Here is a 57671-nt window from a genome sequence, read left to right as displayed (position 1 = left end):
CCTTTCGAATGAATTGAATATCCACCGTACGAAATTGGAAAATGCAGATGAATTGTATAAAAACCATGCCGGGGAATTATTGACGCCCCCACGGCCTGAACAAATCGAGGAGTTCCCGAAGCTGATTCCACATGAATTCTCCTTGAAAGATGGTAAAATGGATATTGTGTTTTCAGGTCTTGGCTGGGTTACGGTCAATGAGCCAGGAGCGAAAATCGTTGCCCATGTACCAAAGGGCGTAAATGTGATCGTTCGTAAATCATTAATCTAAATATAGGGGTCGTCTAGTCTATGAAAAAGATATATGGGGTAATGGGAGATCCAATTGCACATTCGATGTCACCGGACATTCATAATGATGCATTTGAAAAAGAAAATATAGAAGCGGTTTATCATCATTTTCATGTGACGAATGAAGGTTTGAACGATGCTGTAAAAGGCATGAAAGCCCTTGGTATAGAAGGGTTTAACATCACGATCCCTCATAAGACTTCAATCATCCCATTCCTTGATGAAGTGGATGAACTGGCCCTTGCAATCGGGGCTGTAAATACGGTTGTTAACAAAAATGGTCGGTTTATAGGGTATAATACAGACGGAAAAGGATTTTTCAAATCTTTATGCGATGAAATATCAGGTGACATTAAGGCTAAAAAAACGTTAGTGATCGGAGCGGGCGGTGCTGCGCGTGCGATTTATTTTACCCTTGTAAAAGAAGGGGTAAAGCAAGTTGATATTGCAAACCGGACAAAGGAAAGAGCGGCCCAGCTTGTTTCTGATTGCCCATATGATAAAGTATCGAAGGCACTCTCGATTATCGAAGCGGAAGAAAGCTTATCACAATATGATTTAATCATCCAAACGACTTCTTCAGGAATGAGCCCGGAATTGGATCATTCACCGTTGAAGGTCGACCAGCTTAAAACCGGTGCAATTGTCAGTGATATTATCTATAACCCTCTGCATACCAAGCTGCTGCGTGAAGCGGGGGAAAAAGGGGCGGAAACGCAAAATGGTTTGGGGATGTTCATCAACCAGGCTGCGCTCGCTTTCGAGATATGGACGGGCATTATGCCGGATACAGCAAGAATGACAGATATTGTCTTGAACAAACTAGGAGGTAACACATGTTAACAGGAAAACAGAAAAGATTTTTACGATCAAAGGCCCATCACCTCAATCCAATTTTTCAAGTTGGTAAAGGCGGGGTCAATGATAATCTCATCAAGCAAATTGGTGAGGCGCTTGAAGTACGTGAATTAATCAAGGTCAGCATCCTGCAAAACTGTGAAGAGGACCGCAATGATGTGGGACGTTCTTTATCAAAAGGTGCACGGGCGGAATTGGTTCAGATTATCGGCAACACAATTGTGCTGTATAAAGAATCAAAAGAAAACAAACAACTTAAATTACCTTAAGGAACCTATCTATGAAAAAAATTGGAATTCTTGGCGGTACATTCAACCCTCCACATATCGGGCATTTAATTATAGCGAATGAAGTGCTGGATGCCCTTGAGCTAGATGAAATCAGATTCATGCCAAATCACGTTCCTCCCCATAAGGAAAAATCGGAGGAAGTAACCGATATGGACAGGCTGGCTATGTTGGAAAACGCGATAGCCGGAAACCCATCTTTTTATATTGAGGGTATTGAAATAGAAAGAAAAGGCACATCTTATACGTATGATACGATAAAATTGCTGAAAGAACTTGAGCCAAGCAATGAGTTCTATTTCATAATTGGCGCAGATATGATTGAGTATTTACCGAATTGGCACCGTATTGACGAGCTGGTGAACATGGTCAATTTCGTCGGGGTGAAGCGCCCTGGCTATAATGAAAAGACCGTATACCCAATCACGATGGTGAAAGTCCCTCAGATGTTCATTTCTTCTTCCATGATACGAAGGAAGTTAAGAACGGGGAAAACCGTGAAATATTTAATAGCAGATCCAGTGGTGAAGTATATTAAAGGGAATGGTTTATATGAATCGTGAGAAAGCTTTGGCGCTGGTCAAAGAACAAATCACCGAGCGCAGGTACATTCATACCTTGGGTGTGGTCGAGTCAGCGATTGAACTTGCTGAACTGTATGGTGCCGACGTCAAAAAAGCGGAACTGGCAGCCATTTTCCATGATTATGCAAAATTTCGTCCAAAAGAGGAAATGGAGCAAATTATAATCGCTGAAAAAATGGACCCGGAGTTACTTGAATACAATATGGAGCTGTGGCATGCTCCTGTCGGGGCTTATCTTGTAAAAAAGGAAGCCGGTATCACTGACGCTGAAATATTGGATGCGATTGCCCATCACACGTCTGGCAGGGTTGGCATGAGCCTTTTGGATAAGGTCGTATACCTTGCTGACTATATTGAGCCGGGACGTTCCTTTCCCGGAGTCGACGAAGTCAGGCAGACAGCAAAGCAAAATTTGGATCATGCTGTCATCCAGGCTTTAAGGAATACAGTTGTTTTTTTAATGAAAAGAAATCAGGCAATTTACCCTGACACATTTAAGACATATAATGATTTGATCATGAATTTGAAGGAGAAGATGTAATGACTGAACGTGAACTTCTTGTAATTGCAGCAAAAGCGGCGGATGATAAACGAGCGGAGGATATCGTAGCATTGAACATGCAAGGTATTTCCCTTGTAGCGGATTACTTTTTGATCTGCCACGGTAATTCTGAAAAACAAGTACAAGCAATAGCTCGTGAAATGAAGAGCAAAGCTGATGAATCAGGAATCAATGTAAAACGTCTTGAAGGTTTTGACGAAGCGAAATGGGTGCTTGTGGATCTTGGCGATGTAGTGGCCCACATCTTCCATAAGGATGAAAGAAACTATTATAACCTCGAACGTTTATGGGGAGATGCACCTTTTGAAGATCTAGAGAGTGAACTGACTCCATGACTTACGAACGCTTTGCCTATGTATACGATGAATTGATGAAGGACGCTCCCTATGAAAAATGGCTGATGATCCTTACGGCGAAGCTGGAACAGTACGGAATTGGTGGAAGGAAAGTCCTGGATTTAGCGTGTGGAACCGGGGAAATGACCGTTGGATTGGCGCAACACGGATTCGAAGTCACCGGCGTGGATTTATCCGATGAAATGCTTCTCGTTGCCAATGAAAAAGCGGTGAAGCTTGGATTATCGATTCCACTTTTCCAACAGAATATGGCAGAACTTGAGGGACTTGGTCAATTTGATTGTGTCACGATTTTTTGTGATTCGCTGAACTACCTTCGCGACGAGGCGGATATAGTGAAAACGTTCAGCAGGGTTCATGAGCATTTGAAGAATGGCGGATTATTCTTGTTTGATATCCATTCCATTTATAAAATGGAAGAAATCTTTCGTGATCATACGTTTGCTGTCAATGGTGAAGAAGTATCCTATATATGGGACTGTTTCCCAGGTGAAGAACCTTACAGTGTGGAACATGATTTAAGTTTTTTCGTGAGGGACGATGAAAGTGGTCTGTATGACCGTTTTGATGAGTTGCATTATCAACGGACCTATCCGGTTGAACAATATAAACAGTGGTTGCAGCAAGCAGGTTTTACGGTTTCTGAAATTCTGGCGGATCTTGAAGAAGAACCGCTTGTAACGGAAACCGAAAGAATCTTGTTTGTAGCTAGTAAATGAATCAAGAGGTCAGTAATCGCCGTTCGTACATCACTGTACGAGTGGAGGTCTGACCTCTTTTTTTTATTTTTAGAAGGAAATGAGATATTGATTACGAATATTAATATGGATGGCCGAACTGTTTTTCCACTTCTTGAAGATCCTCTGCAAACTTTTCATGTGTAGCTTGAAAGAGATGATGGAACATTTCCCCTGTTTCAGCTTCTAAAACCTTGATCCCTTCACCCGTGATTCCACCCTTTACACAAACCTTTTCCTGCAAGGCCGGCAATGTATAAACTCCTTTACCAAGTAGTTCCCCTAAGCCAATCAACATGTTCTCAGTCAAAGTCGTAGCGGTTTCTTTATCAATCTTCGTCGTTTGGCATGCCGCGTCAATGAAAGCTTGTGCTAAATAGCTGAAGAAGGCAGGACCGCAGCTGACGATGTCGGAAGCTACCCGGGTGATATCATTTTCAATGATGACCGGTGCCGATATGGCGGAGGCCAATTCGTATAATTCCGACTTTTTTTTCTCACTGCAGCCATTGCCGAAACTCAGTAACGATACCCCTGAGCCCACCCGGTTGGTTATGCTGGGGATAAAACGGGCGCAGGGGGCTTTCACTGCCGATTCAAGCTGGGACACTGAAAGCGGGCTTGTAATGGAGATAACTAGTTGTTCCATTTTTATATGATGTTTGATGCCCTGTAACAGGCTGTCAATTTGTAATGGTTTTACACAGAGAAAAATAAAGTCCGCTTGCTGGACGACTTCGGCTGCGCTTTCCGCCACCTTGATTCCGGGGTGTTTTTCTTTCAGCACCAATGCTTTGGAAAGCGTTCGATTTGTAATGATTAGATCAGCCGGATTCAAAATTTTTGCCTCCAGCCACGCCTCGATTAAAATGGTACCCATATTGCCGGTTCCGATTACACCGATTTTCTTCAATGCCGATCAACTCCTCTCACTTAAAGCGATTGATACTCCTAAAAACACTATGTATTTTTAATCTGTCCTATGACAATGTATCGTGAGAAATCAAACAAGGAGGCAAAGAAATGGATAAAATTTTAAAAAAGAAAATGGCGTTGATTACCGTTGCAGCGGCATCTGGGGCAGCAGGAATTTACTTTTTTTTGCAACCAGGGGCGGATCCGGTTGATACGGAAGATATATTTTCCGTTACGGCAAAAGGAGATGAAATCGAACAAAGTGAAAATGAAGCGGAAACCGAACAGGTGATCATTAAAGTGGACGTTAAAGGGGCTGTACAGGCCCCAGGGTTATTTACGGCACAGGCAGGTGACCGGGTGATCGATTTGATTTCGGCTGCAGGCAGTTTTACGGACAAGGCCGATAAGGATAAAGTGAATTTTGCCCAAATCGTTGAAGATCAAATGGTCATTTATGTACCGGAAATAGGTGAAGAAGACAAAGGGAACTTGGAGGACATATCAGTCGTTTCTTCTGGTAATGCTGCTTCCAAAGGGACATCAGAAGGACGGGTGAACTTGAATACAGCTACCCAGGAAGATTTAGAAACCCTGACGGGAATTGGACCATCCAAAGCGATTGCGATCCTGGAATATAGGGAAACGGTAGGGAAATTCAAGCAGGTAGATGACTTGAAGAAGGTATCGGGAATCGGCGATAAAACGTTTGAAAAGTTACAGGAGTCCATTTCGGTGCAATGAATGATTGAATATGCTACACAAATGAACAGGAAGAGGGTAAAATTGAAGAAAATCATTCTAGTGAGTAAGGGGATACAACATGAACAGGATTAGTTGGGATCAATATTTCATGGCGCAAAGCCATTTATTAGCTTTAAGAAGCACATGTACACGCCTCACTGTAGGAGCGACGATCGTCCGGGATAACCGAATCATTGCTGGAGGATATAATGGGTCAATTGCTGGCGGAACCCACTGTATTGATGATGGCTGTTATGTAATTGATAATCATTGTGTCAGAACGATACATGCTGAAATGAATGCACTTTTACAATGTGCGAAATTTGGAGTGCCTACTGATAGGGCTGAAATATATGTGACGCATTTTCCATGTCTGCAGTGCTGTAAATCACTCATCCAAGCTGGAATCAAAGCTGTTTATTATGCGGAGGATTACAAAAATCATCCATATGCTCTGGAATTATTTAAACAGGCTGGTGTCAAGACCGAAAAGGTTGAAGCAAAAGGGGCCATCGATGTTAATGGAAAAGAAAAAAAGGACTTTGTGTTCTCATTGCTAGCTCAGCTTGAACGAACAGGTCTGGGAAAAGAAGCTGTATTGGAGCTGGAAAAGCAGGCCAAACAGATATTTGACAATTAAATCTTAAATCGGACAGGGGGCAGGCATGGCTAGGCACCTTCTCTTATTAGCCGTCTCGGTTACATTTGGAGTTTCGGCCCATTCATTTTTAAATGTAAGGCTTTTGATCATTATCTTTATTTTTCTCTGTTTCCTTTATTTTTCGGTCGGGTTAAGTGTGAAGGCCCTTAGCATTCATTTAATGATCATGGGGATTTTTTTAGGGGCCGCCTCCTTCTCCGATCACCGAAACAACACGGCCTATCATGGAACGGAAAGCCAATTTATCATCACATTTACCGATCAGCCGAATATAGATGGAAATTCATTAAAAGGATTCGTGGGCAGTGAGAAAGGCGAACGGTTAATGCTTCGTTATAAAATCAACACCGAACAAGAAAAGGAAAAGCTGGGCCAGCTTCTGCGTATCGGTTTATCCTGTCCCGCCGAAGGGAACTTGCGAATTCCCGACAAAAACAGGAATGAAAACAGTTTCGATTATCAGCGTTACCTTTTCCGCCAAGGCACCCATTGGATATTTAACGCTGATTCCATATCATTTCGAGATTGCCAAGAAGTTGGAAACTCGATTGTCATTTCGATTCGTAATTTGCGCCTGAAGGGAATTACGTATATTAGAGAACACTTTCCGGAAGAATCGAGCGGTTTTGTCGCAGCACTCATATTCGGCGACCAGACATATATAGATGAAGATGACCTTGCTAATTATCAGCGGCTGGGTCTGGTTCATTTACTGGCGATTTCCGGTCTTCATGTCAGTTTTTTAACGGGGGTGTTATTTTATCTTGGCATCAGGGTTGGAATTACAAGGGAAAGAATGATGGTGGCCATCCTGATTTTCCTTCCAGTTTACATGATACTCTCAGGTGCTAGCCCATCGGTGGTGAGATCCTGTTTAATGGCTATGCTTTTCTTTTTACTCTTGCTATTCAAGAAGCGGATCTCGGCGGGTGCCGCAATCGGATCGGTTTATATGGCACTATTGTTTTTTCAACCTAATATGCTCTATGATATAGGTTTTCAGCTCTCATTCGCAGTCACTTTCTCCATTATCATGTCTTCAAGCATTTTCTTAAGATACCCCAAAAAAACGATGCAGCTATTCATCATCAGTTCCATCTGCCAAATGGCAGCCCTTCCCATTTTGCTTTTTCACTTTTTTGAAGTATCTTTTCTTGGCGTGTTCTTGAACGTATTGTATGTTCCGCTTTATTCGATCATTTTGCTTCCATTTTCATTAATTACCCTCTTCATTCATTTATTACTGCCTTCCTTTGGGCAGCTCCTCATAACTATATTGAACTTCACCTTCATACTTTGTAATAAAGTCGCGGATGCAGCATCCGAGTTGCCACTGGCCTCCATTGCGTTTGGAAAACCACCCTTCATCATGATGGCATTACTTGTTATTTCCCTTTTAGGGTTATACCTGACTTGGGATGAATCTTTTGAAAAAAGTAAAATTTGGTGCGGAATACTGATTGTCCTATTACTTCTTCAATATAATTTACAAAGGTTCTCACCTTTTGTTGAAGTACAGATGATCGATGTTGGACAAGGTGATTCCATTTTAATTATCCTGCCATTCAATCGCGGTAATTATTTGATTGATACGGGTGGGCAAATTACATTTCCAATCGAAACATGGGCAAAAAAGCGAAAGAAGTTCAACACGGCGGATGATATCATCATTCCATTATTGAAAAGTAAAGGAATCCACCAATTGGACAAACTGATTTTAACCCATCCGGATGCAGATCATATGGGAAGTGCAGGAGAATTAATTGAGAATTTCAAAGTTGGGGAGATCGTCATAGGAGGCTGGAGTGAGGAGCATTATCGGAATTTGGATTTTGTGTCCATGGCAAGAGATAAAAAGATGAAAATGACCGTCTTGAAGAGGGGGGACCATTGGGTAGTGGACGGAGCGCAGTTTTCCGTGCTAAGTCCATATGAAAAGGAAGACAATAAGAATGATTCATCGATAGTCCTTCACTCAGAGATTGGGGGATTGTCATGGATATTTACTGGAGATATGGGAGAAGAGGGCGAAAGGGAGCTATTAAGCACATTTCCGCAGTTGCAGGCGGATATCTTGAAGGTTGGTCACCATGGCAGTAAAACTTCTTCTTCCACGTTATTCCTTGAACAGCTACAGCCGAAAGCTGCTCTTATTTCGGTTGGAAAAGAAAATCGCTACGGTCACCCACACGGAGAGGTAATTGGGAATCTGGAGAGAAATGGCATTAAGGTGTTCAGGACGGATGAGGATGGATCTATAATTTATAAGTATTACAAAAGGAGAGGAACCTTTCGGAAGACACTTCCATAGTATGTAGAAAATCAAAAAGAAAGAGACTGCAACGGCAGCCTCCATCAGGAAAAATAAGTGCATGTAGTAATGAAATCAGGATCCGACAGCTTTAACGACGACAGCTATGGTGAACAAGGCAGCGAAAAATACAAAAGAACCGATGAATCCCATAGCGGAATCAGCGACGTCATCTGTCTTGGATTGGACATTCTTTTCGAATTCGTTCATTATTACCCCTCCTATTTCTGCTAATAGTATAAAACATTACCAAAAAAAAATCTACAGGCTTCATTTCTTCATTTCCTTTACTGACAAGAGTTGTCACAAATAGTTTGGGATTTTGAGGTCAAAATAAAAGTACAAACAAAGCAAGCGAAAAAAGAAAAGCTCAATTTTGTTCTACATGAATACTTTACCCGCTTTCAAGGAAGATTACCCGGGCCTTTCTTGAAAGTGTTCATATAGATTCGGAATTAGTCCTTTAGGGGGCTAGTTCCCTTTATAGCTTGTCAAATGGTCCATCCACCTATACCATTAGAGAAGAATACATAAAAAAGAGGCGGATTCTATTGGTATTAGATGTATGGAAAAGTATAAAAAAAGGGCAATTCGCGCCAGTATACTTGTTATATGGAACGGAAGCCTACCTAATTAATGAAACGAAGCAGCTATTGATCGAGAATGTCCTTCACGAAGATGAGATGGATTTTAACTTTTCTCAATTTGATTTAGAAGAGACGCCTGTTGAAACAGCGCTTGAAGATGTCGAAACCCTCCCATTTATCGGGGAAAGGCGCCTTGTTTTCATGCAAAACCCATTTTTTTTGACAGCTGAAAAAACGAAGTCAAGAGTTGAACATAATGTGAAAAGACTGGAAGCGTATTTGGCTGATCCGGTTCCTTATTCTATTGTCGTTTTGACCGCACCTTATGAGAAACTGGATGAACGGAAGAAAATCACCAAGGAACTGAAGCGTAAGGCGGTTCTCGTTGAAGCGAAGAAGCTTGGTGATCATGAGTTAAAGGTGTGGGTAAAGGAGCGGGTCGAAGCTTCTTCTGTCCAAATAGATGAACAGGCTACAGAGCTTTTACTTGAACTTGCAGGAACGAATCTGATGATGCTGACGAATGAACTGGATAAAATGGTCCTTTATGCAGAAGCTGATAAACATATTACGGTCGAGATAGTGGAAAAGCTGGTCGCTAAATCCCTTGAGCAGAATATCTTCACGCTAGTTGATCATGTCTTACAGCGGAAGATGGAAAGTGCCATGACGATTTTACACGATCTTCTCAGGCAGAACGAAGAGCCGATCAAGATCTTAAGTGTCATGGCTGGACAAGTCAGGCTAATGTATCAAGTGAAAGAGCTTTCCCGTCAAGGCTATAGCCAGCAAAAAATTGCGGGACAACTGAAGGTGCATCCATACAGGGTGAAACTGGCCCTCGAAAAGACGGGGAAATTCCAGGAACGCGAGCTGTTGTCCATCATGAACGACTTAGCGGAGGCTGATTATAAAATGAAGACCGGCCAAGCCGATAAGGCGATCACGCTTGAGCTGCTGCTTTTAAAAATCAGATCATAAAAAAGGTGGCAGAAACCCTGCCACCTTTTTTATACGAAAAAACACGCACAAAAAAAACGATCCAACTGGATCGTTTAATTTTTTGTCATTATGCGTTAAGAGCGTTAAGTCTTTTCGCTAAACGAGATTTTTTACGGGCTGCCGCATTTTTATGGATTAATCCTTTAGATGCAGCTTTGTCTAATTTCACAGCAGCTGTTAATAGAGCTTCTTTAGCAGCTTCAACGTTTTCACCAGCTAATGCAACTTCAGCATTTTTCACTGTAGTACGCATAGTTGATCTAACAGTAATGTTATGAACGCGTTTTTTGTCGTTGATTTTTACACGTTTAATAGCAGATTTAATGTTTGGCATTCCGTTCACCTCCTACAAAGAAATCGAGATTATATGAACTCGACTTTTCAAATCCATATCAAATAGCACAAGTGATATTCTATCAGACTGCTCATAAATATGCAATACTTCAGATTGAGAATCGAAAAGGAATTATAAAAGGAATTATAATTTCAGTAATAAATTCATCTCGTCATAATTCATTGTATCAAAAAAATGAATAATAAAAAAGCAAAAACGACAGAATGTTTAAGAGAGACCATAAAAATTACTAGATTAGATACAATTCAAACATCAGGAGGCCGTTATGGAAAATAATTTGGACCTTAGTGAATACGGAATTCGAACAGATTTGGCGATTGAAGCAAAGGAAATTGCCCTTGAACATAAAGGTGTCGTTGAGGAAGTGGATGTATCCCATATTGAAGGGGTCATTATTAAGGAAAAAGAAGTGGAAGATCTGAAGGTATCCTTAGTCGAGGTCACGGCTGAAGGGGAAAAAGAAATCGGTAAAAAACAGGGCAGCTATTTGACCATCGAAGTCCAGGGAATCCGCCAGCAGGATACGGATACTCAGCAACGGGTGGAAAAGGTGTTTGCCAATGAACTGGCGTACTTCTTGAAACGGAATAAAATCACCAAGGAAAGCAGTTGTTTAGTTGTCGGCCTTGGTAACTGGAATGTTACTCCCGATGCTCTGGGACCTGCAGTCGTTGAGAACCTTGTAGTCACAAGACATTTGTTCGAATTGCAGCCTGAGTCGGTCAAGGAGGGCTATCGGCCGGTCAGTGCGATCTCCCCTGGTGTGATGGGGATTACGGGAATCGAGACGAGTGACATCATAAAAGGAGTCATCGAAAAAAGTAACCCTGATTTCCTGATCGTCGTTGATGCATTGGCTGCCCGTTCGATTGATCGTGTGAATTCCACGATTCAAATTACGGATACAGGCATCCATCCAGGGTCTGGTGTTGGAAATAAACGAAAAGAATTGAGTCAGGCTACCCTGGGAGTTCCTGTTATAGCCATTGGAATACCTACCGTCGTGGATGCCGTATCGATAGCAAGCGATACGATTGATTATATCTTGAAGCACTTTGGCAAGGAAATGAATGAAGGGGACAGACCATCCCGTTCGTTGGCACCCGCTGGATTCAGTTTTGGAAAGCGGACAAAGCTGACCGAAGAGGATATGCCAGGTGAAAAGGAACGCCAAACTTTCTTGGGAATGATAGGTGTCCTCCCTGATGAAGAGAAACGGAAATTGATTTATGAGGTGCTTTCGCCACTTGGTCATAATTTAATGGTTACGCCCAAAGAAGTCGATGTTTTCATTGAAGATATGGCCAATTTGATAGCTAATGGATTAAATGCTGCCTTGCATAATTCAATAAATCAAGAAAATACGGGCTACTATACCCGTTAAATCATTTTCAGTGCCCAAAAATGGTGTTCTACCCTTTCTAGCAAAGTCATAGGTATTAATAGACAAGCTATAGAGAGGGTGGAAAGATGAAAAGAAGAAATTCCCCAGGAATCATAACAGCTATTCACGGATCAACAATAATAAAAACTTTTCTAGGTATTCTCGCCTTGCTTCTTTTTGTTTTTTCAGTCAGTGGTGTCATGACTTCCCTAAGACCGGAGTATCGGATATCTTCGAATTCCGTACATACTGTAGCCAACCAATTCTCGGGAAAAATGCTGTTCTCGATGCTGGCCAATGAAAACCACTATTTTTTTAATGCCCTGCCAGAAGGTAAGCAGGAATCGGTTATCACGAATCAATTGATAAAAGTCTCGACTAACATTTCATTGGAGGACCCGCGAAGTTTACTTGGCAGGGAACTTCCTGGCTTTTCGATTTTTGATAATGAGATCCTCGTGGCTGGTGAAGGAACGAATTATACGAATATGCCGTATGAATCCTCGCCGCCAGTAGACGTCCTGAATGAAGAAAGGGATGCATCCCTGCAAAACCTGGATGAGATTGAAGAACCGGAAAAAGGAGTGGCCAATCAGCCGAATCAAACGACCAATGGACGGAAAGTGGTCGAGATTTACCATAGCCATAACCGGGAATCGTATCTTCCTTATTTAAAAGGGGTGACCAATCCGGACCTAGCCTACCATTCTAAAATCAACATTACAAAACTCGGTGCACGAATGGTGGAGGACATGGCTGATAAAGGGATAGGATCATCGCTTGATAAAACGGATATTATGGGCAATTTGAATAATAAAGGATTGAATTATGCCAAATCCTATCAAGAGTCTCGTAAATCCGTTCAGACTGCGTTGGCTACCAACAAAGATCTAGAATATATCATTGATATCCATCGTGATTCTAAACGAAAAAATCATACGACCATTAACATTAACGGTAAAGATTATGCCAAGATTGCCTTCGTGGTCGGGGGCAATAACCCGAACTTCGAAAAAAATGCAGCGCTTGCCAATAAGCTTCATAAAGCTTTGGAGAAAAAATACCCTGGCATTTCACGAGGGGTTATGAAACAAGGCGGAGCGGGGAAGAATGGAGTATACAATCAGGATTTGTCAAGCAATGCCATGCTCTTGGAAATTGGCGGTGTTGATAATACTTTCGAGGAAATGTACTTAACCGTTGATGCCTTTACCGATGTTTTCAGTGAATTTTACTGGGATGCCAAAGCTGTTGATAAAACGACTGGGGAATCGGAATCGAAGTAAGTTGAAAGGAGTTCTCTATCATGGTTCGGTTTTGGTTGAAATGTACTGGGATTGTGCTCGTATTATTTTTAGGTGTTCTGATTGGGATGCAGCAAGCGAACGATGGGATGAAAAAAATGAAGGGGTATGAAGATCCCTCTTTGAATAGTGCATTCATTATTAACCAATCGGATCAAGGGGAGATGGAAGCGGATATTCTTGGCGAAAAAGTAACAAGTCATGATTTGGAGTCGAAAAAAGAAAAGCTTGAAGAAATGAAAGCCTTCAACTTTTTCTCATCGATCGGCAAAACGCTTGGAGATACGATATCAGGGGCCTTTCAAGCACTTATTGATATGATTTAGGTATGGAATAAGTTGAGTGTGCCCTATCAAAAGGTTGCATCCGAATCCGGAATGCAGCCTTTTTTTATCCTTTGCCCTACAATGATGCTTCTTTTGTAACTATTCTGTTGAATCTTGCATTTTCTATTGATATAATAAAAAATAGTGTATTGTGTCGACTAGTGGGAGTGAACGTCATGAATAGAGAAGAAAAATTAAAAAGACAATCAAAGATTCGTAACTTTTCCATCATCGCTCATATTGATCATGGAAAATCTACATTGGCGGATCGTATCATTGAAAAAACGAACGCAATGACTCAGCGTGAAATGAAGAGTCAACTGTTGGATTCCATGGATTTAGAGCGAGAGCGTGGAATTACGATTAAATTGAATGCGATTCAATTGAAATATAATGCGAAAGATGGCGAAGAATATATTTTCCATCTTATTGATACACCGGGACATGTCGATTTTACGTATGAAGTTTCACGAAGCCTTGCAGCGTGTGAAGGTGCTGTCCTTGTTGTCGATGCTGCACAGGGAATTGAGGCCCAAACGCTTGCAAACGTGTATTTAGCTTTGGACAACAACCTGGAAATCATCCCGGTCATCAATAAAATTGATTTGCCGAGTGCCGATCCGGAACGGGTACGTGGAGAAATCGAGGAAGTAATCGGATTGGATGCATCCGATGCAGTTTTGGCTTCCGCTAAAGCGGGAATCGGAATCGAGGAGATTTTGGAGCAGGTCGTTGAATTGGTGCCAGCACCACAGGGAGATCCCGATGCCCCGTTCAAAGCGCTTATTTTCGATTCACTGTTTGATGCGTACCGCGGTGTGGTTGCCTATATCCGTGTTGTTGAGGGTTCCATTAAAGTGGGCGACAAAATCAAAATGATGTCCACTGGCAAGGAATTTGATGTAACCGAATTGGGTGTCTTCAATCCGAAAACCCAGCTTTTGGATGAACTTAACGTCGGTGATGTAGGTTTCCTTACTGCCGCCATTAAAAACGTTGGTGATACGACTGTTGGTGATACGATTACCAGTGCCATGAATAGTGCGACAGTGCCATTGCCGGGTTACCGGAAGATGAATCCGATGGTATATTGCGGTTTATACCCAATTGACGCATCGAAATTCAATGATTTAAGGGATGCATTAGAGAAGTTGGAATTGAACGATTCAGCATTACAGTTCGAAGCGGAATCATCGCAAGCATTGGGCTTCGGTTTCCGTTGCGGATTCCTTGGACTCCTTCATATGGAAATAATCCAGGAACGGATTGAACGTGAATTCAAAATTGATCTGATCACCACTGCGCCGAGTGTTATTTATGATGTGATCCTGACAGACGGAACGGTCCTGAAAGTAGATAACCCTTCCAATATGCCGGATGCTCAAAAGATTGAACGAGTCGAGGAGCCATATGTCAAAGCAACGATGATGGCACCGACAGAGTTCGTCGGAACGATCATGGAAATCTGTCAAAATAAACGCGGTAACTTCATTGATATGGAATATATCGATGAGACTCGTGTGAGCATTCATTATGAAATACCATTATCGGAAATCGTTTATGATTTCTTCGATCAGTTGAAATCCAATACTAGAGGCTATGCTTCATTCGATTATGAGTTGATCGGCTACAAACCGTCCAAGCTTGTGAAGATGGATATCTTACTGAACGCTGAAACTGTGGATGCGTTGAGTTTCATCGTTCATAAGGACTTTGCTTATGAACGCGGTAAAGTCATTGTTGAAAAATTGAAGAAATTGATTCCAAGACAACAATTTGAAGTGCCGATCCAAGCAGCGATCGGGCAAAAGATCGTGGCCCGTTCTTCAATTAGTGCAATGCGCAAAAACGTATTGGCTAAATGTTACGGCGGCGATATTTCCCGTAAACGTAAGTTGCTCGAAAAACAGAAAGAAGGTAAAAAGCGGATGAAACAGGTAGGTTCCGTTGAAGTGCCGCAAGAAGCTTTCATGGCTGTTTTGAAAATGGATGATACGACACCGAAAAAATAAATAAAATAAACGATAGATAGAAAAAAGAGGGTAGAGGAGATCTAGCCTCTTTTTCTATCGACTCATTCGATTAAAAGGTTGTGAACACAATGATTAAAAGCGCCTACCTCCATATACCATTTTGTGAACATATTTGTCACTATTGTGATTTTAATAAAGTATTTTTACAGGGACAGCCGGTTGACGAATATTTACAGATGATGAAAAGGGAAATGGTGATGCAACTTTCTAAATACCCGACTGCAGGATTGGATACGGTATTCGTCGGTGGAGGGACACCGACCTCCCTAAATGAAAAGCAGCTTGCTTTTTTATGTGAAGCGATCAATGAAACCCTGCCATTTGATCAAAAAAAGGCTGAATATACATTCGAAGCCAATCCAGGGGATCTTTCGCGAGAAAAACTCGAGATACTTTATCATTCAGGTGTCAATAGACTTAGCTTTGGAGTGCAAAGCTTCAATGATGAATTATTAAAGCGAATAGGCCGGACTCATCGGGCTTCTGAAGTATATGAAACGATTCATTTGGCTCAAGAAGTTGGCTTTACGAATATCAGCATCGATTTGATTTACGGATTGCCGGGACAAACTATGGAAGATTTCAATGACACGTTGGATAAAGCGATTGCCCTTCAATTGCCGCACTATTCCAGCTACTCATTGATCGTTGAGCCGAAAACGGTTTTTTATAATCAGATGCGAAGGGGTAAATTAAACCTGCCGCCGCAGGAGCTCGAGGCTTCGATGTACGAGAAGCTGATGGAAGAGATGGAGAAGCATGGACTGCATCAATATGAAATCAGTAATTTTGCCCGTGCTGGGTTTGAAAGCCGGCACAACCTGACATATTGGGATAATGTGGAGTATTATGGGATTGGTGCCGGTGCACATGGCTATACTGGAGGAAAAAGAGTGGCCAATCATGGACCGGTGAAGAAATATATCACACCATTGATGGCGAACCAGCTGCCTGTATTGGAGGAACGCCCAGTACCGCTTCATGAACGGATGGAAGAGGAGATGTTTTTGGGTCTCCGAAAAACGGAAGGAGTTTCATTGGAAACCTTCAAGAGTAAATTTTTTGTTGAAATGACGGAGATTTTCAGGAAACCGCTCGAAGAAGAATCGGCAAAGGGTCTGCTTAAGGTGGAAGGCGGGTTCGTGCGCTTGACGGAGCGGGGGAAACTGCTTGGAAATGAAGTGTTCCAATCATTTTTGGGCATTATTGATTCCGAGTGAAGTTAATCTATGTTATTTTACGAGTAATTAGCGGTTTTCATTGTTGACATCATAAGCTTCATTTGATAATTTATTAGTATATTAGCACTCGAAGAGACAGAGTGCTAACAGAGGTGATCATACATGCTAACTGATCGTCAATTATTGATTCTACAAGTGATAATCGAGGATTTTATCCATTCTGCCCAGCCAGTCGGGTCACGAAGCTTGTCGAAGAAAGAAGAAATTACGTTCAGCTCTGCCACAATTCGCAATGAAATGTCTGATCTTGAAGAAATGGGATTTTTAGAAAAAACCCATACTTCTTCCGGTAGGATTCCTTCTGAAAAAGGGTATAGATATTATGTGGATCATTTACTTTCTCCTCAAGCTCCGAAAAAGAATGAAATGAAGATATTAAAATCCGTTTTTGTAGAACGAATTTATGAATTGGAAAAGATCGTTCAGAAGTCAGCGAAAATACTTTCGGAACTGACGAATTATACGGCGATTGTACTGGGGCCAAAAGTGAATGAGCATAAGCTGAAGAAAATCCAGATCATTCCTTTGAGCCCGGAAACGGCAATAGCCATCATTATTACTGATACAGGTCATGTGGAAAATCGAATGATTTCCTTACCGCCTTCTTTTGATATAAACGAAATTGAAAAGATGGTGAACATATTGAATTCCCGTTTGGTCGATGTTCCGCTAGTTGATCTAAAGGATAAGATCTACAAGGAAGTGGCTGTTCTTTTGAGCCGTCACATCCATAACTATGGATCGATGGTCTCTGTCCTGGCGGATACCCTGACGGACACAAAGCCCGAAAAAATATTTTTCGGCGGGAAAACGAATATGCTAAGGCAGCCTGAGTTCCATGATATTGCTAAAGTAAGCACGCTTTTATCGATGATTGAGCAGGAGCAGGGTTTTTATGAACTCATTACTCAAAATCCATCGGGCATCCACGTCAAGATTGGCCGTGAAAATCAAAACACAGTGCTCGATGACTGCAGTTTGATTACGGCAACATACTCAATCGGGCAGGAGCAAGTGGGCACATTAGCCATATTGGGTCCGACGAGAATGGAATATTCGCGAGTGATCAGTTTGCTTTCGTTTTTCTCGAAAGATTTAACGGCCCTAATGACAAAACTGTATCAAAAATAGTAGCAAAGGTAATATTGTTAAGGTGGCGGAGGTCATATTCCGCAGCCTGACCTATTACTTTAGCATAAATTGTATAACCCTTTTAGGGAGGTGAGATTGTGACAGAAAATAAAAATGAAGAAAAAACATTGGAAAATGAAACAATCGAGGAAAGCGCTGCAGAAGCAGTTTTCGCTGAAGGAGAAACTCCAGCAGAACAAAACCAGGAGGAAACTCCGGTTGAAAAAGATGAACTTCAATTGGCTCATGAAAAGATTGCTGAGCTTCAGGCAAAAATCGAAGAAATGGATAACCGTTATCTTCGTCTGCAGGCCGATTTTGATAATTCAAGACGCCGTGCCAAGCTTGATATGGAGGCGGCTCAAAAATATAGAGTTCAAAGTATTGCCAGTGATTTAGTGGAAGCTCTTGATAATTTTGAAAGAGCTACAAAAATCGAAGCGGAAAATGAACAGACGAAATCCCTGCTTCAAGGCATGGAAATGGTCTACAAAGCGATTACTGATGCATTGACTAAAGAAGGCATCGAACCGATCAGTTCGGTTGGTGAAGAGTTCGATCCGCGTTTGCATCAAGCGGTCATGCAAGTTCAAGATGAAAACTTCGGTTCTAACATCGTCGTCGAGGAATTCCAAAAAGGATACCTTCTTAAAGACCGTGTGATTCGACCTGCAATGGTTAAAGTGAACGAATAAGATTTTTACATATAAAAAATTGGGAGGTAGTGAAACTATGAGCAAGATTATAGGTATTGACTTAGGTACAACAAACTCTTGTGTATCTGTACTTGAAGGCGGGGAACCAAAAGTAATCCCGAATCCAGAAGGAAACCGTACAACACCATCCGTAGTGGCATTCAAAAATGGAGAAAGACAAGTAGGGGAAGTGGCAAAACGCCAAGCGATTACAAACCCTAACACAATCATTTCCATTAAACGCCATATGGGTACCGACCATAAAGAAGTAATTGAAGGAAAAGAATACTCACCTCAGGAAGTTTCTGCAATCATCCTTCAATACTTAAAATCATACGCTGAAGAGTATCTTGGCGAAAAAGTTACAAAAGCGGTTATCACTGTACCTGCTTACTTCAATGATGCAGAACGTCAAGCAACTAAGGATGCTGGTCAAATTGCTGGTCTTGAAGTGGAACGTATCATCAACGAACCTACAGCTGCAGCACTTGCATACGGTTTGGATAAAACGGAAGAAGATCAAACGATCCTTGTATTCGACCTTGGCGGCGGTACATTCGACGTATCGATCATGGAACTTGGAGATGGCGTTTTCGAAGTTAAGTCCACAGCCGGTGACAACCGTCTAGGTGGAGATGATTTCGACCAAGTCATCATCGATTACCTAGTTGAAGCATTCAAGAAAGAAAATGGAATTGACCTTTCAAAAGATAAAATGGCGGTACAACGTTTGAAAGATGCAGCTGAAAAAGCGAAAAAAGATCTTTCCGGTGTAACTTCAACTCAAATTTCCTTGCCATTCATCACAGCTGGGGATGCTGGCCCGCTTCACTTGGACGTAACGATGACTAGAGCAAAATTCGATGAGCTTTCTTCAGGTCTTGTTGAGCGTACTATGGGACCAACTCGTCAAGCATTGAAAGATGCTGGCCTTTCAGCGTCTGAAATTGACAAAGTAATCCTTGTTGGTGGATCTACACGTATTCCTGCGGTTGTTGAAGCGATCAAAAAGGAAATCGGTCAAGAACCAAGCAAAGGTGTAAACCCTGATGAAGTAGTGGCTATGGGTGCTGCAATTCAAGGTGGCGTATTAACAGGAGATGTTAAAGACGTTGTCCTTCTGGATGTAACTCCACTTTCACTTGGGATTGAAACGATGGGCGGAGTGTTCACGAAACTGATTGACCGTAATACTACGATTCCAACTAGTAAATCACAAGTATTCTCGACAGCGGCTGATAACCAAACAGCAGTTGATATCCATGTTCTTCAAGGTGAACGTCCAATGTCAGCGGATAACAAAACGCTCGGTCGTTTCCAATTGAGTGACATTCCACCTGCACCGCGTGGAATTCCGCAAGTTGAAGTGACATTCGATATCGATAAAAATGGTATCGTGAACGTTCGTGCGAAAGATCTTGGCACGAACAAAGAACAAGCGATCACCATCAAATCATCTTCAGGACTTTCTGATGAAGAGATCGAACGCATGGTACGTGAAGCGGAAGAAAATGCCGATAGCGATAAACAACGTAAAGAAGAAGTTGAACTTCGTAACGAAGCTGATCAATTAGTCTTCCAAACGGAAAAAACGCTTAAAGATCTAGAAGGTAAAGTGGACGAAGCTGAAGTAACAAAAGCAAATGAAGCGAAGGACGAACTGAAAGCTGCAATCGAGAAAAATGAGCTTGAAGAAATCCGCGTGAAAAAAGATGCACTTAATGAAATCGTTCAAGCTTTGACAATGAAGCTTTATGAAGAAGCGGCAAAAGCTCAGCAAGCTGGCGAAGCCGGTGCTGGCGAATCTGCTAAAGACGATAATGTCGTTGATGCAGAATACACGGAAGTTAACGAAGAAGAGAAAAAATAAAAAGTGACCCAATCGGGACACTGATAAATATTGGGCAGTTCATTTCTGCCTGCCATTGTAGAAAAGTCAAAGTCAGGTTATCTTGACTTTGGCTTTTTTTACAGTGAAGGGAATCATTGTCAGGGAACATTGGCATCTGGTTTTCTTTTAATCTTACAATCGCTGTTGGGGAATCATGGGATTTTAGAAATAAATGTGTGCAATTTGGGGCTGGCATTACCAATTACAAAAAAGTGTTAAAGCCTGTTTGTACTTTTCTAGTTGATTATTATCTTCGTTCAGTGATAATATTACCTTTATGTGAATCGAATCGGGAGTGGATTTTAGATATGAGTAAACGCGATTATTATGAGGTGTTAGGCCTTTCGAAGAGTGCTTCGAAGGATGAAATCAAAAAAGCGTATCGAAAGCTCTCCAAACAATATCACCCTGATATTAATAAAGCGGACGATGCTGCGGATAAATTCAAGGAAATCAAGGAAGCTTACGAAGTATTGAGTGACGAACAGAAAAAGGCCCATTATGACCAATTCGGACATACAGATCCAAATCAGGGCTTTGGTGGTCAGGACTTTGGTGGTTTCGGCGGTTTCGAAGATATTTTCAGTAGCTTCTTTGGTGGCGGCGGACGTAGGAGAGATCCTAATGCACCGCGTCAAGGGGCGGATTTACAGTATACGATGACGCTTTCTTTTGAAGAGGCTGCATTTGGAAAAGATACTGAAATCGAAATTCCGCGTGAAGAGAATTGTGATACATGTAAAGGATCCGGTGCCAAACCAGGCACAAAAGTGGAAAATTGTTCACATTGTCATGGAACCGGTCAATTGAATGTTGAACAAAACACAGCGTTCGGAAGGATTGTGAACCGGAGAGCATGTCACCATTGTCAAGGAACAGGAAAAATCATTCCTAATAAATGCTCAACATGTGGCGGTGACGGAAAAGTCCAAAAACGTAAAAAGATCCAAGTTAAGGTGCCAGCCGGAATTGATGATGGTCAGCAATTGCGTGTAACCGGCCAAGGAGAGCCAGGAATCAATGGCGGTCCAGCTGGAGACCTGTATGTTGTCTTCCATGTACGCAGCCATGAATTCTTTGAGCGGGATGGCGATGACATCTATTGTGAAATGCCGGTTACTTTCGCTCAGGCAGCATTAGGCGATGAAATAGAAGTTCCGACCCTTCATGGAAAAGTGAAGCTGAAGATCCCTGCCGGTACACAAACAAGCACGCGTTTCCGTTTAAAAGGCAAAGGTGTTCCTAACGTCAGAGGATATGGCCAAGGAGATCAGCATGTAGTCGTATTAGTGGTAACGCCTAAAAAATTAACGGAAAAACAAAAGGATCTGCTTCGTGAGTTCAGCGATATCAGCGGACAAGGTATAGATGAACAAGAAGATGGCTTTTTCTCAAAAGTGAAACGTGCATTTAAAGATAGGTGAATAAAAGTAAAAGAACAAATTGGGAGTTGGTAGATTATGAAGTGGTCTGAATTTGCAATCCAAACAACGAATGAAGCGGTTGAACCTGTTTCTAATATTCTTCATGAGGCAGGTGCGAGTGGTGTTGTCATTGAGGATCCTCTAGAATTAGTCAAGGAACGCGAAAATGTTTTTGGCGAAATCTACCACTTAAACCCAGATGATTATCCGGATGAGGGTGTAGTCATTAAGGCTTATCTTCCCGTAAACAGCTTTCTTGGTGAAACCGTTGATGCTATTAAGGAATCAATCAATAATCTCCACCTTTTTGATATAGACCTTGGGAAGAATGTTGTTTCAATTAGTGAAGTGAATGAAGAAGAGTGGGCGACGGCTTGGAAAAAATATTATAATCCCGTCAAGATATCCGAACGTTTTACCATCGTGCCAACATGGGAAGATTACACTCCAGTAAGCAGTGACGAACTGATCATCGAACTTGATCCAGGCATGGCCTTCGGAACAGGTACACACCCGACAACGGTCATGTGCATCCAAGCGCTGGAACGTACAGTGCGGCCTGGGGATTTAGTCGTTGATGTAGGAACGGGTTCTGGTGTTCTAAGCATTGCTGCTGCATTATTGGACGCAAAACGAATCCAGTCCCTTGATTTGGATGAAGTGGCTGTACAGTCAGCTATACAAAATGTGGAACTTAATAACGTGCAGGATAAAGTGTCCGTTTCAAAAGGTAACTTGCTGGATGGTGTAAATGAACAAGCGGATGTCGTCGTGGCTAATATTCTTGCCGAAGTGATCATGAGCTTTACGGATGATGTAGCGAAAGTCGTCAAACCGGGCGGATATTTTATAGCTTCTGGAATCATTCAACCTAAGAAACAAGATGTGAAGGATGCGATTACGGGATCTGGCTTCACCATTTCCGAAACCATCTTGATGGAAGATTGGGTAGCGATAATCGCGAAAAGAAATGATTAATTGAAAAAAGTTACTCTGATTATCGGGTATTTTGATAGTCAGAGTACCTTTTTTTAGCTTGAATCTTTGCATGGCTTGCATTCGGGTAATAAGCCTCTGACTGTTAGCCTGTAAGTTTTTAGACTAGACGAAGTGGGTGGCAGTGTGCAACGGTATTTTCTTAACGAAGAAGACATCAATGGAAACACGGTGACGATATCAGGCGATGATTTTCACCATATCGCCAGGGTCATGAGGATGGGACCAGGGGAGCGGATCATTACGGTGAAAGGCAATGGTATGACAGCTGTCACGGAAATTTCGGAAATTAGTGATGATGCTGTTATAGGGACCGTTATCGAATGGAAGAATGAAGAAAAGGAACTTCCTGTGAGGGTTGTGATAGCGAGCGGTCTGCCTAAAGGGGATAAATTGGAATATATCGTTCAAAAGGGTACGGAACTGGGTGCCTTTGAATTTATCCCTTTTATTGCGGCTCGTTCGGTGGTAAAATGGGACCACAAAAAGGTAGGTAAGAAATTGGAGAGGCTCCAGAAGATTTCAAAAGAGGCGGCTGAACAATCTCACCGCACAGTTATCCCTGCCATCAAGGAACCGATGACGGCAGTTCAGCTAGCTGGGTATGCTTCCGGTTTCGATCATAAATTAATCGCTTTTGAAGAAGAGGCAAAACGTGGGGAAACTTCTGTACTCGCATCTGTCTTGAAAGATATCACCCCAGGGCAATCGATCTTATTCGTGTTTGGTCCTGAAGGTGGGTTAGCAGATAAGGAAATTGAAAAACTGACTGATGCCGGTTTTGTGGCTTGCGGTCTTGGACCAAGGATATTAAGAACTGAAACAGCACCTTTATATGCACTTTCCGCTGTTTCTTATCATGTAGAACTTTTGAGGTGATGAAAAATGGCAACGGTCGCTTTCCATACATTAGGCTGTAAAGTGAATCATTATGAAACAGAGGCTATTTGGCAATTATTCAAAACTGGGGGATATGATCGTGTTGAGTTTGAAAACACATCAGATGTATATGTCATCAACACATGCACGGTGACAAACACTGGCGATAAAAAAAGCCGTCAGGTCATCCGTCGTGCCATTCGTAAGAATCCGAATGCCGTCATAGCGGTAACGGGATGCTACGCTCAGACATCGCCAGCAGAAATCATGGCCATACCAGGTGTGGATATTGTTGTAGGAACACAGGACAGGGTTAAACTGCTTGATTACATCGAGCAATTCAAGGTTGAACGTGAACCAATCAATGCTGTAGGAAATATCATGAAAAACCGTGTCTACGAAGAGTTGGATGTACCTGCTTTTACAGACCGTACACGTGCTTCATTAAAGATTCAGGAAGGGTGCAATAATTTCTGCACTTTCTGCATCATCCCTTGGGCTCGTGGATTAATGCGTTCGCGCGACCCAAAGGAAGTCGTTCACCAAGCTGAACAGCTTGTCGAGGCAGGATATAAAGAACTAGTCTTGACCGGAATTCATACTGGTGGCTATGGAGACGATTTGAAGGACTATAATTTGGCGATGCTGCTGCGGGACCTGGAAAAAATCGATGGGCTGAAGCGCATCCGTATTTCATCCATTGAAGCCAGCCAAATTACAGATGAGATCATTGAAGTGCTGACGAAATCAAAAAAAGTCGTACGTCATTTGCATATTCCAATCCAATCGGGTTCCGATACGGTTTTAAAACGGATGAGACGTAAATATACGATGGATTTCTTCGGTGATCGAATCGAAAAGTTAAAAATTGCACTTCCGGGTCTTGCTGTTACTTCTGATGTCATCGTAGGTTTCCCGGGTGAAACCGAAGAAGAATTCATGGAGACATATAACTTTATAGAAAAATATAAATTCTCCGAACTCCATGTCTTCCCTTATTCAAAACGGACAGGGACTCCGGCTGCACGTATGGAAGATCAAGTGGATGAAGATGTCAAAAATGAACGCGTCCACCGTCTTATCGCTTTGTCGGACCAGCTGGCAAAAGAGTATGCATCACGATTTGAGGGGGAAGTTCTTGAAGTCATTCCTGAAACGAAGTTGGAAAATGGCCTTTATGAAGGATACTCCGATAATTATATGAAAATCGTCTTCCCAGCTTCGGATGAGATGGTCGGTGAAATCGTAAAAGTGAAGATTACAAAGTCTGGCTATCCATTTAGTGAAGGTCAGTTCGTGACGGTCGTGAAGGATTTTCCGTTGCAACAAGTTTCCAATATTTAAGACAGCCGTTTTTCTGCTGTCTTTTTTTTTATCCTCTGCTTGCGTGTTTCTTGGTACATTCGGGTAAAGACTATATATATCGTCAAATTGGATAAACTATGGTATCATGAGAGGTACGTACAACTAGTTATAGATTGTTTTTGAGGAGGATTATTAATGTCACAAAATGTAGCAGGTTTAATTGACCACACATTATTAAAAGCAGATGCAACCAAAGATCAAATTAAGGTATTATGCGAAGAAGCGAGAGAATATAACTTTGCTTCCGTATGCGTAAACCCGACTTGGGTTAAGTATGCAAGCGAACTTTTGGAAGGTTCAGATGTAAAAGTTTGTACGGTTATCGGGTTCCCTCTAGGTGCAACCACACCGGAAACCAAAGCTTTTGAAACGAAAGATGCCATCAGTAATGGCGCCCACGAAGTCGATATGGTGATTAATATCGGCGCATTGAAGGACAAGGATAATGAGTTGGTAGAGCGGGATATCCGTGCTGTGGTAGCGGCATCCACTGGTAAAGCTCTATCGAAAGTAATCATTGAAACCGCTCTATTGACTGAGGAAGAAAAAGTCCGTGCTTGTGAACTTGCAGTAAAAGCGGGAACGGATTATGTTAAAACATCAACTGGTTTTTCGACCGGCGGTGCGACTGTTGAAGATATCGCGCTCATGAGAAAAACGGTTGGTCCCGATATCGGTGTCAAAGCTTCAGGCGGAGTCCGCAACACGACTGATGCCCAGAACGTGATTGAAGCTGGTGCAACAAGAATTGGAGCGAGTGCAGGTGTCTCCATCGTAAAGGGCTTAACGGCTGATTCGGATTATTGATATTGTATGGGGCTGTATAATAAGTCCTTAAAATAAAACAGGCGGAGAAAAATAATTTATTTTTCTCCGCCTGTTTTTTATTTCTTTAATATCTACCGAAAACAGCTGGAGGATGACAGCCATTTAAATATAAACCATTGCCACGATTCAAAACTCCGTTCGGACTATAACATTTAGTTTCTCCGAAGCGAAAAGCGACGAAAAGACCAATTGCCCTTGATTTGAACAAAAATGCTCTCTATCTCGATTTTTATCTTGCTTAGAATTTGCGTCTTGATTCAGAATAAACGTTTACTTTTGCCTTCGCTTTAATTCTCCATTAATTGATTGAAATGTAACTGGCGAATTCACAAGTGGACGCCTCTGAGCTTTTCGTTCCTTGACAATCCTTTTCATGTTGAAGGCGTTGGTATCTTTGTTACTTTCTCTATTAGCACTTCTCTTGTTGCAAAAAATTTCTTCAGAAGTTAAAGGGTATGTTTTTGTATAGTGAACAAAGATCGTGTCCGTTTACTGGTGATGTAATCGAATCTGTTGGTATATTCCGGTCGTCCAAGAAATATCTCCAATATATTGGTTTTTCTGATTTCTTCGATAAAAAAAGAGGACCTGTACCATTTTTGAATTTGTACTGTTCATTTTTGGAACCTATAAATTCAAAAAAAGTTTATTGTGGATTTAATAGATATTAGGGGGTAACAAGGGGAGTAAACGTGCTTATATTAAATACATAAACAGGGGGAGGAAAATGAAAAAACGGGTTTTTAATTTACTTTTATCAATAACATTAGCTTTTTCTTTAATTGGCGTTTCAATGGCTGCACCTCAAAAAGCAGATGCATGTTACCCAGCATACAAATGTATGTCCAGATCTTCTTTACCCACAAGTTATAAATTAATGTTTAGTAATACAGATAGATCAAAAGGGGTTTTCATTGGTATAACGGCAGTTAGTGCTGGTGGTCTAATTCCTGGAGTTGGTATACCTTCCTTTCTTACTGCAACTGCATTGGGTGTGAAAGAATTATACGGATACGCATCTTATAAATCTTACGTGAAAAGGAATACGAAATCTGGTAAGATTGGAATTATTAAAACAGTGCACTATAAGGAAAAGAATTATAAAGGAAAAACTAAAACTACTTACGATGAGTGGTGAAATACATGATAAAATTTTGGGTATATAATACTTTAATAACCGTTTTATTTATAATGGCAGTAACTGTTTTTTATCTAACATCTTTCTCTAATAAAGGTTTGATCGTTTTGATATTAGCTGCTGTTATATTAAGTGGTTTGAGCTTATTAAACCATAAAACTAATTATAAAAAGATTAGCTAAAAAACCTCTGGTAATCGTTTACCACCCTCGATATCTGTAGCGGTTAGTTTATGTCTATCTTCTTCGAGGCTGTCCCATTGTCAGTTTCTAATGACTTTTGGGACAGTCCTTTATTTTTTTATATGTGGCCGATGTGCCAAAAGAATGAAATTGGAGAATTGGCGTGCGAAAGGCAAGACAGCCAAAGAAGTCAAGATATTGAAAATGACACTCGCATGGGCGAGCTGTGTCCCCTTGTTTTCGGTGAAAAAGGCAGCCGTTCGTTCCAGGGTGTCCACAAAAGGCAGGAATGCGGCAACCCCGATGACGTTTAGCCAAATATGTGCATAAGCCGTGAAGGCGGCTTGTCTCCCAGACCCGATGCTGGCCATGTATCCGGTGATGCAAGTGCCAATATTGGATCCGAGCATGATGATGATTGCGGAAGCGACGGATAACTCCCCATTCATCAAAAAGCTCATGGCTATCCCGATGGTTGCTGAACTGGAATGAATGAGTGCCGTCAATAATATTCCGGCCAATAGGGCATAAATCATATGGCCCTCTATGTAATGGATGAGCGTCTGTATGGATGGATAGGCAGCAATCGGTGTCGAAAGCGTTTTAAAACCACTCATTGCCGCGAAGATGGCAGAGATTCCGATCAGGGACATCCCTAAGCTTCTCGGTAATACTTTAGGCATGAAGCAAAGGAAAGCGCCGCTGACAACTCCGGGAATGATCCAACGATCCAAAGAGAAGGTCATGAACTCTGCTGTAAAGGTGGATCCGATATTTGTTCCAAGAATAATCCCGATTGTTTGCGGGAATGTTAAGCTTCCTGCAGAAACGAGGCCGACCGTCATGACCATGACCGCCGAGCTGCTTTGCAGGATCCCCGTAAAGATGGTTCCGGCCATGAAACCTTTCCATGGCTTATCCGTTACCTTTAATAGAAAAGTCTTTAATGCTGCACCGGACATATTGAACAGTCCGATCCGTAAAACTGACATACCTGCCAAAAATATCGCAATGAATAGCAGGAATAAAAATAGCTCAAACATAACAGTCACCCCTTAATAATCTTATGGTCCATTAAGAGGAGACATGCTATAAATTGGATTTCCATGCCGTTTAGAGAAAAGTTATGATAATAACATGAATAAATTCAAAATAAGTTTGATTTAATTGGTTGACCTGCTAAAGATGATATATTATAATTGTTTAGTACATGTATAACATGTTGACAACTTGAGTTAGTGTGTTGTTTTCGGAGGGAGGGAAAGAGATGTCTAAAACCGTCGTTCGTAAAAACGAATCGCTTGAAGATGCTCTTCGTCGTTTCAAACGTACTGTATCTAAAGCAGGATCGCTTCAGGAAGCTAGGAAGCGTGAATTTTATGAAAAACCAAGCGTAAAACGTAAGAAAAAGTCTGAAGCTGCTAGAAAACGTAAATTCTAAGAGAGGGTGGAAAGATGAGTCTTCTCGAGCGTTTAAATAATGATATGAAACAAGCGATGAAGAACAAGGAAAAGGACAAACTATCTGTTATTCGGATGCTGAAAGCTTCTATTCAAAACGAAGCTCTAAAGCAGAGACAAGATTTAACAGATGATGAAGAATTGACAGTGCTCTCTCGCGAATTAAAACAACGCAAAGACTCCCTCCAGGAGTTTGAAAACGCAGGTCGTTCCGATCTCGTGGATAAAGTCCGCACCGAACTAGTATACGTAGAGGCATATATGCCTGAGCAACTTTCAGAAGAAGAGATTTCTAATATTGTTAAACAAACGATTGAAGAAGTCAATGCAACATCCAAAGCAGATATGGGGAGAGTTATGGGAGCTTTAATGCCTAAAGTTAAAGGTAAAGCGGATGGTTCTCTAGTAAACAAATTAGTACAACAACATCTATCTTGAACTCGAAACTTAAAACTCGAAACCTAACCGCAGGCAATTGCCTGTGGTTTTTGTGTATTTCATGGTTTTATGCGTATATTATTGAAGCAAAGTCCAAGATAATATGGGGTACTTTCAATTTTATTTGCTTTTTTTGAAACCTTTTTCATATACATACGTAATAACTAAAGAACAGAGTAAAGGGTTGCTTCATTTGCTCCTTATTCGAATTTTAGTTGCGGCCTGAATTTTACTGGTAAGTATCTTCATGAAATTGGAGGCACTTACAGCGTTTAATACGGGAAAGGGGGCGTTCCGTTGAAAATTTGGCGTTATTTATCTGTACTCCTGTTTGGATTGCTGTTCACCATGTCTTCATTTGGGGTATCGTCGGTTTCTGCAAAAGAAAAGATCGTTTACCATGTTCCAATTGAAGAAACGGTGGAAAAAGGGCTCTCGGCCTTTTTGGAACGTGCGCTGACCACTGCTGAAGCAGCTGATGCAGATCTTGTCGTATTCGAAGTGAATACCCCTGGAGGTGCTGTGGATGCGGCAGGGGAAATCGCAAAGTTACTGTCCGATTCACCAATTAAGACAGTTGCCTACGTCAATAACAGGGCATTATCTGCAGGTGCATATATTTCTCTAAGTGCAGATGAGATCTATATGGTACCAAGTGCTACCATGGGATCGGCGGCTGTCATTGATTCAACAGGGAACGCTGCAGGTAAGAAAGCGCAATCTTATTGGCTGGCTGCCATGAAGACTGCTGCAGAACAAAATGGACGCGATCCCATTTTCGCTCAGGCGATGGCGGATGATGACATCGATCTTCCCGAATATGGAGCGGAAAGAGGAAAGTTGCTGACATTTACAGCTGAACAGGCAAAAAAGGCTGGATATAGTGAAGGCACTGTCTCTGGGAAAGCGGAGCTGTATAGTATACTTGGGGTCGAGGATGCCGATATTCGGTCAATCGAAGAAAGCTTTCCTGAGAAACTTGCCCGCTTTTTGACCAATCCGATCGTCGTTCCCATTTTATTGACGATAGCGGGAATCGGGATTGTGATGGAATTGTTTTCACCTGGTTTTGGAATTCCAGGGGTAATTGGGATCTCAAGTCTCGTTTTATTCTTCTATGGCCATCTTGTCGCTGGTATCACCGGGTACGAATCGTTAGCTATGTTCATCATTGGGGTCATTCTCGTTCTAATTGAGTTTTTTCTCCCAGGGGGGATTATCGGACTGCTTGGATTTACAGCGATCGTGGGGAGTTTATTCCTCGCATCAGATGATCCTGTTCATATGACGATATCCTTGCTAATTGCGGTCACCGTATCCATTTTGGTATTCATCCTACTTGTAAAGGTGTTTGGAAAACAAATGAAATTTTTCAGGAAAATGATATTAACCGATGCAACAAAAACGGAACAAGGGTATGTCAGCAATCCGAATAGAGTTGATTTATTAGGTGTGGAAGGGAAGGCCATGACAGATTTGAGGCCTTCGGGAACAGCTTTGATCAAAGATGAAAGAGTGGATGTCGTGACTGAAGGAAGCTTTATTTCCAAAGGTTCGTCAATCATGATCGTTAAAGTTGAAGGATCTAGGGTGGTCGTCCGGGAAATTCCGGATTCGAATTAACATTAAAAGATACAGGAAGGATGAATCATTAAGTGATAACTTCAGGAACGATATTTATTGTACTGGCAGTGATTGCTGCCATCATCGTATTGGCAGTGTTTTTCACATTCGTACCAGTAATGTTATGGATTTCCGCTTTGGCGGCAGGAGTCAAAATCAGTATATTTACATTAGTTGGGATGAGGCTTCGCCGTGTTATACCAAGCAGGGTTGTTAATCCCCTTATCAAGGCCCATAAGGCTGGAATCAATGTTTCAACGAATCAATTGGAGAGCCATTACCTTGCAGGGGGTAATGTCGATCGCGTAGTGAATGCTTTAATTGCTGCAGAACGTGCCAATATCGTCTTACCTTTCGAACGGGGTGCAGCTATTGACCTGGCAGGTCGTGATGTTCTTCAAGCCGTTCAAATGAGCGTTAACCCGAAAGTGATCGAAACTCCGTTCATCTCTGGTGTAGCGATGAATGGGATTGAAGTAAAAGCGAAGGCAAGGATTACGGTTCGTGCCAATATTGAACGTCTAGTCGGTGGTGCCGGTGAAGAGACGATCATTGCCCGTGTAGGTGAAGGGATCGTATCGACGATCGGTGCTTCTAAAATGCATACGGATGTACTGGAGCATCCCGATTTGATTTCTAGAACGGTTTTATCAAAAGGGTTGGATTCTGGAACGGCATTCGAAATTCTTTCCATTGACATCGCTGAAGTGGATATCGGGAAAAATATCGGGGCCATATTACAGACGGATCAAGCCGAGGCAGATAAGAAAATAGCCCAGGCGAAGGCCGAAGAACGGCGTGCAATGGCTGTTGCACTTGAACAGGAAATGGTTGCCCGTGTTCAGGAAATGCGAGCGAAGGTTGTTCAGTCCGAAGCGGAAGTTCCGTTGGCCATGGCCGATGCACTGAAAAGCGGGAATCTTGGAGTGATGGATTATATGAATATCCAAAATATCACGGCCGATACGGATATGCGCGGTTCCATCAGTAAAATATCCGAAAATCCAAAGGATAACAATAATATCAACAACAATAACAATAACAATAATAATTAGGTCAGGGAAGGGAGGTCTTTAAATGGGAGATTTTATTGATTTCTTTCTCAAGAACCCATTCCTTATCGTTGTCTTGATCGGTATCTTAACGTCCATGTTAGGAAAGAAAAAGCAGCAAAATGATGATCCAAACACGCCTCCGAAAAAGAAATGGCAGGAGGTCATGCGGGAGCTTCAGGGCGAAATGTCACAAGGGGAACAGCAGCAAAGGCCTGCCCCTGCTCCCGTAAGGAAAGTAGATCAGCAGGCAACACAGGCTTTTGAAGTAATCGATGAGACGAAGAACGAAGCGAACAAAAGGATTGCGGAGCTTAGACGGCTTCAGCAGAAGTACGATCAAGAGCGTTTATATCAAAAAGCGAAGGCAGATCAAATTACATCAGCGATATCTGATAATAACAGTCCGGTCTATCGCAAAGGACCGTCTTTTGGGAAAAAGCAGCTGATTGATGGCATCATCATGTCAGAAGTGCTGGGACCGCCAAGGGCGAAGCGAAGTCTTCAGCGGTCCAGAAGGTAATTCGGCACCCCGGGCCTTTTTCAGCCTGTCCTTGATGCATGAAAAAAATAGACTTTCATTCCCTTATAATTTTGTGCTAGAACCCTCTTTCATTTCATACATTGAGATGAAAGGGGGTTCTTTTTTATGGCACGCAATTGGGGAAAAAAAGTGAAACAGCTTATGACCAAAACAATGGACCTTCCGCAAGATGTCATGATGGACCTGCCGCGAATTACTATGATCGGTCAATTACATATTTATATTGAAAACCATCGTGGCTTATTGGCTTTTACAGACAGCGAAGTACGATTGATGCTGAAAAATGGGCAGTTGCTGATAAAGGGAAACGCCTTTGTCATAAAGACGATTTTGCCGGAAGAAATCATGCTCGAAGGCAAAATTGACAAGGTTTATTTTATCAATGAATGATCCCGGGAGGTCTCCATGAAAAACCAATGGACAAACTATTATACAGGCTATGTAAAAGTGAAAGCTTATGGCAAAGGTGCAGAACGGCTGATAAATATGCTGACTAGAAGGGGGCTTCATATCTGGGAAGTGAAGCGCGTCGGCAGCGAGGCCCTGATTTTCCATATGGATGTCAGGGATATCCCTAAACTCCGTCAGGTCATGCGAAAGAGCGATTGTAAAGTAAAGTTCATGCAGGGAAAGGGTTTCCCTTTCCTAATGAAGAGGATTATGAAAAACAGCGGGTTTTTAGTGGGTCTGATTGCTTTCCTGCTTTGCATATTTGTACTTTCCAATATGGTATGGGGCATCGAGGTGCAAGATGCCAAGCCGGCAACCGAGCATGCCATCCGAAAAGAATTGGACAAGATGGGTGTGAAGATCGGTAAAGTGCAATTCTTTGTTGATGATGTGGATACGATTCAGCGTAAGCTGTCGGACCGGATTGGTGCATTGACATGGGTAGGGGTAGAGTTAAAGGGAACGACATACCATTTCCGGGTGGTTGAAAAACGGCAGCCTAAAGAGGTCGAGAAAACATCTCCACAAAATTTGGTGGCTTCCAAAAAAGCGATCATCACTAATATGTTCGTTGAAAAAGGACAATCTATAGTTAATGTGAATGATTATGTAGGAAAAGGACAGCTTCTTGTTTCAGGACTTATTGGAAAAGAGGACAAACAGGAAATTGTATCAGCACAGGGAGTAATAAAAGGGAAAACGTGGTATAAAGCGAAAGTGGATGTGCCGTTAAAAACCAAGTTTTCTGTTTTTAACGGAAATGAAACGAGCAGGCACTTTTTGAAAATGGGGGACTTCTCCCTGCCTGTTTGGGGATTCAAGGACCCAGGTTATGAAAAACAGGTAAAAGAAACGACAGTGAGGCCGTTTCACTTTCTTCAATGGGAACTGCCCATTTCCTATAAACAGGTGACCTTAAGGAGCAAGGAAGATATAGTTCGAAGTTATACGGAGGAAGAGGCGGTGAAGGAAGGCAGGAAAATGGCTAAAGCGGAATTGAAAAAGCATTTAGACGAGGAAGATGAAATCGTCGAAGAAAAAATTTTGCACGAAAGCATGGAGAATGGTAAAGTTAAATTATCTATACATTACCAAGTTATTGAAGATATAGCGATTGGACAGCCAATCATTCAAGGAGACTAACGAATGGCAGATGATGTGAAAGTAATTAAGTTGGAAATAGAATCACCTAATGAAGCGATCGCTTTATTGGGCAATGGAGATTCAAATGTAAAAGTGCTTGAAGAGGAGCTTGGGATTTCCGTCATTACCCGGGGTGAAGCGGTGAGTGTTGCCGGGGATATCGAGCGGGTAACGATGGGGCAGGATATCCTTAAGGCACTATTGACAGTGATTAGAAAAGGAATTGCAATCAGTTCCAGAGATGTGCTTTATGCGATTGAATTGGCTAGGAAAGGCACATTGGAGTATTTCGGAGAATTATATGATGAGGAAATCGCTAAAACAGCTAAGGGGAAATCCATTAAAGTCAAAACTATCGGCCAGAGATACTATATCCAGGCAATAAAGAAACAAGACCTGGTATTTGGAATTGGGCCTGCCGGTACAGGGAAGACCTATCTTGCTGTGGTGATGGCAATCAATGCATTGAAAAATGGACATGTTAAACGGATCATCCTGACACGGCCTGCCGTCGAAGCGGGCGAAAGCCTCGGTTTTCTGCCTGGTGATCTGAAAGAAAAGGTAGATCCTTATCTACGTCCGCTGTATGACGCTCTCCATGACCTTCTTGGGATGGAACAGACCCAAAGGATGATAGAACGCGGAACGATCGAAATAGCTCCTCTGGCTTATATGAGGGGCCGTACGCTTGAAGATGCCTTTGTCATATTGGATGAAGCCCAAAATACGACAGAAGCCCAAATGAAGATGTTTTTGACCCGGCTAGGTTTCGAATCGAAAATGGTTATTACGGGAGACCGGACCCAAATAGACCTTCCAAAAGGCATGAAGTCAGGTCTGGTCCGGGTAGAAGAGATTTTGAAGAACATTAAAGGCCTTTCCTTTGTTTATTTTGAACAAAGTGATGTAGTGAGGCATCCGCTTGTCGCCAAAATCATTACTGCTTACGAGCAGGCGAAGTCATAAGAAAAAATCCGCCATTTTCAATCGGCGGATTTTTCGTGATGTGTCGAAATGACCTATCATTTTGGTGAAAAAGTGGATATGGATCGAAAGAAGCTTTACATTTATTAATACGAGGTGAAAATTTATATGAAAACTGTTATGATTTTACATATCTAGAATAATAAACATCATTTTTTTTAGGAGGACCTTCCTTGAATCGTATCCAGAAATTTTTCACTCAAATAAAAGGGCTGTTGGTCCATCGTTTTTTTCAAGTGCTATTGTTTATCATACTTGGTTTGATAGCTTATGGGTTAATGTTCTCCAACGTAAAGCCGGAAAGGGTCCAGGTAGAGCTTTTTAAGCCTGCGGAACAAACAATCCGTTCAACCAAGACCGTGGAAGATACCTATAAGACGGAACAGGAAAAAGAAGAGATTTCAAAACAGGTGGCCGATGTTTATTCTTTAAAAAAAGAATATGCCAAAAATAAAGTCGACTTGATTTCATCCATTTTCGATTCAGCGATTGAGGTGAATAAAGAAACGGACCCCGATGAAGATCATAAAGAAGATGAGGGAAAAGAAGATAAAAAAGGGACCGTAAAGACGGATGCTCAAAAAGTTTCCATATTAAAAGAAAAATTGACCGATGAAGTCAATAAAGATATTGAGGAATCCGTTTTTCTTGCTTTAGTGCAGGCGGATGAAGATGAGTTGAAAATTGCGAAGGATTCAACCATTACTGCCGTGAATAATGTGATGAGCTCCCGGATCGCTGCCAGTGACGTCGAAAATGCCAAGAAAAAGGTTGTAGAGGAATTGGGCTATATGAGCATCAATAGCGATATGAAAAAAGCCTCCAATTCCCTTGCCCGTACGGCAATCATTCAGAATGTGTTTTTCGATAAGGACAAAACCGAGGAACAGCGAAGGAAAGCGGTCGAGAGCGTGGAGCCGATCAGGATCCTCCAAGGACAGATCATCGTTGAAGAAAATCAGTTAGTGGACAGGGATGTATATAGGCAGCTGGAATTGGCAGGCTTTTTAAATACCGAGTCTACCATCTACCCGTATATCGGCCTGCTGCTATTCATATTTCTGACCATTGCCGCTTTTTATTACTTTTTCCACTTTTCCATTTCAAAAAAGGACAACAAGTACAATCAGTTATTGATCTTCAGTCTTGTCTTTATCCTTTCAATGGCTACCATGAAAACGGTCAGCATTCTGGCAGACCTTAAAAATTCGAATTTGGAATACATTTTCCCGGGTGCCATGGCGGCGATGCTCATAAAGATATTATTGAATGATAAGTTAGCGGTAGCCATGATCATATTGTTAGGTTCGTATGGTACGATTATATTTAATGGTGATACACCTGGAAATCTGGATTTCTCGATGGGGCTTTATATCATTTTCGGGGGATTGACGGCAATCATCATCTTATCAAGACCCAATTTCAAATCAAAGGTGTTGGTAGCAGGGCTGCTTTTGTCCTTAATCAATATCGCATTTGTTTTTTCTCTCATTTTTATTATGGACGGCCATTATACTAGAATGGAGTATTTATATTATGCTGCTGCTGCCATAGGTTCCGGAGTGGGTTCAGCCGTTTTGACAATGGGGCTGTTGCCGTTTTTCGAGGCTGGTTTCGGGATTTTATCATCCATTAAGCTTATCGAGCTTGCGAATCCCAATCATCCGTTACTGCGGAAGATCTTGATTGAGGCTCCTGGGACTTATCATCACAGTGTAATGGTCGCCAATTTGGCGGAATCTGCATGTGAAGCCATCGGGTCGAATGGATTGCTGGCAAGGGTCGGCAGTTATTATCATGATATCGGTAAAACGAAGCGGCCGCATTTCTTCATCGAAAACCAGATGAATGAGGAGAATCCGCATGATCGGCTCCAGCCGGAAACGAGCAGGGATATCATCATTGCCCATGCTGTAGATGGCGGGGAGATGCTGCGCAGTCAAAAATTCCCGAAAGAGATTGTGGATATTGCAGAGCAGCATCACGGGACCACTTTATTGAAATTTTTCTACCATAAGGCAAAAAAACAGGATGAAGACACACCGGAAGCAGCTTACCGATACCCCGGGCCAAGGGCGATAATGAAGGAAGTAGCTGTCATAGGCATTGCCGATAGTGTGGAAGCTGCAGTGAGATCGATGCAGCACCCAACGCCAGAGAAGATTGAAGAACTGGTAAGTTTCATCATTCAGGATAGGATTCAAGATGGTCAATTTGATGAATGTGACATTACTATGAGAGAATTGAGTATCGTTAAGCATTCCTTATGTGAATCGCTGAATGGTATCTTCCACTCCAGGATTGAATATCCGGAGACGGATAAATTAGGACAGAAGGTGAAAGAATGATTTTAGCTATCGATTTAATGGATGAAACGAACGAAGTAACTGAAGAAGCCCAGCGACTTGTTGAAAGCATTTTGCAATTTGCTGCAAAAAATGAAAACATTGAAAAAGATACCGAGCTGTCTGTTACATTTGTAGACAATGAGAGAATTCGGGAAATCAATAAAGAATATCGTCACAAAGATTCAGCTACCGATGTCATTTCTTTTGCACTTGAAGAAATGGGTGAAGATGAAGTGGAAATTGTCGGGGCGGAAATGCCACGCATGTTAGGCGATATCATCATTTCAATTGAACGCACGAAAGAGCAGGCTGAAGAATATGGTCATTCTTTTGACCGTGAACTTGGATTTTTAGCGCTGCATGGTTTTCTTCATTTATTGGGATTCGACCACATGAATGAAGATGATGAAAAAGTGATGTTCACTAAACAAAAGGAGATCTTGGAAGAATATGGACTTTCAAGAGAAGGGTAAAAAAAGGTATCCTTTATTAAAAAGTTTCTCTTTTGCCTGTCAGGGAATTTTGGAGGCTGTTCGAACGGAACGCAATATTAAGATTCATTTCGCGTTAACGGCAATCGTCGTATTCTTTGGCTGGTACTTCTCGTTGAATGGGATGGAATGGCTTTTCATTTTGGCAGCCATTGCCGGTACGATTACGTTAGAGCTCGTTAATTCAGCGATTGAAAGGGTAGTTGACTTGGTGACGGATCAAATCCATCCCCTTGCCAAGCAGGCAAAAGATATTGCAGCCGGAGCTGTATTCATATATGCTATATTTTCTATAATAGTTGGATTGATTATCTTTTTGCCTAAGTTTGGCCTGTAGGTTGCCAAATGGTACTCAATTTGAAAGGAAGATGTGAATTGAATACGAATGAATTGATTGTGGAAGCTAAAAAAGCAAGGGAAAAAGCATATGTGCCTTATTCCAAATTTAAAGTGGGGGCAGCCCTTTTAACCGCTGATGGGAAGGTCTATCATGGTTGTAATATAGAAAATGCTGCATACAGCATGTGTAATTGCGCCGAAAGGACCGCGTTATTCAGCGCTTATGCCCATGACGATAAAAAATTCACTAAACTTGCAGTCGTGGCAGATACCGATGGTCCCGTTTCTCCATGCGGGGCGTGCAGGCAGGTTATTTCAGAACTGTGCGAACAGGATATGCCGGTTGTTTTGACCAACTTAAATGGGGATATAAAAGAACTAACAGTAAAGGAATTGCTTCCAGGAGCTTTTTCACCGGAGGATTTAAATGGAAAAATTATTTGATGATACACAAGTAAAAGGTTACAAATCTGGTTTCATTTCGATTATTGGACGACCTAATGTTGGAAAAAGTACGTTTCTTAATCGTGTCATCGGTCAAAAGATCGCCATTATGAGTGATAAACCGCAAACTACAAGAAATAAGGTTCAGGGTGTACTAACACAAAACGATTCACAAATGATTTTCATTGATACACCCGGCATTCATAAACCAAAGCATAAGCTTGGTGACTTCATGATGAAAGTGGCAACGAATACATTGAAAGAAGTCGATTTGATTCTCTTCATGATCAATGCGACTGAAGGGTACGGACGCGGTGATGAGTTTATCATCGAAAAACTTCAATCCGTAAAAACGCCTGTTTTCCTGGTTGTAAACAAAATCGATGCGATGCATCCAGATGATTTACTTCCGATCATTGAGAAATACCAACAGCTTTACCCTTTTGCGGCAGTCGTTCCGATTTCTGCGCTTGAAGGAAATAACGTCGAGACATTGCTTGCGCAAATCAAGGAACACTTGCCTGAAGGTCCCCAGTTTTATCCAGCCGATCAAGTGACCGATCACCCGGAACGTTTTATCATTTCCGAATTGGTCCGCGAGAAGGTGCTGCACCTGACACGTGAAGAAATTCCGCATTCAGTGGCTGTTGTCATCGATTCAATTAAAAAAATGGATAACAGTGATACAATTAATGTCATGGCGACGATCGTTGTCGAACGTGATTCACAAAAAGGCATCGTCATCGGAAAGCAAGGGAAAATGCTTAAAGAAGTCGGCAGCCGTGCCAGAGTGGACATCGAAAACTTATTGGGCTCGAAAGTTTTCTTGGAACTGTGGGTAAAGGTACAGAAGGATTGGCGTAACAAAGCCAGCCAGCTTCGTGATTATGGTTTCAATGAGAGCGAGTATTAATTAACAAAATTTACGCGTCATGAAAGTTTGGAAAACGGTCAAGCTAATCATATGGTCGGATATTCATATTGCTAGTTAAAAATGAAAGGTGGGCTTTATATGTTGGATTTTACCTGGGAATTATTTAGTGAAACAGGTAATGTGGACACCTATTTGCTGTTTAAGGAGATAGAAGTCGAGAGACAGGAAAGACACTTGGTATTGAATGATGAGCTAGCAGAAATTGATTTTCCTGTTTCATAGGTTAGTCTTGGCGAGCATGGGTGGTGTCTTGGTATGCTCCAAAAATGTGAGGGCATTGTCATAAGGCGAACTGCATATGGAGAAAATAACAAAATCATTACTATATATACCCGTGAGCTAGGAAAAATTGGCGTTATGGCGAGGGGAGCCAGTAAACCTAACAGCAGGCTTTCTGCCGTCACACAGCTTTTTTGCTCCGGGTATTTTCTTATAACCACATCAACCGGACTCGGAAGTCTTCAGCAAGGCGAAATGGTCGATTCACTCCGTTTCATTAGGGAGGATCTTTTTGCCACTGCTTATGCCTCATATATTGTTGAATTGCTTGATAAAAGCGTCGAGGATAAGAAACCGAATCCATATTTGTATGAATTGCTTTCGCAAACCTTGCATTACATAAACGAGGAATATGACGCAGAGGTTTTGAAATTCATTTTTGAAATGAAGATGCTGCCCGTCAATGGGATTAACCCAGTGCTGAATCAGTGTGCCGTATGTGGTGAAACGGAAGGGGAATTCTCCTTTTCGCTTCGGGAAGCGGGCTTTATCTGTCACCGCTGTCTAGGGAAAGACCCTTATCATTATAAAATTTCACCTGCAGCCGTCAAATTGCTGCGGATCTTTTATTATTTCGATTTATCAAGGCTCGGAAACATTTCCGTCAAGCCTGAAACGAAAAAAGAACTGCAGAAAATCATCGATGCTTATTATGAGGAATATTCTGGTCTGCATTTGAAATCAAAAAAGTTCCTGAAACAGATTGATACGATGAAAGATATGTTTTAGGATCTGACCTATTGACATTCCATGCTAGTTTGTATAAAATTCTAATCATCAAATTAAGAAGATTGCGTTGATGGAAAAGAGTATCTGTCATTCTCCATAAAAAGCGAACCCGGGACGGTGGAAGCCGGGATATGGATTTACAGGGAAGGGCGTTTCCGGAGCATGTTGCTTTGAAAAGAGGCCGTTTTATAAACGGCAATTAGGGTGGAACCGCGGGTATACTCTCGTCCCTATGCATTTCGCATAGGGACGGGAGTTTTTTGTTTGCCGAAATGTGAATGGGTTCCGAACCTTTAATTTTCAAAGAGCCGTTTTAAATAACCTGGAGGTGTACGATGAATATTCAAAATATGATTTTAACGTTACAAAAGCATTGGTCTGAACAAGGCTGTATATTAATGAATGCTTATGATGTCGAGAAAGGGGCAGGAACGATGAGCCCATACACGTTCCTGAGAGCCATTGGACCTGAGCCGTGGAGCGTTGCTTACGTGGAGCCATCCCGCCGTCCGGCTGACGGTCGTTATGGTGAGAATCCTAATCGACTGTATCAGCATCATCAGTTCCAAGTGATCATGAAACCCTCGCCTGACAATATCCAAGAGTTATATTTGGATTCCCTGCGTGCATTGGGGATTAATCCGCTTGAGCATGATATTCGCTTTGTGGAGGACAATTGGGAAAACCCATCACTAGGGTGTGCTGGTCTTGGTTGGGAAGTTTGGCTAGATGGAATGGAAATTACGCAATTTACATATTTCCAACAAGTGGGTGGCCTTGAATGTAAACCGGTTTCCGTGGAAATTACATACGGGATCGAACGTCTCGCCTCTTACATTCAAGATAAGGAAAACGTATTTGACCTAGAATGGACAGAAGGATTCACAGTTCGGGATATATTTGGACAGCCGGAATACGAACATTCAAAATATACATTTGAAACCTCCGACCTTGATATGCTGTTTCAACTTTTCACGATGTATGAAAAGGAAGCGCATCGCCAAATGGAAGAAGGGCTTGTACATCCTGCATATGATTATGTTTTGAAATGTTCACATACATTCAACCTTTTGGATGCGAAAGGTGCCATCTCGGTGACGGAAAGAACTGGATATATTGCCCGGTGCCGTAACCTAGCGCGTAAGGTTGCCAAAACCTTCTATGAAGAGCGGGAAAAATTAGGCTTCCCGATTCTTAAAGTGAAAGGGGAGAATACAAATGAGCAAGCGTGATTTGTTATTGGAAATTGGATTGGAAGAGCTGCCAGCCCGTTTTGTGACAGCATCCATGAAACAGTTGTCAGATAAAGTGCAGCAATGGCTAACGGAAAAAGCGATTGATTTCGGAACGGTTGAAGCCTTTTCCACACCAAGACGTTTGGCTATATTGGTGAAAGACGTGGAAGAATCACAAAAGGATATCGAAGAAGAAGCAAAAGGACCGGCTAAGAAAATCGCTGTGGACAGCGAAGGTAACTGGTCTAAAGCCGCATTGGGATTCGTCAGGGGCCAAGGCATGACTTCAGAGGATATTTATTTTAAAGAACTCAAGGGTGTGGAATATGCCCATGTGAATAAATTCATAAAAGGACAGCAGACTGTTCAGCTTTTATCCGAGCTGCAGGAAATCATCAGTGGTATGACGTTCCCGAAAAATATGCGCTGGGCCAATCAAGAGCTCCGCTTCGTCCGTCCGATTAAATGGCTGATTGCCTTATTCGGGAATGACGTAGTGCCATTTAGCATCGCTGATGTGGAAACGGGCCGTGAAACAAAGGGACACCGTTTCTTGGGCGATAGCTCAATCATCGAGCAGCCGGATCAGTACGAAGAAACGTTAAAAGAACAATTTGTAATGGCTGATCCAGATAAACGCCGACAAGTTATTTTAGATCAGATTAAAGGGCTTGAGCAGGAAAAGGGCTGGATCATCCCAGTCGATGAAGAACTGCTTGAAGAAGTGAATAATTTGGTAGAGTATCCAACGGTGTTATTTGGACAATTTGAGGAAGAATTCCTTGAGCTTCCAGCAGAGGTATTAATCACATCAATGAAGGAACACCAACGTTATTTCCCTGTTAAAGATCAGGACGGGAAGCTGCTTGCTTTCTTTGTAACCGTACGTAACGGGGACGATCGCCATTTGGATAAGGTTTCTAAAGGAAATGAAAAAGTCTTGCGAGCCCGCCTATCGGATGCAGCATTCTTCTATAAAGAAGATCAGAAAAAAGGGATTTCGGAAGCTTTGAAAAAGTTGGACAACATCGTTTATCATGAAGAAATTGGTACATTGGCCGAGAAAGCTGCCCGGGTAACTGCAGTGACCGGTGCCCTTGCTGAAGTTTTGAATTTAAAGGCAGAAAAAGAAATGGCGCTTCGTACAGCAGAAATTGCCAAGTTCGATTTGGTGAGTCATATGGTTTATGAATTCCCTGAATTGCAAGGGTATATGGGTGAAAAATATGCGCTCCTAAAAGGAGAAGCCAAGGAAGTGGCCGCGGCTATCAATGAACACTATATGCCAAGGCATGCGGATGACAATGTGCCGCCTTCAGTCATTGGAGCGGTTGTGAGTTTAGCTGAAAAAATTGATACTCTGGCTTCATTCTTCGCTATTGGCGTCATTCCGACGGGTTCCCAGGATCCATACGCTTTAAGAAGGCAGGCGAGCGGTGTCGTTCAAATTCTAGCTGAGAAGAAATGGAATATCTCTTTAGAGGAGCTTATTGTTTTGGGCCTTAAAGGACTTGCATCAAAAGGCATCTTAAAACGTGAACTTGAGGAAGTTAAAGCGGATATGTTCACATTCTTTAAAGCCCGTGTCAAACACCTGTTGCAAGAACAGCAAATCCGTTACGATTTGATTGACGCAGTTCTGTTCAATGAGATCGGTTATATCCATTCCATCGTGGAACGGGCACATGTCTTGGATGCTAAAAAAGACGAAGAAGGCTTTAAAGAAAGCCTGGAAGCTTTGAGTCGCGTCATGAACATTGCAGTAAAATGTGACAATAAAGTGACGGTCGACCCTAGTGCCTTTGAAAATGATCAAGAAACAACGCTATACGAAAAATTCCAAAAAGTTGCCATGCGTTATACTGAATCTAAAGACGAGAATGAGCGCTTTGAACAGCTTGTTTCGCTCCAAACGGAAATAGAGTCATATTTCGAGAATACAATGGTCATGGCAGATGATGAAGCAATCCGTAATAACCGTTTATCCCTTATGAAGGAAATCAGTGATTTGGTTGCAGGCTTTGCTGCCATGAATAAAATCATCCTTTCATAATTGAAAGAGTGTATGGAAATCGGAAACACTTTAAATAAGGGTTTCCGATTTCTTAAAAAGATAAATGGTCAATAAATAGGACAAACATGCCCTTATTAAATAATTTAGTATATAATTATTAAATGAATAACTTTTGTTACTTTACTCTGCGAAAGCAGTGGGGTGGTGATTATAATCCAACTGAATAAGCGTCAGGAACACATTTTACAAATTGTAAAAGAGAACGGACCGATTACTGGAGAACATATTGCCGATAGATTGAACCTTACCAGGGCGACCCTTCGTCCAGATCTAGCCATATTAACGATGGCAGGTTTTCTGGATGCCAGGCCGCGGGTGGGGTATTTCTATACAGGTAGGTCAGGAACACAGCTTTTGACCGACAGCCTTAACCATCTTTATGTACGAGACTACCAATCGATCCCTGTCGTTGTTGACGAGGGCATTTCCGTATATGATGCAATCGTCATGATGTTTTTAGAAGATGTCGGGACCATGTTCGTCGTCGATAAGCATGCATTGCTTGTCGGTGTCTTATCAAGGAAAGACTTGTTGCGTGCAAGTATTGGGAAACAAGAGCTTAACTCCATTCCAGTCAATATCATCATGACCAGGATGCCCAATATTACAATGTGTTCAAAAGAAGACCTTTTGATTGATGTTGCCAAAAAATTGATAGATAAACAAATCGACTCATTACCGGTCGTCAAAGACACAGAAAAAGGCTATGAAGTAATTGGAAGAATTACAAAAACCAATATAACGAAAGCATTCGTAGCTTTGGCTGATGAAGGCTATTAGGGGGCTTGCAAAAGGAATGACGGAGAAAATGAACGGTTCTATTATATATGTTGTATCGGATTCAGTAGGGGAAACAGCGGAATTGGTTACAAAAGCAGCTGCAAGCCAGTTCTCGGGATCTGCTTTTTCCATTAAGCGAATCCCGTATATTGAAGATGAACAAAACGTGGATGAAGTGATTTCACTGGCTAAATTGGATGGGGCGATCATTGCTTACACCCTTGTGAAGCCAGCTATTAGAGCGTATATGAAAGCACAGGTCGAAAAAGAAAACCTGTCTGCTTATGACATTTTAGGGCCGCTCATGGACATACTTCAGGAAAGGGCACCAAAAGGCCCGCTTAATGAGCCTGGTCTGGTAAGAAAACTGGATGATGATTATTTCAAGCGTGTCGAAGCCATTGAATTTGCGGTAAAATATGATGATGGACGTGACCCTCGAGGCATTTTACGTGCTGATATCGTCCTTGTGGGTGTTTCACGCACTTCAAAAACACCATTATCACAGTATTTAGCCCATAAACGCTATAAGGTGGCGAATGTACCTCTAGTACCTGAGGTGGAACCTCCAGAAGAGCTGTTCCTGGTACCTCCTGAAAAATGCATTGGTCTAAAGATTAGTCCGGAAAAGCTGAATCATATTCGCAAAGAACGATTAAAGTCACTCGGGCTCAATGATCATGCGATTTACGCAAATGTTGAGCGTATAAAAGAAGAATTGACATACTTTGATAAAATCATATCAAGATTGAACTGTCCAATTATTGATGTGACCAATAAAGCTGTTGAAGAAACAGCCAATTTGATTATCAATATACTTCAAAACAAAGATCGTTGACCCTTATATTAAGGCAAACAAAATGTGAGCTAGACACTTTAAGTGTCGGCTCACATTTTAATGCAAAGGTCAAAAAAAGGGAATATAAAGAATAAGTTGAAAATAATTACATATAATTCCTCTTGGTTTCCAAATACTAACCGTTGATTTGCATGAAAACATAATCGGAATTTAAATGTTGGCATCTTCTAAACAAATAGACTATAATAAAAAATTGTGAGAAAAAAGTAATCTTAAGGTTTAGACTTAATTAATAAGGAATAAACTAAAGGTTAATGAGATGTCAAGGTTTTTATCATAAAAATAATTCGACATCTTCCGTATAATTCAAAATGGGCTTGCCCTATTCAAGGCAAAATAGGCGCTTTCACTTAAATAAGCAGGTATAATGTTGGCACTATTAAAGGGAACCCTTGTGAGCCAATGCTGAAAAATCACTATATCTTCATAAAGTTTAGGGGAGAAAAAGGATTATGCAGAAAGATGTAGAATTAGAAGGTATGAATAATAAACCTACCATACACGTCGATGCCGATGCATGCCCGGTGAAAGACGAGATCCTTCATTGTGCAGGTTTGCACGATGTCGAAGTCTGTTTTGTTGCATCATATAAAAATATGATGAATAACCCTGAAGGTAAATGGGTTTATGTCGATGCAGACAAAGAAGCGGCAGATCTTTATATAGTAAACTCAGTAAAAAAGGGTGATATTGTCGTTACTGCGGACATTGGTTTGGCTGGGACCCTGCTTCCTAAAAGCGTTTATGTTCTTTCCCCAAGGGGAAAAGAATACACAGACGAGAATATTTTCATGCTCTTGGATATGCGTTATCAGTCGGCGAAACTCCGCAGGCAGGGTAAACATACCAAAGGGCCGAAAGCATTCACAAAGGAAGATCGTACATGTTTTACAAATAAACTTTTGAAAACTTTGTCGAACTTTGCAGGGGATTAGGAAACAGTATCGAATTAGAAACTATCACCAATATTGCAAGGTGGAAAAATGATAAATGGCCGTATAGAAGATGAGAAAATTAACCAAATTCGCGAAGCTGTTGACATTGTTGATTTAATTGGGGAGTATGTCCAGCTGAAGAAGCAAGGACGCAATTATTTTGGCCTTTGCCCTTTTCATGGTGAGAACTCTCCCTCGTTTTCCGTTTCAACGGAAAAACAAATCTTCCACTGTTTTGGTTGTGGGGCAGGCGGGAATATTTTTACCTTCTTGATGGATATAGAAGGCTACAACTTTGTGGAATCTGCAAAAGTTTTAGCTGAAAAAGGAAATGTTCCTTTGGATGTTGAATTGAATAAGGATTCCAAGCGTTCTAACATGCCCGCAGGATCGCAGCAAATGGTTGAAGCCCATGATCTGCTGCGGAAGTTTTATCATCATCTCCTCGTTAATACGAAGGAGGGGCAGGATGCCCTCGAATATTTACTTAAACGCGGGTTTACTGAAGAGACGATAGAGAAGTTCCAAATTGGCTACTCTTTGGATTCATGGGACTTCGTGTCCAAGTTTCTTTTAAAACGTGGTTTTCCAGCGGAATACATGGAGCAGGCAGGGCTTATTATCTACAGGGAAAAAGACGAGTCATATTTTGACCGTTTCAGAAATAGAGTCATGTTTCCAATTATGGATCATCAAGGAAATACGATTGCGTTTTCAGGGAGAGCGATGGGGGACGATGAGCCCAAATATTTGAATAGTCCTGAAACGCCAATCTTTAATAAAAGTAAAACTTTATATAATTTCCATCATGCAAGACCTCACATACGAAAGAAAGAACAAGTAGTCATTTTTGAAGGCTTTGCCGATTGCATTTCAGCTGTTCGAGCAGGTGTGGAGAATTCGGTCGCTACAATGGGGACTGCCCTGACGGACCAGCATATCCAGCTTTTAAAAAGAAATACTGATCAGATACTTATTTGCTACGATTCGGACTCTGCGGGATTGAATGCAGCCAATCGTGCAGTTAATATGCTTCAGGACCATGAGTTTTCCGTGAAAGTCGCTCTCATGCCTGATAAGATGGACCCCGATGACTACATAAAGGAATTCGGTGAAAAAAGCTTTGTTTCTGAAGTAATAGGGGCCAGTTTAACCTACATGGCATTCAAAATGCATTATTTGCGTCGAGGGAAAAATGTAAATAATGAAGGAGATCGAATTCAATATATCGAAGAAGTCCTTAAAGAAATTTCGCGATTGCCCAATGCAGTGGAGAGGGATCATTATCTCCGGCAGTTATCCTCTGAATTTTCCCTATCATTGGATGCGCTGGAACAGCAGCAGCGACAGGTGTTCTTTACGGAACGCAAGAAGGGGACACTGCCGCAGCCCGCTGCCCAAAAGAAAATGGCCCTGCAATATGAGCATAAGTTAAAGCCTGCTCATCATAATGCTGAAACGAAGTTGATTGCCCATATGCTAAAAAGCAGGGATATGACTTTTAAAATTCAGCAGCTGCTTGGGCAAACGGCCTTTCATGTAGACGAACATCAGGCAATCATCACCTATTTATATGCGTTCTATGAAGATGGACACGAACCGGATACAAGCTTTTTCCTTACTTATTTACCGGATCCAAACTTGAGAAGGATCGTTTCGGAAATAGAAATGATGTCAGTGAATGAGGAAGTTACCGATAAAGAACTGACCGATTGTATAAATCAAGTGTTGAAATATGAAAAGTTGTTAAAGATAAAAGAAAAACAAGTTGAAGAAAAAGATGCAGTGAGACGAAGTGATTATGTCACTGCTGCACAAATAGCCATGGAAATAATTAAATTGCGTAAAATGTTGTAGTCGTTTAGGTGTAAGTCCTGGAAGGAGGGGAACTAATGGCTGAAAAACCAGCACGTTCCAAACAAGTTGATAATGAATTTAGCCTTGAACAGGTGAAAGAAAAATTAATAGAGCTAGGTAAAAAACGAGGCTCTTTGACTTTAGAAAAAATCGCAGAAATGATTGGCGGTTTTGAGTTAGATTCCGATCAAATGGATGAGTTCTATGAGGTGTTAACAGAAAACAGTGTCGAAATACTCACGGATGGTGAGGAAGACGATGATGAAGATGATCCTGATGAGAAGAAACTTGCAAAAGAAGAAGAGTTTGACTTAAATGATTTAAGTGTTCCTCCTGGCGTTAAAATTAATGACCCGGTCCGTATGTATTTAAAGGAAATTGGACGGGTAGACCTTTTATCGGCAGAAGAGGAAATTTCTCTGGCTACTCGAATTGAAGATGGGGATGAAGAAGCGAAACGCCGTTTGGCTGAAGCTAACCTTCGTCTTGTTGTCAGTATTGCCAAGCGCTATGTCGGACGAGGAATGCTTTTCCTTGATTTGATTCAGGAAGGTAATATGGGACTTATCAAAGCGGTGGAAAAATTCGATTACCGCAAGGGATTCAAATTCAGTACCTATGCAACATGGTGGATTCGCCAAGCCATAACCCGTGCCATTGCCGACCAAGCAAGAACGATCCGGATACCGGTGCATATGGTGGAAACCATCAATAAATTGATCCGTGTCCAAAGACAGCTACTTCAGGATTTAGGACGTGAACCTTCTCCGGAAGAAATTGCGGAGGATATGGACTTAACTCCTGAAAAAGTTCGTGAAATCTTGAAAATAGCTCAGGAGCCTGTTTCCCTGGAAACGCCAATAGGTGAAGAAGACGATTCCCATTTAGGTGATTTCATTGAAGATCAGGATGCAACTTCGCCATCGGAACATGCAGCATATGAACTATTGAAAGAACAGCTTGAAGACGTATTGGATACTCTTACTGATCGTGAAGAGAACGTTTTGAGACTCCGCTTTGGACTTGATGATGGCCGCACTCGGACACTTGAAGAGGTAGGTAAAGTGTTTGGAGTCACCCGCGAGCGTATCCGTCAAATCGAAGCGAAGGCGTTACGTAAACTGAGGCATCCAAGCCGCAGCAAACGCTTGAAAGATTTCTTGGAATAAAATATATAAGCCCTTAACAGAGCCCTCTTTGAATGCCCAGCGTTCGGGAGTGGCTTTTTTTTTGCAATCCGATGTAAAATTATTCATGTAAAAACAAAATTTATCCAGTTATCTATATAATGGAGATCTGTTTAACACGATAACTGAGTATCCACAACTTAGGTCAAGATCCGTTAAAAAAGAAATGCCCGCAAGGATGTGAAATTCATGGATGAGATGAGAAAGAAAATCATCATTAAAGAAATAAACTCCTGGAAGGAAAGTCGTATGCTTCCGGAGCAATATTATAATTACCTGCTTGCATTATACCGTCAAGGTGAACTGCCGCCATCAAATTCTAATAACACCGGGAGCGATATAAAGGACATTCTTTCCGGGCTGTTGATTGGGGCTCTTTTTGCATTTATTGTATTTTTGAATTATTTTACTGAAATACCCATAAGAATGCAAATGCTTATGACAACAATTTCAATCATTGTCTTTGGACTGGCGGTCCGCCGCTTTATAGGCAGGAAAATCATTTTTCAAATGGCATCGATGGGAATGGCACTATCCTTGCTTTTATTAACAGTCAGTTTGGCGGAATTCATGGCACCCGGCAAAGTGGACATCCTTTATGTTTTCTTGTTCATTAATTGCGGACTCTGGATTTTAATGGGCAAAAAACTGAAGCTGCTCCATTTCTCCCTGGCGGGAAGCTTGGGAGCAATGGTCACTTTTTACTTTTTATTAATATAATTCAATGACGAGCTAACGGTTTTAAATAATGAATTTAGGGTATTATGAAACATATGTAAGAAAAAGTAAAATTGTTTGGAAATATACATAAGTTTTTGACAATTTTAAGAAATTATATAATATCTTCTATTTTTGGGCTTTTACTTGAAACTCTTTTCAAGTAAAATAATATATAGCTGTTTGTATATAATATTAAATATGGTAAGTTTAGGTTCTACATAGGGGAGGAAATACTATGAATCGCAATGCAGTAATGCCTTTTATTATTATCATGGTTTTTGGTATTGGACTTATGTTTTTACTTTCGTTTAAAGGTTTGGGTGATGCCAAAGATCTTGCTAAGGAAAAAGAGGGCGGCGAAAAGACAGAAGAAACAGAAAGTGCCTCTGCATCACCTGAGGACATTTATAAGCAAAACTGTATCTCTTGTCATGGTAACGCCTATCAAGGCGGTGTCGGACCTGCTCTAAAAGGAGTTAGCGATCGACTGTCGGTCGATGAGGTTAAAGACGTGATCACTAATGGACGGGGTGCCATGCCACCAGGCTTAGTCGAAGAACAGAACATTGACGCCATGGCCGAATATATTCATGGACTGAAATAATTAAAACGAAACTGACTCAAGAAATCGTTGGAAGGCGAACTTTTTGAGTCAGTTTTCTTTTATTCCCAAAAGGAAGATTCCGGATGGAAGGTTCCCTTTGCCCAGTGATAGAAAGACCCATGTTTCTCCTTCCTGTAATTTTTCGATTGAACTTGGTATAATCGAATGGGAAACTAATTATATGCAAGACATTATTTGAATTAAGAGAGTTGATAAATATGAACCATGAGAAACTATCGATGAGATTAGAACGTGTTGCCATACATATACCAAAAGGAAGTATCCTTGCAGATATAGGGTCCGACCATGCTTACTTGCCGTGCTATGCGGTGACTAACGGCCTGTGTGACAGTGCTATAGCCGGTGAAGTTGTAGAAGGGCCCTATCAGTCAGCCCGCAAGCAAGTGGCCATAACGGGGCTCGGGGACAAGATAGAGGTACGTAAAGGAGACGGGCTTGAAGTATTGAATCCCGATGAAGCGACATGCATTACGATAGCAGGCATGGGAGGCACTTTAATATCAAGTATATTGGAAAGCGGAAAAGGAAAACTCGGCAAGGCGGAAAGGCTTATCCTTCAGCCTAATGTCGGTGCAGCGAATGTCCGCAGCTGGCTAATCGATAACGGCTGGGAACTTAGTGGAGAGGAAATCCTTGAGGAAGATGGGAAAATCTACGAAATCTTAATTGCTGAAAAAGGGGACCCGCTTCGCCCTTATCGTGTAAACATGCAAACCGGCCTGATTTTCGGTCCTTACTTAAGAAAGCAATTCAGTGACATTTTCATAAAAAAATGGCAGCTTGAGAAAAAACATTTGGAAAGAATCATCGAACAATTGGATGAAAGCGGACGAAGCGGATTGGAAACGAAACGCAATGAATTAAAATCCCAAATTTCCGTAATTGAGGAGGTGCTTAAAGGTTGAAGACAGTAAATGGTCACAAAATCATTGAAATGTTTGAACAATTCTCCCCGAAGCAATATGCAATGGAGGGAGATCCTATCGGTTTGCATGTCGGGCAGCTGAATAAGCCGGTTACTAAAGTGATGATTGCCCTTGATGTATTGGAAGAGGTTGTGGACGAAGCGATAGAACATGGCGTGGAATTAATCATCGCTCATCACCCGCTTATATACCGACCATTGAAAAGAATCGATACAATGGCTGCTGGAGGCCGGATCATCGAAAAACTGATCAAACATGATATCGCTGTTTATGCTGCACATACCAATCTGGATGTAGCTAAGGGTGGAGTAAATGATTTACTTGCCGAAGCGCTCCAATTGCAGGACACAGAAGTATTGGTTCCTACTTACGAGACGGTCCTAAAAAAATTGGTCGTATATGTTCCGGAGGCAGATGAACAAAAGGTGAGGGAAGCCTTAGGTAAGGCAGGTGCCGGAGCAATTGGGGATTACAGCCAGTGTTCGTTTTCTGGAAAAGGTACAGGACGCTTCCTGCCAGGTGAAGGCAGTGAACCGGTAATCGGTTCCAAAGGAAAGCTTGAAGCGGTAGCTGAAATGCGGGTTGAGATGATATTCCCGGAAAGTATCGAGAAGAAAGTGCTTGCTGCGATGATTAAAGCCCATCCATATGAGGAAGTTGCTCACGATATATATAAACTGGAGAATAAAGGGGAGTCACTTGGCTTAGGCAAGATTGGTGTACTTGCTGAAGAAATGACACTTCAACAGTTTGCTGAACATGTGAAGCGGACACTTGATGTGGAAAAGGTACGTGTCGTTGGAGATTTGCAAAGCCCGATAAAAAAAGTGGCCGTGTTGGGCGGAGACGGCAATAAATACTTTACGACGGCAAAATTCAAGGGTGCTGATGTATATGTTACAGGTGATATGTATTACCATACAGCCCATGACGCGATGATGATTGGCTTGAATATTGTGGACCCAGGCCACAATGTTGAAAAGGTGATAAAAAAAGGCGTGGCACGAATCCTTGAAGAAATGTGTCGCGAAAATAATTACGATGTGGAATTCATTCCATCCCAACTGAATACCGACCCCTTCCGCTTCATTTAAATAAAACGAAAAAAGGCAGCCATAGTGGCTGCCTTTTCTTGTGTGTATCATTTTTTCACTTTAATCTTAGGTAAAATTTTATGCAATGGCGTTTTCTTTTCGGTATTCCAAGTCAATTCATCATTTGCTTCATATTGCTCTAGAAAAGCGATAACTTCCTTCGTTATCGGAGTTGGTGTAGAAGCCCCGGAAGTGACTGCAACCGTTTCTGCATCCTTTAGCCATTCAAGGTTCAGCTCGGAAATGTCAGCGATGCGATAAGCTCTCGTGCTGGCAATTTCTTCGGATACTTGTGCAAGGCGGTTTGAATTATTACTCTTGGGATCTCCGACGACGATTAAAACATCAGCTTCGCCTGCTTGCTGGGCAACCGCTTCTTGGCGTACCTGTGTCGCTAAACAAATTTCCTTATGGACTTCGGCATGTGGGAATTTTTCCTTAACCTTATCCATGATATCCAAAACATCCCATTGGCTCATCGTTGTTTGATTGGTCACAATGATCTTATCACTATTCAATGTCAAGGCTTCAACATCTTCATCCTTCTGAACCAGGTGTACGACATCGGGTGCAACTCCGACTGCGCCCTCAGGTTCCGGATGGCCTTTCTTGCCAATATAAATAATTTGATAACCTTCCGCTTCTTTTTCCCGAATTAAGTCATGAGTTGCGGTAACATCGGGACACGTTGCATCAAGCGTAACAAGCCCTTTTTTCTCAGCGATCTTCCTAATCTCAGGGGAAACGCCGTGAGCAGTGAAGATGACGGTTCCGCTGTCCACCTGTTCAATGATATCGTTACGGTTGCTGCCGTCCAACGTGATGATGCCTTCCTCTTCAAACGCATCAGTCACATGTTTGTTATGCACGATCATTCCTAAAATGTAAATGGGGCGTGGCAAGGTTTTATCTAAAGCCGCATTTCGGGCGATGACCATGGCATCGACAACGCCATAACAATAGCCGCGCGGGGAAATTTTAATCACTTTCATCTATGTGTCCTCCTTCAAGGCAAGAAACTCTCACTTTTTATACCTTTCTATTATATAAGACCATAGATGATATTACAAAACATCCTATTTGCATAAATTCGGTTACTGGTAAAAATTTTTTATACCTTTAAATATAAAGCTTTGGACCGGATGACCTTTCCCTTTTGGTATTGTTACGAACTTGGGCGATGGGTTTAGCTTTTTCTTTTTTCTTCGAATCGGTTTTTACCGCACTGTTTTTTACCTCACTTTTTTTTGCCTCTACATTAGGCCCGCTTTCAACGGGAGTTTCCTGGTCCCCGGTATCACCGGCTGACGATATGCTCCGGAAAACTTTCCACATTGAAGGCAGGTTTTTGATCACTGGTCCGTATTGTTCCACCATAGGGGTGAATTGTTCGGCTGCCTGCAGCACCTTTTGCGTATTGGAAAGCATATTGTTCAGGGAATCGGGGTTTTTTAGTGTTTCTAAGATACCGCCTCCGCTGCTTCTTGAAGAACTTTGGTTAGTGGAACCAGCTGGAGCAAACAAGTTAGGCGAACCAGCTTTTTGTTTTGACTTACCAAGTATCTTTGACAATAGCCCTTCCTTCTTTGCAGGCGGCATTTCCTGGCGCTGCGGTTGGGTGAAAGGGCCTCGGAAACCTTGAGGTCCCTGTGGCCCCTGAGGTCTGTTTTGTATAATTGGCCGCCGCATCTGCTGATAAGGGTGGGGGATTTGTGGTGTTTGCCTGAATGGAGCAGGGAGCTGTTGCATTCTTCGACCATTGGGTGGCTGAAAACCGGGTCCGAATTGACGATTTCTATCTGGGAACATGGGTTTCACCTCCTCTATTTTATTATGCTGGTGTATTCTTCTATATAAAATATGCAGCTCGACAAAAAAGGTTTGAGGAAAGAGTGACTGGGCAGTTGTGAAGTGACCGGAAAGAAGGTAAGATGGTAACGGTAGTCTTTTAGCTCCATGTCTGCGGGGGATACGCTATGACCAGGACAGGGGCTTTTCGTTTGCAAGAGTCCAACTTAAGAGAACTAACCTCAGCGCTTGCGCTTTTTGTATAATCCAGCTTCAGCGCCCAGCTCGTTGTGAAAAAGATGATGGACCACATAAGGCAAAAGAGCGCCTTACGGGTCAATCCCTATTTTCTTCACGAGCAACCCAGGCGCTTGCGCTTTTTGTATAAAATTTATTATAATAACAGGACATGTCTAATGACTGACAGGATAAAGGAGTTTTTTGATGAAACAAAACCAATTTGAACGATTTAATTTGAAAAGCTACATTCTAGATGCGGTTCGTACTTTAGGGTTCGATAAGCCGACGGAAATTCAAGAGCGTGTGCTTCCGTCGCTTTTAAAGGGAAGTAGCTTAATTGGACAGTCGCAGACAGGTACAGGAAAAACACATTCCTATTTGCTGCCGATTATGAACAAGCTTGATGCTAGTAAAAATGAGGTTCAAGCGATTATTTCCGCACCAACCCGTGAGTTAGCGAACCAAATCTACAAAGAAGCTTTGAAAATTGCCGACCATTTCCCTGAGGATGAGCAGATTCAAGTCCGTTGTTTCATCGGTGGTACTGATAAACAGCGAATGATTGATAAATTGAAGACACAACCTCAACTGGTAATCGGTACGCCAGGCCGGATCAAGGATTTGGTTGAAGCTCAGGCACTTCAAGTGTATACAGCAAAAATGCTTGTAGTAGATGAAGCGGACCTTATGCTAGACATGGGATTCCTTGAAGATGTCGATGTATTTGCATCACGTATGGCTGAAAAAATTCAAATGCTTGTCTTTTCGGCAACCATCCCGGAAAAATTAAAGCCGTTTTTGAATAAATATATGGAGAACCCAAAGTATGTTCAAGTGAATCCCAAGCAGGCAACCGCTGCGAAAATTGAACATGTTCTGGTACCGCTTCGCCACCGAAACAGAGAGCAGTTACTTCATGATATCATCGTTCGATATAATCCATATTTGGCGATTGTTTTCACGAACACAAAAAAAATGGCGGATCATGTGGCGAATTCCTTGATCGAAAAAGGGTTGAATGTCGGTCGTATTCATGGGGATTTAACGCCTCGTGAGCGTAAAAAAATGATGAAGCAAATCAATGATTTGGAGTATCAATTCATTGTTGCTACAGATCTGGCTTCCCGTGGAATCGATATTGAAGGTGTAAGTCATATCATAAACTATGAATTGCCTTCAGATTTGGATTTTTACATCCATAGGACGGGAAGGACGGCTCGTGCAGGATATTCTGGCATTGCCACTACCATTTATAATACATCCGATGAAGATTCATTGAACCGCCTTGAAAAAATGGGCATTGAATTCCGTGATGCCGATATCCAAAACGGTGATTGGGTTGATATCGATGAACGTAATAAACGTAAAAACCGTAAAAAACAAAAATCTGATATCGATGTTAAAGCGAGCAGGCACGTCAAGAAGCCAACTAAAGTCAAGCCAGGTTACAAGAAGAAAATTCAACGTGATGTGGAAAACTTTAAAAAACGTGAACGTCGTATACAGAGAAAGAAATAAGGGAGAAATCAGATGCTGAAGATTGGATCGCATGTTTCAATGAGCGGGAAAAATATGCTTCTTGCTGCGAGTCAAGAAGCGGCTTCATATGGCTCCAACACATTCATGATCTATACGGGGGCCCCTCAAAATACAAGACGTAAAAAAATCGAGGATTTAAATATCGAAGCCGGAAGACTGCATATGGAAGAGAATGGAATCAGTGATATCGTAGTCCATGCCCCGTATATCATCAATATAGGAAATACTACGAATCCAGCCACATACGAGCTGGGAGTCAACTTCTTACGTAGCGAAATCGATCGGACCGAAGCGATTGGTGCAAGGCAGATCGTACTTCATCCAGGTGCGCATGTTGGTGCAGGCAGTGAACTGGGCATCAAGAGAATCATCGAGGGTTTGAATGAAGTGCTTACTGCTGATGATAAAGTTCAGATCGCCCTTGAAACGATGGCGGGTAAAGGTACTGAATGTGGCAGGTCTTTCGAGGAGTTAGCGATGATCATTGATGGTGTGACCCATAATGAAAAATTATCGGTATGCTTCGATACTTGCCATACTCACGATGCAGGATATAATATCATTGAGGATTTTGATGGCGTACTGAATGAATTTGATAAATTAGTCGGTATTGAACGCATCAAGGTACTTCATATAAACGATAGCAAAAACGAACGCGGCATGCGTAAAGACCGCCATGAAAACATAGGATTTGGTCATATCGGTTTTAAAGCGTTGAATGATATTGTCCACCATCCGCAATTAAGCACTGTTCCAAAAATCTTGGAAACACCTTATGTGGGGGAAGACAAGAAAGACAAAAAGGCACCTTATAAATTTGAAATAGATATGTTCAAGAATAATCAATTTGAAGAAGATTTATTGGAAAAGATCAGATTCCAACAATAATCATAATAGAAAGGGACGATTCATCTTTATTTTGATGAATCGTCCTTTCATTTTACATTGGTTTAAGTAAGACGTTCAAATTCAGGAAGTAGGCCAAGATCCTTTAAAAGGTGGAAGTAAGGTTGTTAAAGAGGGATTCTATTTCCCTGGCTGTGCTTGCACCGGCAACTTTTGTAATTTGACCAAGTACGTTCTGTCTTTGACGTATATCAAAAATGTTAATATTTTTACCTGCTAGAAGTGCAGTGATATCCTGTGCTTGCTTTTGGGTGAGCGCAACCTTGTGCTGCTTAGCAAGGGAAAGCAGTTCATCTGGGCGTATGTTGTTGATTTTATGATTGACCATCATTTCAAATAATTTCAAACGATCTCCTCCTTTGTTAAAACATATGAAGGAGGAAGACGTATGTGAACATGAAACTTTGTTTGATTTGAGGGAATTTGGTTCCGCTAACGTTTTTTGGTGGTTCTGGTCGGATGGGCACTTGTTTTGAGGACCGGATTCTTTACATCTGGACTTCTTTGATTTATACTAACGATTGTTAATCGTAATGATTCTTAAAAAATAGGTGATCTCTTTGGATAATGTAGTAAACCC

The 57671-nt window shown here is 41.8% G+C and carries 61 protein-coding genes and 1 other annotated feature (2 of these 62 only partly in view); of the genes, 54 read left to right on the top strand and 7 right to left on the bottom strand.

Annotated features, from left to right (window positions below; all coding sequences use genetic code 11):
• The 7 genes in view from yqeH to QUF78_RS18515 are tightly spaced (at most 20 nt apart) and all read left to right on the top strand, a layout consistent with a single transcriptional unit that may run on beyond the window.
• Positions 1 to 271 carry the end of a ribosome biogenesis GTPase YqeH gene (yqeH, locus tag QUF78_RS18545; protein ID WP_483313853.1) on the top strand. 839 nt of this gene lie to the left of the window's left edge, so only the last 271 of its 1110 coding nucleotides appear in the window; its start codon lies off the left edge, out of view; the stop codon is at positions 269 to 271.
• Positions 272 to 291: 20 nt separating this feature from the next.
• Positions 292 to 1134: a shikimate dehydrogenase gene (gene aroE, locus QUF78_RS18540; RefSeq protein WP_289325812.1), complete on the top strand. Its 843-nt coding sequence runs from the start codon at positions 292 to 294 to the stop codon at positions 1132 to 1134.
• Positions 1128 to 1418 (top strand): ribosome assembly RNA-binding protein YhbY, encoded by a 291-nt coding sequence (yhbY, locus tag QUF78_RS18535; RefSeq protein ID WP_207437102.1) that lies wholly within the window; start codon positions 1128 to 1130, stop codon positions 1416 to 1418. The genes aroE and yhbY overlap by 7 nt, the downstream gene beginning before the upstream one ends.
• A gap of 11 nt (positions 1419 to 1429) precedes the next feature.
• Positions 1430 to 1999, top strand: coding sequence for a nicotinate-nucleotide adenylyltransferase (locus tag QUF78_RS18530; RefSeq protein WP_289315607.1), 570 nt, complete (start codon positions 1430 to 1432; stop codon positions 1997 to 1999).
• The gene (gene yqeK, locus QUF78_RS18525; RefSeq protein WP_289325811.1) at positions 1989 to 2561 is read left to right on the top strand and encodes a bis(5'-nucleosyl)-tetraphosphatase (symmetrical) YqeK; all 573 of its coding nucleotides are present in this window, start codon (positions 1989 to 1991) and stop codon (positions 2559 to 2561) included. The genes QUF78_RS18530 and yqeK overlap by 11 nt, the downstream gene beginning before the upstream one ends.
• On the top strand, positions 2561 to 2917 hold the full coding sequence (gene rsfS, locus QUF78_RS18520) for a ribosome silencing factor (protein ID WP_057218744.1): 357 nt from the start codon (positions 2561 to 2563) through the stop codon (positions 2915 to 2917). The genes yqeK and rsfS overlap by 1 nt, the downstream gene beginning before the upstream one ends.
• Positions 2914 to 3657, top strand: a complete 744-nt coding sequence (locus QUF78_RS18515) for a class I SAM-dependent DNA methyltransferase (RefSeq protein ID WP_289325810.1) — start codon at positions 2914 to 2916, stop codon at positions 3655 to 3657. The genes rsfS and QUF78_RS18515 overlap by 4 nt, the downstream gene beginning before the upstream one ends.
• A gap of 100 nt (positions 3658 to 3757) precedes the next feature.
• On the opposite strand, the gene comER is transcribed toward QUF78_RS18515, so the two are convergent.
• Complete coding sequence (comER, locus tag QUF78_RS18510) at positions 3758 to 4588, bottom strand: late competence protein ComER (RefSeq protein WP_289315610.1); 831 nt, start codon at positions 4586 to 4588, stop codon at positions 3758 to 3760.
• Between the two features lie 110 nt (positions 4589 to 4698).
• On the opposite strand from comER, the gene QUF78_RS18505 reads away from it, so the two are divergent.
• The 3 genes from QUF78_RS18505 to QUF78_RS18495 all read left to right on the top strand — a co-directional run bounded on the left by QUF78_RS18505 (position 4699) and on the right by QUF78_RS18495 (position 8306).
• On the top strand, positions 4699 to 5334 hold the full coding sequence (locus tag QUF78_RS18505; RefSeq protein ID WP_289325809.1) for a helix-hairpin-helix domain-containing protein: 636 nt from the start codon (positions 4699 to 4701) through the stop codon (positions 5332 to 5334).
• A gap of 79 nt (positions 5335 to 5413) precedes the next feature.
• A complete protein-coding gene (locus QUF78_RS18500) occupies positions 5414 to 5974 on the top strand; it encodes a ComE operon protein 2 (RefSeq protein WP_289325808.1) in 561 nt (186 codons plus the stop codon).
• 25 nt (positions 5975 to 5999) lie between these two features.
• Entirely contained in the window at positions 6000 to 8306 is a 2307-nt protein-coding gene (locus tag QUF78_RS18495) for a DNA internalization-related competence protein ComEC/Rec2 (protein WP_289325807.1), read from the top strand.
• 75 nt (positions 8307 to 8381) lie between these two features.
• On the opposite strand, the gene QUF78_RS18490 is transcribed toward QUF78_RS18495, so the two are convergent.
• Entirely contained in the window at positions 8382 to 8516 is a 135-nt protein-coding gene (locus tag QUF78_RS18490) for a YqzM family protein (RefSeq protein WP_289315614.1), read from the bottom strand.
• 341 nt (positions 8517 to 8857) lie between these two features.
• On the opposite strand from QUF78_RS18490, the gene holA reads away from it, so the two are divergent.
• The gene (gene holA / locus QUF78_RS18485; RefSeq protein WP_289327355.1) at positions 8858 to 9874 is read left to right on the top strand and encodes a DNA polymerase III subunit delta; all 1017 of its coding nucleotides are present in this window, start codon (positions 8858 to 8860) and stop codon (positions 9872 to 9874) included.
• Between the two features lie 88 nt (positions 9875 to 9962).
• On the opposite strand, the gene rpsT is transcribed toward holA, so the two are convergent.
• On the bottom strand, positions 9963 to 10229 hold the full coding sequence (gene rpsT / locus QUF78_RS18480) for a 30S ribosomal protein S20 (RefSeq protein WP_034308554.1): 267 nt from the start codon (positions 10227 to 10229) through the stop codon (positions 9963 to 9965).
• Between the two features lie 286 nt (positions 10230 to 10515).
• Between rpsT and gpr the strand changes: the two genes are divergently transcribed.
• The 14 genes from gpr to QUF78_RS18410 all read left to right on the top strand — a co-directional run bounded on the left by gpr (position 10516) and on the right by QUF78_RS18410 (position 26885).
• Positions 10516 to 11634 carry a GPR endopeptidase gene (gpr, locus tag QUF78_RS18475; RefSeq protein WP_289325806.1) on the top strand — a complete coding sequence of 373 codons (1119 nt, stop codon included), beginning with the start codon at positions 10516 to 10518 and terminating at the stop codon, positions 11632 to 11634.
• 86 nt (positions 11635 to 11720) lie between these two features.
• Positions 11721 to 12920 carry a stage II sporulation protein P gene (spoIIP, locus tag QUF78_RS18470; protein WP_289325805.1) on the top strand — a complete coding sequence of 400 codons (1200 nt, stop codon included), beginning with the start codon at positions 11721 to 11723 and terminating at the stop codon, positions 12918 to 12920.
• A 20-nt stretch (positions 12921 to 12940) separates the two neighbouring features.
• Positions 12941 to 13264: a YqxA family protein gene (locus tag QUF78_RS18465; RefSeq protein WP_289325804.1), complete on the top strand. Its 324-nt coding sequence runs from the start codon at positions 12941 to 12943 to the stop codon at positions 13262 to 13264.
• A gap of 176 nt (positions 13265 to 13440) precedes the next feature.
• A complete protein-coding gene (lepA, locus tag QUF78_RS18460) occupies positions 13441 to 15276 on the top strand; it encodes a translation elongation factor 4 (protein ID WP_289325803.1) in 1836 nt (611 codons plus the stop codon).
• Between the two features lie 89 nt (positions 15277 to 15365).
• Complete coding sequence (gene hemW / locus QUF78_RS18455; RefSeq protein WP_289325802.1) at positions 15366 to 16517, top strand: radical SAM family heme chaperone HemW; 1152 nt, start codon at positions 15366 to 15368, stop codon at positions 16515 to 16517.
• Between the two features lie 123 nt (positions 16518 to 16640).
• Entirely contained in the window at positions 16641 to 17669 is a 1029-nt protein-coding gene (gene hrcA / locus QUF78_RS18450; protein WP_289325801.1) for a heat-inducible transcriptional repressor HrcA, read from the top strand.
• A gap of 98 nt (positions 17670 to 17767) precedes the next feature.
• On the top strand, positions 17768 to 18364 hold the full coding sequence (grpE, locus tag QUF78_RS18445) for a nucleotide exchange factor GrpE (protein WP_370015851.1): 597 nt from the start codon (positions 17768 to 17770) through the stop codon (positions 18362 to 18364).
• 37 nt (positions 18365 to 18401) lie between these two features.
• Positions 18402 to 20234, top strand: a complete 1833-nt coding sequence (dnaK, locus tag QUF78_RS18440) for a molecular chaperone DnaK (protein ID WP_289325800.1) — start codon at positions 18402 to 18404, stop codon at positions 20232 to 20234.
• 329 nt (positions 20235 to 20563) lie between these two features.
• Positions 20564 to 21679 (top strand): molecular chaperone DnaJ, encoded by a 1116-nt coding sequence (gene dnaJ / locus QUF78_RS18435; protein WP_207437135.1) that lies wholly within the window; start codon positions 20564 to 20566, stop codon positions 21677 to 21679.
• A gap of 36 nt (positions 21680 to 21715) precedes the next feature.
• Complete coding sequence (gene prmA, locus QUF78_RS18430) at positions 21716 to 22657, top strand: 50S ribosomal protein L11 methyltransferase (protein ID WP_289325799.1); 942 nt, start codon at positions 21716 to 21718, stop codon at positions 22655 to 22657.
• Positions 22658 to 22801: 144 nt separating this feature from the next.
• On the top strand, positions 22802 to 23554 hold the full coding sequence (locus QUF78_RS18425) for a 16S rRNA (uracil(1498)-N(3))-methyltransferase (RefSeq protein ID WP_289325798.1): 753 nt from the start codon (positions 22802 to 22804) through the stop codon (positions 23552 to 23554).
• Between the two features lie 6 nt (positions 23555 to 23560).
• On the top strand, positions 23561 to 24898 hold the full coding sequence (mtaB, locus tag QUF78_RS18420) for a tRNA (N(6)-L-threonylcarbamoyladenosine(37)-C(2))-methylthiotransferase MtaB (protein ID WP_289315626.1): 1338 nt from the start codon (positions 23561 to 23563) through the stop codon (positions 24896 to 24898).
• Between the two features lie 156 nt (positions 24899 to 25054).
• A complete protein-coding gene (gene deoC, locus QUF78_RS18415) occupies positions 25055 to 25726 on the top strand; it encodes a deoxyribose-phosphate aldolase (RefSeq protein ID WP_289325797.1) in 672 nt (223 codons plus the stop codon).
• A 748-nt stretch (positions 25727 to 26474) separates the two neighbouring features.
• Positions 26475 to 26885 carry a hypothetical protein gene (locus QUF78_RS18410; protein ID WP_289325796.1) on the top strand — a complete coding sequence of 137 codons (411 nt, stop codon included), beginning with the start codon at positions 26475 to 26477 and terminating at the stop codon, positions 26883 to 26885.
• A 292-nt stretch (positions 26886 to 27177) separates the two neighbouring features.
• Here QUF78_RS18410 and QUF78_RS18405 read toward each other — a convergent pair whose 3' ends face one another.
• Complete coding sequence (locus tag QUF78_RS18405) at positions 27178 to 28110, bottom strand: Na/Pi symporter (RefSeq protein ID WP_289325795.1); 933 nt, start codon at positions 28108 to 28110, stop codon at positions 27178 to 27180.
• A 224-nt stretch (positions 28111 to 28334) separates the two neighbouring features.
• Between QUF78_RS18405 and rpsU the strand changes: the two genes are divergently transcribed.
• The 26 genes from rpsU (at position 28335) to QUF78_RS18275 (ending at position 52618) form a co-directional block, all read left to right on the top strand.
• A complete protein-coding gene (rpsU, locus tag QUF78_RS18400; RefSeq protein ID WP_028391853.1) occupies positions 28335 to 28508 on the top strand; it encodes a 30S ribosomal protein S21 in 174 nt (57 codons plus the stop codon).
• Between the two features lie 14 nt (positions 28509 to 28522).
• Positions 28523 to 28966: a GatB/YqeY domain-containing protein gene (locus tag QUF78_RS18395; RefSeq protein WP_289325794.1), complete on the top strand. Its 444-nt coding sequence runs from the start codon at positions 28523 to 28525 to the stop codon at positions 28964 to 28966.
• A 348-nt stretch (positions 28967 to 29314) separates the two neighbouring features.
• Positions 29315 to 30589: an NfeD family protein gene (locus tag QUF78_RS18390; RefSeq protein ID WP_375091082.1), complete on the top strand. Its 1275-nt coding sequence runs from the start codon at positions 29315 to 29317 to the stop codon at positions 30587 to 30589.
• Between the two features lie 50 nt (positions 30590 to 30639).
• Positions 30640 to 31644, top strand: coding sequence for a flotillin-like protein FloA (floA, locus tag QUF78_RS18385; RefSeq protein WP_370017081.1), 1005 nt, complete (start codon positions 30640 to 30642; stop codon positions 31642 to 31644).
• A 22-nt stretch (positions 31645 to 31666) separates the two neighbouring features.
• Positions 31667 to 32164 (top strand): hypothetical protein, encoded by a 498-nt coding sequence (locus QUF78_RS18380; protein WP_289325792.1) that lies wholly within the window; start codon positions 31667 to 31669, stop codon positions 32162 to 32164.
• Positions 32165 to 32290: 126 nt separating this feature from the next.
• Positions 32291 to 32575 carry a sporulation protein YqfC gene (gene yqfC / locus QUF78_RS18375; RefSeq protein ID WP_034308511.1) on the top strand — a complete coding sequence of 95 codons (285 nt, stop codon included), beginning with the start codon at positions 32291 to 32293 and terminating at the stop codon, positions 32573 to 32575.
• A 15-nt stretch (positions 32576 to 32590) separates the two neighbouring features.
• Entirely contained in the window at positions 32591 to 33778 is a 1188-nt protein-coding gene (gene yqfD, locus QUF78_RS18370; protein WP_289325791.1) for a sporulation protein YqfD, read from the top strand.
• 3 nt (positions 33779 to 33781) lie between these two features.
• Positions 33782 to 34744, top strand: coding sequence for a PhoH family protein (locus QUF78_RS18365; RefSeq protein ID WP_289325790.1), 963 nt, complete (start codon positions 33782 to 33784; stop codon positions 34742 to 34744).
• A gap of 191 nt (positions 34745 to 34935) precedes the next feature.
• On the top strand, positions 34936 to 37110 hold the full coding sequence (locus tag QUF78_RS18360; protein ID WP_289325789.1) for an HD family phosphohydrolase: 2175 nt from the start codon (positions 34936 to 34938) through the stop codon (positions 37108 to 37110).
• Positions 37107 to 37583 (top strand): rRNA maturation RNase YbeY, encoded by a 477-nt coding sequence (gene ybeY / locus QUF78_RS18355; RefSeq protein WP_289325788.1) that lies wholly within the window; start codon positions 37107 to 37109, stop codon positions 37581 to 37583. The genes QUF78_RS18360 and ybeY overlap by 4 nt, the downstream gene beginning before the upstream one ends.
• On the top strand, positions 37561 to 37938 hold the full coding sequence (locus tag QUF78_RS18350; protein ID WP_089361538.1) for a diacylglycerol kinase family protein: 378 nt from the start codon (positions 37561 to 37563) through the stop codon (positions 37936 to 37938). The genes ybeY and QUF78_RS18350 overlap by 23 nt, the downstream gene beginning before the upstream one ends.
• Before the next feature lie 38 nt (positions 37939 to 37976).
• Positions 37977 to 38384 carry a cytidine deaminase gene (cdd, locus tag QUF78_RS18345; RefSeq protein WP_289325787.1) on the top strand — a complete coding sequence of 136 codons (408 nt, stop codon included), beginning with the start codon at positions 37977 to 37979 and terminating at the stop codon, positions 38382 to 38384.
• Positions 38368 to 39297 carry a GTPase Era gene (gene era / locus QUF78_RS18340; protein ID WP_289325786.1) on the top strand — a complete coding sequence of 310 codons (930 nt, stop codon included), beginning with the start codon at positions 38368 to 38370 and terminating at the stop codon, positions 39295 to 39297. The genes cdd and era overlap by 17 nt, the downstream gene beginning before the upstream one ends.
• 99 nt (positions 39298 to 39396) lie before the next feature.
• Positions 39397 to 39540 (top strand): YqzL family protein, encoded by a 144-nt coding sequence (locus tag QUF78_RS18335; protein ID WP_101222596.1) that lies wholly within the window; start codon positions 39397 to 39399, stop codon positions 39538 to 39540.
• A gap of 33 nt (positions 39541 to 39573) precedes the next feature.
• A complete protein-coding gene (gene recO, locus QUF78_RS18330) occupies positions 39574 to 40326 on the top strand; it encodes a DNA repair protein RecO (RefSeq protein ID WP_289315637.1) in 753 nt (250 codons plus the stop codon).
• 58 nt (positions 40327 to 40384) lie between these two features.
• Positions 40385 to 40561 (top strand) — a binding site (T-box leader).
• Between the two features lie 100 nt (positions 40562 to 40661).
• Complete coding sequence (glyQ, locus tag QUF78_RS18325; RefSeq protein ID WP_061140675.1) at positions 40662 to 41558, top strand: glycine--tRNA ligase subunit alpha; 897 nt, start codon at positions 40662 to 40664, stop codon at positions 41556 to 41558.
• Entirely contained in the window at positions 41545 to 43614 is a 2070-nt protein-coding gene (gene glyS, locus QUF78_RS18320; protein WP_289325785.1) for a glycine--tRNA ligase subunit beta, read from the top strand. The genes glyQ and glyS overlap by 14 nt, the downstream gene beginning before the upstream one ends.
• 162 nt (positions 43615 to 43776) lie before the next feature.
• Positions 43777 to 44415 carry a transcriptional regulator CcpN gene (ccpN, locus tag QUF78_RS18315; protein WP_286182260.1) on the top strand — a complete coding sequence of 213 codons (639 nt, stop codon included), beginning with the start codon at positions 43777 to 43779 and terminating at the stop codon, positions 44413 to 44415.
• Positions 44402 to 45253 (top strand): pyruvate, water dikinase regulatory protein, encoded by an 852-nt coding sequence (locus QUF78_RS18310; RefSeq protein WP_289325784.1) that lies wholly within the window; start codon positions 44402 to 44404, stop codon positions 45251 to 45253. Before ccpN ends, QUF78_RS18310 begins: the two co-directional genes overlap by 14 nt.
• A 500-nt stretch (positions 45254 to 45753) precedes the next feature.
• On the top strand, positions 45754 to 46209 hold the full coding sequence (locus tag QUF78_RS18305; RefSeq protein WP_289318331.1) for a YaiI/YqxD family protein: 456 nt from the start codon (positions 45754 to 45756) through the stop codon (positions 46207 to 46209).
• Positions 46210 to 46260: 51 nt separating this feature from the next.
• Positions 46261 to 48066 (top strand): DNA primase, encoded by a 1806-nt coding sequence (gene dnaG, locus QUF78_RS18300; RefSeq protein WP_289327352.1) that lies wholly within the window; start codon positions 46261 to 46263, stop codon positions 48064 to 48066.
• A 35-nt stretch (positions 48067 to 48101) separates the two neighbouring features.
• A complete protein-coding gene (rpoD, locus tag QUF78_RS18295; RefSeq protein ID WP_289315640.1) occupies positions 48102 to 49235 on the top strand; it encodes an RNA polymerase sigma factor RpoD in 1134 nt (377 codons plus the stop codon).
• A gap of 207 nt (positions 49236 to 49442) precedes the next feature.
• The gene (locus tag QUF78_RS18290; protein WP_289325783.1) at positions 49443 to 49973 is read left to right on the top strand and encodes a hypothetical protein; all 531 of its coding nucleotides are present in this window, start codon (positions 49443 to 49445) and stop codon (positions 49971 to 49973) included.
• 235 nt (positions 49974 to 50208) lie between these two features.
• The gene (gene cccA, locus QUF78_RS18285) at positions 50209 to 50577 is read left to right on the top strand and encodes a cytochrome c550 (RefSeq protein ID WP_289325782.1); all 369 of its coding nucleotides are present in this window, start codon (positions 50209 to 50211) and stop codon (positions 50575 to 50577) included.
• Between the two features lie 218 nt (positions 50578 to 50795).
• Positions 50796 to 51503 (top strand): tRNA (adenine(22)-N(1))-methyltransferase, encoded by a 708-nt coding sequence (locus QUF78_RS18280; protein WP_289325781.1) that lies wholly within the window; start codon positions 50796 to 50798, stop codon positions 51501 to 51503.
• The gene (locus tag QUF78_RS18275; protein ID WP_289325780.1) at positions 51500 to 52618 is read left to right on the top strand and encodes a Nif3-like dinuclear metal center hexameric protein; all 1119 of its coding nucleotides are present in this window, start codon (positions 51500 to 51502) and stop codon (positions 52616 to 52618) included. The genes QUF78_RS18280 and QUF78_RS18275 overlap by 4 nt, the downstream gene beginning before the upstream one ends.
• Before the next feature lie 47 nt (positions 52619 to 52665).
• Here QUF78_RS18275 and QUF78_RS18270 read toward each other — a convergent pair whose 3' ends face one another.
• Positions 52666 to 53610, bottom strand: a complete 945-nt coding sequence (locus tag QUF78_RS18270; RefSeq protein ID WP_289325779.1) for a 4-hydroxy-3-methylbut-2-enyl diphosphate reductase — start codon at positions 53608 to 53610, stop codon at positions 52666 to 52668.
• Positions 53611 to 53737: 127 nt separating this feature from the next.
• Complete coding sequence (vrrA, locus tag QUF78_RS18265) at positions 53738 to 54427, bottom strand: VrrA/YqfQ family protein (RefSeq protein ID WP_289325778.1); 690 nt, start codon at positions 54425 to 54427, stop codon at positions 53738 to 53740.
• A 423-nt stretch (positions 54428 to 54850) separates the two neighbouring features.
• On the opposite strand from vrrA, the gene QUF78_RS18260 reads away from it, so the two are divergent.
• Both QUF78_RS18260 and QUF78_RS18255 read left to right on the top strand, forming a co-directional pair.
• Complete coding sequence (locus tag QUF78_RS18260; RefSeq protein ID WP_289325777.1) at positions 54851 to 56164, top strand: DEAD/DEAH box helicase; 1314 nt, start codon at positions 54851 to 54853, stop codon at positions 56162 to 56164.
• Between the two features lie 12 nt (positions 56165 to 56176).
• A complete protein-coding gene (locus QUF78_RS18255) occupies positions 56177 to 57073 on the top strand; it encodes a deoxyribonuclease IV (RefSeq protein WP_289315647.1) in 897 nt (298 codons plus the stop codon).
• 103 nt (positions 57074 to 57176) lie between these two features.
• Here QUF78_RS18255 and QUF78_RS18250 read toward each other — a convergent pair whose 3' ends face one another.
• A complete protein-coding gene (locus QUF78_RS18250; RefSeq protein ID WP_076365270.1) occupies positions 57177 to 57437 on the bottom strand; it encodes a DUF2624 family protein in 261 nt (86 codons plus the stop codon).
• 214 nt (positions 57438 to 57651) lie between these two features.
• Between QUF78_RS18250 and QUF78_RS18245 the strand changes: the two genes are divergently transcribed.
• Positions 57652 to 57671, top strand: partial view of a metal ABC transporter ATP-binding protein gene (locus QUF78_RS18245; RefSeq protein WP_289325776.1) — the beginning only. It continues 745 nt past the right edge of the window; only the first 20 of its 765 coding nucleotides appear in the window; its start codon is at positions 57652 to 57654; the stop codon falls past the right edge of the window.

The organism is Peribacillus sp. ACCC06369 (genome assembly GCF_030348945.1).
Classification (GTDB): Bacteria; Bacillota; Bacilli; order Bacillales; family DSM-1321; genus Peribacillus.
Note: the sequence above shows the minus strand (reverse complement) of the source record. Positions and strands in the feature narration are given on the sequence as shown.

What these genes read in the sequence shown, in the direction of transcription:
- aroE (WP_289325812.1), top strand. Translation starts at nt 292, where the DNA reads ATGAAAAAGATATATGGGGTAATGGGAGATCCAATTGCACATTCGATG.
- yhbY (WP_207437102.1), top strand. Translation starts at nt 1,128, where the DNA reads ATGTTAACAGGAAAACAGAAAAGATTTTTACGATCAAAGGCCCATCAC.
- QUF78_RS18530 (WP_289315607.1), top strand. Translation starts at nt 1,430, where the DNA reads ATGAAAAAAATTGGAATTCTTGGCGGTACATTCAACCCTCCACATATC.
- yqeK (WP_289325811.1), top strand. Translation starts at nt 1,989, where the DNA reads ATGAATCGTGAGAAAGCTTTGGCGCTGGTCAAAGAACAAATCACCGAG.
- rsfS (WP_057218744.1), top strand. Translation starts at nt 2,561, where the DNA reads ATGACTGAACGTGAACTTCTTGTAATTGCAGCAAAAGCGGCGGATGAT.
- QUF78_RS18515 (WP_289325810.1), top strand. Translation starts at nt 2,914, where the DNA reads ATGACTTACGAACGCTTTGCCTATGTATACGATGAATTGATGAAGGAC.
- QUF78_RS18505 (WP_289325809.1), top strand. Translation starts at nt 4,699, where the DNA reads ATGGATAAAATTTTAAAAAAGAAAATGGCGTTGATTACCGTTGCAGCG.
- QUF78_RS18500 (WP_289325808.1), top strand. Translation starts at nt 5,414, where the DNA reads ATGAACAGGATTAGTTGGGATCAATATTTCATGGCGCAAAGCCATTTA.
- QUF78_RS18495 (WP_289325807.1), top strand. Translation starts at nt 6,000, where the DNA reads ATGGCTAGGCACCTTCTCTTATTAGCCGTCTCGGTTACATTTGGAGTT.
- QUF78_RS18490 (WP_289315614.1), bottom strand. Translation starts at nt 8,516, where the DNA reads ATGAACGAATTCGAAAAGAATGTCCAATCCAAGACAGATGACGTCGCT.
- rpsT (WP_034308554.1), bottom strand. Translation starts at nt 10,229, where the DNA reads ATGCCAAACATTAAATCTGCTATTAAACGTGTAAAAATCAACGACAAA.
- gpr (WP_289325806.1), top strand. Translation starts at nt 10,516, where the DNA reads ATGGAAAATAATTTGGACCTTAGTGAATACGGAATTCGAACAGATTTG.
- spoIIP (WP_289325805.1), top strand. Translation starts at nt 11,721, where the DNA reads ATGAAAAGAAGAAATTCCCCAGGAATCATAACAGCTATTCACGGATCA.
- QUF78_RS18465 (WP_289325804.1), top strand. Translation starts at nt 12,941, where the DNA reads ATGGTTCGGTTTTGGTTGAAATGTACTGGGATTGTGCTCGTATTATTT.
- lepA (WP_289325803.1), top strand. Translation starts at nt 13,441, where the DNA reads ATGAATAGAGAAGAAAAATTAAAAAGACAATCAAAGATTCGTAACTTT.
- hemW (WP_289325802.1), top strand. Translation starts at nt 15,366, where the DNA reads ATGATTAAAAGCGCCTACCTCCATATACCATTTTGTGAACATATTTGT.
- hrcA (WP_289325801.1), top strand. Translation starts at nt 16,641, where the DNA reads ATGCTAACTGATCGTCAATTATTGATTCTACAAGTGATAATCGAGGAT.
- dnaK (WP_289325800.1), top strand. Translation starts at nt 18,402, where the DNA reads ATGAGCAAGATTATAGGTATTGACTTAGGTACAACAAACTCTTGTGTA.
- dnaJ (WP_207437135.1), top strand. Translation starts at nt 20,564, where the DNA reads ATGAGTAAACGCGATTATTATGAGGTGTTAGGCCTTTCGAAGAGTGCT.
- prmA (WP_289325799.1), top strand. Translation starts at nt 21,716, where the DNA reads ATGAAGTGGTCTGAATTTGCAATCCAAACAACGAATGAAGCGGTTGAA.
- mtaB (WP_289315626.1), top strand. Translation starts at nt 23,561, where the DNA reads ATGGCAACGGTCGCTTTCCATACATTAGGCTGTAAAGTGAATCATTAT.
- deoC (WP_289325797.1), top strand. Translation starts at nt 25,055, where the DNA reads ATGTCACAAAATGTAGCAGGTTTAATTGACCACACATTATTAAAAGCA.
- QUF78_RS18410 (WP_289325796.1), top strand. Translation starts at nt 26,475, where the DNA reads ATGAAAAAACGGGTTTTTAATTTACTTTTATCAATAACATTAGCTTTT.
- QUF78_RS18405 (WP_289325795.1), bottom strand. Translation starts at nt 28,110, where the DNA reads ATGTTTGAGCTATTTTTATTCCTGCTATTCATTGCGATATTTTTGGCA.
- rpsU (WP_028391853.1), top strand. Translation starts at nt 28,335, where the DNA reads ATGTCTAAAACCGTCGTTCGTAAAAACGAATCGCTTGAAGATGCTCTT.
- QUF78_RS18395 (WP_289325794.1), top strand. Translation starts at nt 28,523, where the DNA reads ATGAGTCTTCTCGAGCGTTTAAATAATGATATGAAACAAGCGATGAAG.
- QUF78_RS18390 (WP_375091082.1), top strand. Translation starts at nt 29,315, where the DNA reads ATGTCTTCATTTGGGGTATCGTCGGTTTCTGCAAAAGAAAAGATCGTT.
- QUF78_RS18380 (WP_289325792.1), top strand. Translation starts at nt 31,667, where the DNA reads ATGGGAGATTTTATTGATTTCTTTCTCAAGAACCCATTCCTTATCGTT.
- yqfC (WP_034308511.1), top strand. Translation starts at nt 32,291, where the DNA reads ATGGCACGCAATTGGGGAAAAAAAGTGAAACAGCTTATGACCAAAACA.
- yqfD (WP_289325791.1), top strand. Translation starts at nt 32,591, where the DNA reads ATGAAAAACCAATGGACAAACTATTATACAGGCTATGTAAAAGTGAAA.
- QUF78_RS18365 (WP_289325790.1), top strand. Translation starts at nt 33,782, where the DNA reads ATGGCAGATGATGTGAAAGTAATTAAGTTGGAAATAGAATCACCTAAT.
- ybeY (WP_289325788.1), top strand. Translation starts at nt 37,107, where the DNA reads ATGATTTTAGCTATCGATTTAATGGATGAAACGAACGAAGTAACTGAA.
- QUF78_RS18350 (WP_089361538.1), top strand. Translation starts at nt 37,561, where the DNA reads ATGGACTTTCAAGAGAAGGGTAAAAAAAGGTATCCTTTATTAAAAAGT.
- era (WP_289325786.1), top strand. Translation starts at nt 38,368, where the DNA reads ATGGAAAAATTATTTGATGATACACAAGTAAAAGGTTACAAATCTGGT.
- QUF78_RS18335 (WP_101222596.1), top strand. Translation starts at nt 39,397, where the DNA reads ATGTTGGATTTTACCTGGGAATTATTTAGTGAAACAGGTAATGTGGAC.
- recO (WP_289315637.1), top strand. Translation starts at nt 39,574, where the DNA reads ATGCTCCAAAAATGTGAGGGCATTGTCATAAGGCGAACTGCATATGGA.
- glyQ (WP_061140675.1), top strand. Translation starts at nt 40,662, where the DNA reads ATGAATATTCAAAATATGATTTTAACGTTACAAAAGCATTGGTCTGAA.
- glyS (WP_289325785.1), top strand. Translation starts at nt 41,545, where the DNA reads ATGAGCAAGCGTGATTTGTTATTGGAAATTGGATTGGAAGAGCTGCCA.
- QUF78_RS18310 (WP_289325784.1), top strand. Translation starts at nt 44,402, where the DNA reads ATGAAGGCTATTAGGGGGCTTGCAAAAGGAATGACGGAGAAAATGAAC.
- QUF78_RS18305 (WP_289318331.1), top strand. Translation starts at nt 45,754, where the DNA reads ATGAATAATAAACCTACCATACACGTCGATGCCGATGCATGCCCGGTG.
- rpoD (WP_289315640.1), top strand. Translation starts at nt 48,102, where the DNA reads ATGGCTGAAAAACCAGCACGTTCCAAACAAGTTGATAATGAATTTAGC.
- QUF78_RS18290 (WP_289325783.1), top strand. Translation starts at nt 49,443, where the DNA reads ATGGATGAGATGAGAAAGAAAATCATCATTAAAGAAATAAACTCCTGG.
- cccA (WP_289325782.1), top strand. Translation starts at nt 50,209, where the DNA reads ATGAATCGCAATGCAGTAATGCCTTTTATTATTATCATGGTTTTTGGT.
- QUF78_RS18280 (WP_289325781.1), top strand. Translation starts at nt 50,796, where the DNA reads ATGAACCATGAGAAACTATCGATGAGATTAGAACGTGTTGCCATACAT.
- QUF78_RS18270 (WP_289325779.1), bottom strand. Translation starts at nt 53,610, where the DNA reads ATGAAAGTGATTAAAATTTCCCCGCGCGGCTATTGTTATGGCGTTGTC.
- vrrA (WP_289325778.1), bottom strand. Translation starts at nt 54,427, where the DNA reads ATGTTCCCAGATAGAAATCGTCAATTCGGACCCGGTTTTCAGCCACCC.
- QUF78_RS18260 (WP_289325777.1), top strand. Translation starts at nt 54,851, where the DNA reads ATGAAACAAAACCAATTTGAACGATTTAATTTGAAAAGCTACATTCTA.
- QUF78_RS18255 (WP_289315647.1), top strand. Translation starts at nt 56,177, where the DNA reads ATGCTGAAGATTGGATCGCATGTTTCAATGAGCGGGAAAAATATGCTT.